This window comes from Neorhizobium huautlense (genome assembly GCF_002968575.1).
GTDB lineage: Bacteria > Pseudomonadota > Alphaproteobacteria > Rhizobiales > Rhizobiaceae > Neorhizobium > Neorhizobium huautlense.
This window is the reverse complement of record NZ_PVBM01000002.1, coordinates 110434-165971: the sequence shown is the minus strand read 5'-3', so window position 1 is coordinate 165971 and position 55538 is coordinate 110434. Positions and strand designations below refer to the sequence as shown.

Annotated in this window: 55 protein-coding genes and 1 tRNA gene (2 of these 56 only partly in view); 24 read left to right on the top strand and 32 right to left on the bottom strand. The window is 60.6% G+C overall.

The genetic code is table 11. The features are described 5' to 3' along the window. Positions 1-786 carry the 5' portion of an NAD(P)/FAD-dependent oxidoreductase gene (locus tag C5L12_RS02925; RefSeq protein ID WP_105370523.1) on the bottom strand. Its footprint begins 330 nt before the window's first position, so 786 of the gene's 1116 nt are visible here — the first part of the coding sequence; it begins with the start codon at positions 784-786; its stop codon lies beyond the left edge, outside the window. Positions 787-899: 113 nt separating this feature from the next. Here C5L12_RS02925 and C5L12_RS02920 point away from each other — a divergent pair, with 113 nt between their 5' ends. Then, the gene (locus tag C5L12_RS02920) at positions 900-1853 is read left to right on the top strand and encodes a D-2-hydroxyacid dehydrogenase (RefSeq protein WP_170109040.1); all 954 of its coding nucleotides are present in this window, start codon (positions 900-902) and stop codon (positions 1851-1853) included. A 17-nt stretch (positions 1854-1870) separates the two neighbouring features. Further along, positions 1871-2716, top strand: a complete 846-nt coding sequence (locus C5L12_RS02915) for a GNAT family N-acetyltransferase (protein ID WP_105370522.1) — start codon at positions 1871-1873, stop codon at positions 2714-2716. On the opposite strand, the gene xth is transcribed toward C5L12_RS02915, so the two are convergent. Both xth and C5L12_RS28340 read right to left on the bottom strand, forming a co-directional pair. After that, a complete protein-coding gene (gene xth, locus C5L12_RS02910; RefSeq protein ID WP_105370521.1) occupies positions 2713-3486 on the bottom strand; it encodes an exodeoxyribonuclease III in 774 nt (257 codons plus the stop codon). The genes C5L12_RS02915 and xth overlap by 4 nt on opposite strands. Before the next feature lie 9 nt (positions 3487-3495). Continuing rightward, positions 3496-3672 (bottom strand): hypothetical protein, encoded by a 177-nt coding sequence (locus C5L12_RS28340; RefSeq protein WP_170109039.1) that lies wholly within the window; start codon positions 3670-3672, stop codon positions 3496-3498. A 199-nt stretch (positions 3673-3871) separates the two neighbouring features. Here C5L12_RS28340 and C5L12_RS02905 point away from each other — a divergent pair, with 199 nt between their 5' ends. From C5L12_RS02905 to nadE, 3 genes are read left to right on the top strand one after another with little or no spacing between them, the layout of a single operon-like run. Then, a complete protein-coding gene (locus tag C5L12_RS02905; RefSeq protein ID WP_105370520.1) occupies positions 3872-4129 on the top strand; it encodes an acyl carrier protein in 258 nt (85 codons plus the stop codon). 22 nt (positions 4130-4151) lie between these two features. Further along, a complete protein-coding gene (locus tag C5L12_RS02900; protein WP_105370519.1) occupies positions 4152-5708 on the top strand; it encodes a class I adenylate-forming enzyme family protein in 1557 nt (518 codons plus the stop codon). Continuing rightward, the gene (nadE, locus tag C5L12_RS02895; protein ID WP_245422732.1) at positions 5705-6703 is read left to right on the top strand and encodes an NAD(+) synthase; all 999 of its coding nucleotides are present in this window, start codon (positions 5705-5707) and stop codon (positions 6701-6703) included. Before C5L12_RS02900 ends, nadE begins: the two co-directional genes overlap by 4 nt. A 64-nt stretch (positions 6704-6767) precedes the next feature. Here nadE and C5L12_RS02890 read toward each other — a convergent pair whose 3' ends face one another. Then, a complete protein-coding gene (locus C5L12_RS02890; RefSeq protein WP_105370518.1) occupies positions 6768-7886 on the bottom strand; it encodes a GNAT family protein in 1119 nt (372 codons plus the stop codon). Between the two features lie 118 nt (positions 7887-8004). Beyond that, entirely contained in the window at positions 8005-8397 is a 393-nt protein-coding gene (locus C5L12_RS02885; RefSeq protein ID WP_105370517.1) for a PRC-barrel domain-containing protein, read from the bottom strand. A 264-nt stretch (positions 8398-8661) separates the two neighbouring features. Between C5L12_RS02885 and C5L12_RS02880 the strand changes: the two genes are divergently transcribed. The 3 genes from C5L12_RS02880 to pgi all read left to right on the top strand — a co-directional run bounded on the left by C5L12_RS02880 (position 8662) and on the right by pgi (position 13459). Continuing rightward, positions 8662-10359: a long-chain fatty acid--CoA ligase gene (locus C5L12_RS02880; RefSeq protein ID WP_105370516.1), complete on the top strand. Its 1698-nt coding sequence runs from the start codon at positions 8662-8664 to the stop codon at positions 10357-10359. Positions 10360-10497: 138 nt separating this feature from the next. Continuing rightward, on the top strand, positions 10498-11742 hold the full coding sequence (locus C5L12_RS02875) for an alpha/beta hydrolase (protein ID WP_105370515.1): 1245 nt from the start codon (positions 10498-10500) through the stop codon (positions 11740-11742). A 91-nt stretch (positions 11743-11833) separates the two neighbouring features. Next, on the top strand, positions 11834-13459 hold the full coding sequence (gene pgi / locus C5L12_RS02870; RefSeq protein WP_105370514.1) for a glucose-6-phosphate isomerase: 1626 nt from the start codon (positions 11834-11836) through the stop codon (positions 13457-13459). Positions 13460-13591: 132 nt separating this feature from the next. Here the strand turns inward: pgi and C5L12_RS02865 are convergent, their stop codons facing one another. The 3 genes from C5L12_RS02865 to pyrC form a co-directional block, all read right to left on the bottom strand. Further along, positions 13592-14518: a carbohydrate kinase family protein gene (locus tag C5L12_RS02865; protein ID WP_105370513.1), complete on the bottom strand. Its 927-nt coding sequence runs from the start codon at positions 14516-14518 to the stop codon at positions 13592-13594. A gap of 75 nt (positions 14519-14593) precedes the next feature. Further along, positions 14594-15289, bottom strand: a complete 696-nt coding sequence (locus C5L12_RS02860) for an orotate phosphoribosyltransferase (RefSeq protein ID WP_105370512.1) — start codon at positions 15287-15289, stop codon at positions 14594-14596. Between the two features lie 162 nt (positions 15290-15451). Next, the gene (gene pyrC, locus C5L12_RS02855) at positions 15452-16489 is read right to left on the bottom strand and encodes a dihydroorotase (RefSeq protein ID WP_105370511.1); all 1038 of its coding nucleotides are present in this window, start codon (positions 16487-16489) and stop codon (positions 15452-15454) included. Positions 16490-16723: 234 nt separating this feature from the next. Between pyrC and C5L12_RS02850 the strand changes: the two genes are divergently transcribed. Further along, positions 16724-17650 (top strand): tetratricopeptide repeat protein, encoded by a 927-nt coding sequence (locus C5L12_RS02850; protein ID WP_105370510.1) that lies wholly within the window; start codon positions 16724-16726, stop codon positions 17648-17650. Here the strand turns inward: C5L12_RS02850 and C5L12_RS02845 are convergent. The 6 genes from C5L12_RS02845 to C5L12_RS02820 all read right to left on the bottom strand — a co-directional run bounded on the left by C5L12_RS02845 (position 17647) and on the right by C5L12_RS02820 (position 25055). Continuing rightward, entirely contained in the window at positions 17647-18684 is a 1038-nt protein-coding gene (locus tag C5L12_RS02845; protein WP_105370509.1) for a 4-hydroxyproline epimerase, read from the bottom strand. The two genes, C5L12_RS02850 and C5L12_RS02845, sit on opposite strands and share 4 nt — an antisense overlap. 14 nt (positions 18685-18698) lie before the next feature. Next, complete coding sequence (locus tag C5L12_RS02840; protein WP_105370508.1) at positions 18699-19406, bottom strand: SDR family oxidoreductase; 708 nt, start codon at positions 19404-19406, stop codon at positions 18699-18701. Positions 19407-19477: 71 nt separating this feature from the next. After that, entirely contained in the window at positions 19478-21013 is a 1536-nt protein-coding gene (locus C5L12_RS02835; protein WP_105370507.1) for a glycosyltransferase family 39 protein, read from the bottom strand. 116 nt (positions 21014-21129) lie between these two features. Then, a tRNA-Arg gene (locus C5L12_RS02830) sits at positions 21130-21206 on the bottom strand. 138 nt (positions 21207-21344) lie between these two features. Then, entirely contained in the window at positions 21345-22841 is a 1497-nt protein-coding gene (locus C5L12_RS02825) for a sensor histidine kinase (protein ID WP_105370714.1), read from the bottom strand. A 174-nt stretch (positions 22842-23015) separates the two neighbouring features. Next, positions 23016-25055: a HAMP domain-containing methyl-accepting chemotaxis protein gene (locus C5L12_RS02820; RefSeq protein ID WP_105370506.1), complete on the bottom strand. Its 2040-nt coding sequence runs from the start codon at positions 25053-25055 to the stop codon at positions 23016-23018. A 492-nt stretch (positions 25056-25547) separates the two neighbouring features. Between C5L12_RS02820 and rpmH the strand changes: the two genes are divergently transcribed. The 4 genes from rpmH (at position 25548) to yihA (ending at position 28686) form a co-directional block, all read left to right on the top strand. Continuing rightward, complete coding sequence (gene rpmH / locus C5L12_RS02815; protein WP_025555461.1) at positions 25548-25682, top strand: 50S ribosomal protein L34; 135 nt, start codon at positions 25548-25550, stop codon at positions 25680-25682. Between the two features lie 27 nt (positions 25683-25709). Next, positions 25710-26102: a ribonuclease P protein component gene (gene rnpA / locus C5L12_RS02810; RefSeq protein ID WP_105370505.1), complete on the top strand. Its 393-nt coding sequence runs from the start codon at positions 25710-25712 to the stop codon at positions 26100-26102. Next, positions 26102-27901: a membrane protein insertase YidC gene (gene yidC, locus C5L12_RS02805; RefSeq protein WP_105370504.1), complete on the top strand. Its 1800-nt coding sequence runs from the start codon at positions 26102-26104 to the stop codon at positions 27899-27901. The genes rnpA and yidC overlap by 1 nt, the downstream gene beginning before the upstream one ends. Positions 27902-28026: 125 nt before the next feature. Continuing rightward, positions 28027-28686, top strand: a complete 660-nt coding sequence (gene yihA, locus C5L12_RS02800; RefSeq protein WP_205839297.1) for a ribosome biogenesis GTP-binding protein YihA/YsxC — start codon at positions 28027-28029, stop codon at positions 28684-28686. A gap of 76 nt (positions 28687-28762) precedes the next feature. Here the strand turns inward: yihA and C5L12_RS02795 are convergent, their stop codons facing one another. The 3 genes from C5L12_RS02795 to C5L12_RS02785 all read right to left on the bottom strand — a co-directional run bounded on the left by C5L12_RS02795 (position 28763) and on the right by C5L12_RS02785 (position 30820). Next, the gene (locus C5L12_RS02795; protein WP_105370503.1) at positions 28763-29320 is read right to left on the bottom strand and encodes a fasciclin domain-containing protein; all 558 of its coding nucleotides are present in this window, start codon (positions 29318-29320) and stop codon (positions 28763-28765) included. A 181-nt stretch (positions 29321-29501) separates the two neighbouring features. Next, complete coding sequence (locus tag C5L12_RS02790) at positions 29502-30230, bottom strand: anti-sigma factor (RefSeq protein ID WP_105370502.1); 729 nt, start codon at positions 30228-30230, stop codon at positions 29502-29504. Beyond that, positions 30227-30820, bottom strand: coding sequence for a sigma-70 family RNA polymerase sigma factor (locus C5L12_RS02785; RefSeq protein WP_105370501.1), 594 nt, complete (start codon positions 30818-30820; stop codon positions 30227-30229). The genes C5L12_RS02790 and C5L12_RS02785 overlap by 4 nt, the downstream gene beginning before the upstream one ends. Before the next feature lie 63 nt (positions 30821-30883). Here C5L12_RS02785 and argB point away from each other — a divergent pair, with 63 nt between their 5' ends. Next, a complete protein-coding gene (gene argB / locus C5L12_RS02780) occupies positions 30884-31771 on the top strand; it encodes an acetylglutamate kinase (RefSeq protein WP_105370500.1) in 888 nt (295 codons plus the stop codon). A 19-nt stretch (positions 31772-31790) separates the two neighbouring features. On the opposite strand, the gene C5L12_RS02775 is transcribed toward argB, so the two are convergent. Together C5L12_RS02775 and C5L12_RS02770 are read right to left on the bottom strand one after the other, a co-directional pair. Beyond that, positions 31791-32564 carry an isocitrate lyase/PEP mutase family protein gene (locus C5L12_RS02775; RefSeq protein ID WP_105370499.1) on the bottom strand — a complete coding sequence of 258 codons (774 nt, stop codon included), beginning with the start codon at positions 32562-32564 and terminating at the stop codon, positions 31791-31793. Positions 32565-32657: 93 nt separating this feature from the next. Beyond that, positions 32658-33560 carry an EamA family transporter gene (locus tag C5L12_RS02770; RefSeq protein ID WP_105370712.1) on the bottom strand — a complete coding sequence of 301 codons (903 nt, stop codon included), beginning with the start codon at positions 33558-33560 and terminating at the stop codon, positions 32658-32660. 105 nt (positions 33561-33665) lie between these two features. On the opposite strand from C5L12_RS02770, the gene C5L12_RS02765 reads away from it, so the two are divergent. Both C5L12_RS02765 and C5L12_RS02760 read left to right on the top strand, forming a co-directional pair. Further along, a complete protein-coding gene (locus tag C5L12_RS02765) occupies positions 33666-34379 on the top strand; it encodes a pyrimidine 5'-nucleotidase (protein WP_105370498.1) in 714 nt (237 codons plus the stop codon). A 111-nt stretch (positions 34380-34490) separates the two neighbouring features. Further along, complete coding sequence (locus C5L12_RS02760; RefSeq protein WP_105370497.1) at positions 34491-35105, top strand: CREC-EF hand family protein; 615 nt, start codon at positions 34491-34493, stop codon at positions 35103-35105. An 81-nt stretch (positions 35106-35186) separates the two neighbouring features. Here C5L12_RS02760 and C5L12_RS02755 read toward each other — a convergent pair whose 3' ends face one another. Further along, entirely contained in the window at positions 35187-36047 is an 861-nt protein-coding gene (locus C5L12_RS02755) for an LOG family protein (RefSeq protein WP_105370496.1), read from the bottom strand. Between the two features lie 135 nt (positions 36048-36182). Between C5L12_RS02755 and dapD the strand changes: the two genes are divergently transcribed. From dapD to C5L12_RS02740, 3 genes are read left to right on the top strand one after another with little or no spacing between them, the layout of a single operon-like run. Continuing rightward, positions 36183-37037 carry a 2,3,4,5-tetrahydropyridine-2,6-dicarboxylate N-succinyltransferase gene (dapD, locus tag C5L12_RS02750; RefSeq protein WP_105370495.1) on the top strand — a complete coding sequence of 285 codons (855 nt, stop codon included), beginning with the start codon at positions 36183-36185 and terminating at the stop codon, positions 37035-37037. 21 nt (positions 37038-37058) lie between these two features. Further along, a complete protein-coding gene (dapE, locus tag C5L12_RS02745) occupies positions 37059-38255 on the top strand; it encodes a succinyl-diaminopimelate desuccinylase (RefSeq protein WP_105370494.1) in 1197 nt (398 codons plus the stop codon). After that, positions 38239-38835 (top strand): hypothetical protein, encoded by a 597-nt coding sequence (locus C5L12_RS02740; protein ID WP_105370493.1) that lies wholly within the window; start codon positions 38239-38241, stop codon positions 38833-38835. Before dapE ends, C5L12_RS02740 begins: the two co-directional genes overlap by 17 nt. 22 nt (positions 38836-38857) lie before the next feature. On the opposite strand, the gene truA is transcribed toward C5L12_RS02740, so the two are convergent. From truA to def, 3 genes are read right to left on the bottom strand one after another with little or no spacing between them, the layout of a single operon-like run. Then, positions 38858-39613 (bottom strand): tRNA pseudouridine(38-40) synthase TruA, encoded by a 756-nt coding sequence (gene truA, locus C5L12_RS02735; RefSeq protein ID WP_105370492.1) that lies wholly within the window; start codon positions 39611-39613, stop codon positions 38858-38860. Then, positions 39613-40548 (bottom strand): methionyl-tRNA formyltransferase, encoded by a 936-nt coding sequence (fmt, locus tag C5L12_RS02730; protein WP_105370491.1) that lies wholly within the window; start codon positions 40546-40548, stop codon positions 39613-39615. The genes truA and fmt overlap by 1 nt, the downstream gene beginning before the upstream one ends. A gap of 56 nt (positions 40549-40604) precedes the next feature. After that, positions 40605-41120: a peptide deformylase gene (def, locus tag C5L12_RS02725; RefSeq protein WP_105370711.1), complete on the bottom strand. Its 516-nt coding sequence runs from the start codon at positions 41118-41120 to the stop codon at positions 40605-40607. A 166-nt stretch (positions 41121-41286) separates the two neighbouring features. Here def and C5L12_RS02720 point away from each other — a divergent pair, with 166 nt between their 5' ends. The 3 genes from C5L12_RS02720 to C5L12_RS02710 all read left to right on the top strand — a co-directional run bounded on the left by C5L12_RS02720 (position 41287) and on the right by C5L12_RS02710 (position 45932). Further along, complete coding sequence (locus C5L12_RS02720) at positions 41287-42435, top strand: DNA recombination protein RmuC (RefSeq protein ID WP_245422744.1); 1149 nt, start codon at positions 41287-41289, stop codon at positions 42433-42435. Between the two features lie 50 nt (positions 42436-42485). Then, complete coding sequence (locus tag C5L12_RS02715; RefSeq protein ID WP_105370489.1) at positions 42486-43385, top strand: ribokinase; 900 nt, start codon at positions 42486-42488, stop codon at positions 43383-43385. 192 nt (positions 43386-43577) lie between these two features. After that, positions 43578-45932, top strand: a complete 2355-nt coding sequence (locus tag C5L12_RS02710) for a methyl-accepting chemotaxis protein (RefSeq protein WP_105370488.1) — start codon at positions 43578-43580, stop codon at positions 45930-45932. Between the two features lie 68 nt (positions 45933-46000). Here the strand turns inward: C5L12_RS02710 and C5L12_RS02705 are convergent, their stop codons facing one another. Further along, positions 46001-46942: a nucleoside hydrolase gene (locus tag C5L12_RS02705; RefSeq protein WP_105370487.1), complete on the bottom strand. Its 942-nt coding sequence runs from the start codon at positions 46940-46942 to the stop codon at positions 46001-46003. A 197-nt stretch (positions 46943-47139) separates the two neighbouring features. Here C5L12_RS02705 and C5L12_RS02700 point away from each other — a divergent pair, with 197 nt between their 5' ends. Both C5L12_RS02700 and C5L12_RS02695 read left to right on the top strand, forming a co-directional pair. Beyond that, a complete protein-coding gene (locus tag C5L12_RS02700) occupies positions 47140-47568 on the top strand; it encodes an Hsp20 family protein (RefSeq protein ID WP_105370486.1) in 429 nt (142 codons plus the stop codon). Positions 47569-47612: 44 nt separating this feature from the next. Continuing rightward, positions 47613-47870, top strand: coding sequence for a BQ00720 family protein (locus tag C5L12_RS02695; protein WP_105370485.1), 258 nt, complete (start codon positions 47613-47615; stop codon positions 47868-47870). A 3-nt stretch (positions 47871-47873) separates the two neighbouring features. Here C5L12_RS02695 and trmB read toward each other — a convergent pair whose 3' ends face one another. The 8 genes from trmB to miaB all read right to left on the bottom strand — a co-directional run. Beyond that, on the bottom strand, positions 47874-48575 hold the full coding sequence (gene trmB / locus C5L12_RS02690; RefSeq protein ID WP_105370484.1) for a tRNA (guanosine(46)-N7)-methyltransferase TrmB: 702 nt from the start codon (positions 48573-48575) through the stop codon (positions 47874-47876). Positions 48576-48658: 83 nt separating this feature from the next. Next, entirely contained in the window at positions 48659-49918 is a 1260-nt protein-coding gene (gene metK, locus C5L12_RS02685) for a methionine adenosyltransferase (protein WP_105370483.1), read from the bottom strand. Between the two features lie 190 nt (positions 49919-50108). Next, positions 50109-50525 (bottom strand): helix-turn-helix domain-containing protein, encoded by a 417-nt coding sequence (locus C5L12_RS02680; protein ID WP_105370482.1) that lies wholly within the window; start codon positions 50523-50525, stop codon positions 50109-50111. A gap of 152 nt (positions 50526-50677) precedes the next feature. Then, positions 50678-52279, bottom strand: a complete 1602-nt coding sequence (lnt, locus tag C5L12_RS02675) for an apolipoprotein N-acyltransferase (protein WP_105370481.1) — start codon at positions 52277-52279, stop codon at positions 50678-50680. Between the two features lie 91 nt (positions 52280-52370). Next, a complete protein-coding gene (locus tag C5L12_RS02670; protein WP_105370480.1) occupies positions 52371-53549 on the bottom strand; it encodes a hemolysin family protein in 1179 nt (392 codons plus the stop codon). Between the two features lie 10 nt (positions 53550-53559). Then, positions 53560-54069, bottom strand: coding sequence for an rRNA maturation RNase YbeY (ybeY, locus tag C5L12_RS02665; RefSeq protein WP_105370479.1), 510 nt, complete (start codon positions 54067-54069; stop codon positions 53560-53562). A 17-nt stretch (positions 54070-54086) separates the two neighbouring features. Then, on the bottom strand, positions 54087-55142 hold the full coding sequence (locus C5L12_RS02660; protein ID WP_105370478.1) for a PhoH family protein: 1056 nt from the start codon (positions 55140-55142) through the stop codon (positions 54087-54089). A gap of 23 nt (positions 55143-55165) precedes the next feature. After that, positions 55166-55538, bottom strand: partial view of a tRNA (N6-isopentenyl adenosine(37)-C2)-methylthiotransferase MiaB gene (miaB, locus tag C5L12_RS02655; protein ID WP_105370477.1) — the final stretch only. The gene runs 1049 nt beyond the window's last position; only the last 373 of its 1422 coding nucleotides appear in the window; its start codon lies beyond the right edge, outside the window; the stop codon is at positions 55166-55168.

The following is a 55538-nucleotide window of genomic DNA, read 5'->3' as shown; positions in this document are numbered from 1 at the left end:
CGTGAGATGCACGCCAAGCCCGCCGGGCTCCGGAACGGGATAGATCAATCGTCCGGCGGGGGCCGTGGCCGCAAGTGAAAAATAGCAGCCTTTCGCGTAATGGCGCTCCGGCACCGTCGTTCGCTCAAGGCCGAGAATGCTTTCCGACACGGCCCAGGCGTTCAAGCCAGCGGCATTCACCACCAGCCTGGCCTCGACCTCGACCGGATCGCGCCCACCCACCCGGAGCCGCACGATACCGGGTAAAAGCTCTCCACCCAGCACGGGGGAATTCAGCACGATCGTGCCGCCGCGAGCCTCGATATCGCCAATATAGGCTTCCATCAGACGATGACTATCGATGATGCCTGTGGAAGGGGAGACGAGAGCTGCGAAGCCCGTGATCTGCGGCTCCAGCCGGGATAAATCCATGCCATCGATCAGGGAACAGTCCTCGACTCCGTTGGCATCTGCCTGCTTCAGAAGCTTTTCGAGATAGGCAACCTCCGGCTCGCTGGAGGCGACGATGAGCTTGCCGCATCGCTTGTGCGGAATATGCCGCTCCCTGCAATACTCGTAGAGCCGGCGTTTTCCGGCAACGCAGAGCTCGGCCTTGAGGCTGCCGGTCGGATAATAGAGACCGGCATGGAGCACTTCGCTGTTGCGGGAAGACGTTACGCTGCCGGTCATCGGCTCGGCTTCGAGAAGCACGACGTCGCGGCCGGCGATCGCCAGTTCACGCGCCACTGCAAGCCCCACCACGCCGCCGCCGATGACGACGCAATCGAGTTCCAGCACCTCCCGCATTCCCCTCTCCGCACTTTTGCCTTCCGGATGGCGGGCAGGATGATATACGAGAAATCGAATGCGGCCAGCGCTTTGGACGACGGGAGGATTTGATCCATGCGGGATTTCAGGCAATGCTGAAGGTGGTTCTTCTCGACCGCGACACGATCGGGCCATCCGTCGAGATTACCCGGCCTGCCTTTGCGCATGAGTGGGTGGAATACGGCAAAACGGCACCGGAGGACGTGCCCGCACGTATTGCCGATGCCGACATCGTCATCACCAACAAGGCGCCGGTCCGCGAGGGGGCTATCGACGGTGCGTCGAAGCTGAAGATGATTGCGGTGGCCGCCACCGGCTATGACGTGATCGATCTCGCCTTTGCCAAGGAACGCGGCATAATCGTTTCCAATGTGCGCGGCTACGCCGTCAATACCGTGCCCGAGCACACATTCGCGCTGATTTTTGCGCTGCGCCGCTCGATTGTCGGCTTCCGTCAGGACGTAATCGGCGGCGAATGGCAGCGCGCCAACCAGTTCTGCTTCTTCACGCATCCGATCCGCGACCTCGCGGGCTCGACGCTCGGCATTTTCGGGCGCGGCACGCTCGGCAAGTCCGTGGCGAAAATCGCTGACGCCTTCGGCATGAAGGCGGTTTTCGCAGCCCGCAAGGACGCAGAGACTGTCGAGCCCGGCTACACCGGCTTTGACGAGGTATTGGAGACCGCCGATATCATCAGCTTCCATATGCCGCTCACGCCGACGACCCGCAACCTGATCGGGATAGAGGAATTCCGCCGGATGAAACGGAAGCCGCTGATCATCAATACGGCGCGCGGCGGGCTGGTGAATGAAGCCGATCTGGTAACGGCACTCGACGAGGGGCTGATTGCCGGTGCCGGTTTCGACGTGCTGACAAAGGAGCCTCCCTTGCCGAACAATCCGCTGCTGACGATCCTCGACCGACCAAACGTCATCGTTACGCCGCATGTCGCTTGGGCGAGCGACGAGGCAATGCAGACGCTTTGGGCGCAAGTCGTCAGCCATCTAGAAAACTTCGAAAAGGGCAGTCCTACCAACGCGCTGTAACGCCGGAGGCACAATCGATGGATCAGAATGCGGCCGTCACTCGTCGCCCGCTTTCAGCCTGTTCGCTGGATGAAGCGGCCAAGGCCTTTACGGAAGGCTTCGTCGGCTATGTCGTGCCGGTCAGCGTCAGGCCGGAGGCCTTGGCACTTCGTATCGCCCGGGAGGATGTCGACGCTGACATCAGCGAAGTATTCTTCGACGGCGGCAGGCCCGCCGGCATTCTGCTCATTTCGAGGCGAGGCGACCGCTCGCGCATCAGTGCGCTCGGTGTTGGCCCGACCATCCGTTCCAGGGGATTCGGCCGGCGCGTCATGCAGGAGGCCATGAACGCCGCTCGAAGCCGCGGCGAAAGGCAGCTGATCCTCGAAGTCATCAATTCCAATACCAAGGCGTGCGATCTCTATCTGTCGCTCGGTTTTCAAATCACGCGGACGCTGATTGGCTTCAGCCGGGCTGCATCCCTTGCCGTACCGGATGTCGCTCCGGCCGAGGAATGCGATCTCGGGACAGCTGTCGACATGCTGTCGCGATTTTCGGATACCGATCCCACTTGGCAGACGGACCCCGCATCCTTTCGACAGGCAGGCCCGCCTCTCAGAGGAATGGCACTGGAAAGCCGGGCGGCTGCACTGATCGACGACAGCGGCGAGGACATACGCTTCTATGGCTTTGCAGTCGACCCGGCCCATCGCCGCCAGGGTGCCGGTCGCGCGCTGGCCGATGCACTCGCTGCCCGTTATCCCGGTCGCAAGCTCTACATCATCGAGAACGTGCCGGAAGGCCAACTCGACCTCTTCATGCGGCGCATCGGCTGGCACAAAAGCAGGCTGACACAATCCGAAATGTCGCTCGCTCTCTCCTAGTCGGAGATTTCTATCCAGGCCGGCGCGTGATCGCTGGCATGATCCCTGCCGCGGACATGGCGGTCGACGCCGGCATGTTCCAGCCGGCCGGCGATCGAAGGGCTGAGCAGCAGGTGATCAAGCCGGAGACCGGCATCGCGACCCCAGGCATTCCGGAAATAGTCCCAGAAGGTATAGATGCGCTCATCCGGATGGAGACTGCGAAGCCCGTCCGTCCAACCCTGATCTAGAAGCTCGATAAAAACATCCCGCACCTCCTGACGAAACAACGCGTCGTCGCGCCATCGTTCTGGCGCATAGACGTCAAGGTCGGTCGGAATGATGTTGTAGTCACCCGCGAGAACAACGGGAGCGCCTGTATCCAGCAGAGCTCGGGCATGGATCAGGAAGCGCTGATACCAGGCGAGCTTGTAGTCGAATTTAAGTCCGGGCGCCGGATTGCCGTTGGGCGCATAGAGGCATGCGATCAACACGCCCCCGACAGCCGCTTCGATATAGCGGCTGTGCTCATCGCCCATATTCTCGGGAAGGCCACGCCGCGTCTCTATCGGATCGGTGTCGTGAGCGAGAATGGCGACGCCGTTCCAGCTCTTCTGACCATGCCAGATGGCGCCGTATCCGGCCTTCTCGATGGCGGAAAGTGGAAACTTCTGCTGCGGCGCCTTCAATTCCTGCAGGCATACGACATCCGGCCGCGCCTCCTCAAGCCAATCGAGAAGGATATCCAGGCGCCCGTTGACGCCGTTCACATTGAAGGTCGCGATCTTCACCGGACACAGTCAGCGCGGACGGTCGCCCCTATCGCCCTCGCCCACCTTTGTCTTCGTCTTGGCGCTTTCGCGGACATCCTGAGCCAGCGAGCGCCCGACGTCGTCGGATTCCTTGAAGCGGCCGTTGTCATCACGTCGGACATAGCGCTTGTCCGTGCCCATATCGATCAGTTCCCGTTTTGCCATTACCAGTCTCCCTATTTGAAGTCTGACACAACGCAGAACCTCGCTTTTGGATGCAAAATCGGGAACAATTCAAAACAACACGGATGCTTTAGCGAAAGATTCAGGACTATCGGCAAAGGATAGCCGCAGTAAAAACCAATGTGTCTTCGGTCCCGGCGGCTCGAAGGGACATGGTGTGGCTTTTTGAAGGGGCTGTTCGATGACTGAACGTTTCACAGGTACCGTGCGCGAGTTTATTGCCGAGAACTTCCTCTTTCGCGCGGACGCCGATATTTCCAACAGCCAGTCTTTGCTCGATACCGGCGTGATCGACTCCACAGGCGTGCTGGAGCTGATCGCCTTCCTCGAAAGCACCTATGGCATTACGGTGGCTGATGAGGAAATCATTCCGGAAAATCTCGACAGCGTCGACAACATGACGAAGTACCTCGCAAGCAAGCTTCCTGTCGCTGCCTGACACACCGAAAAGGCGACCCGAGATGCGGCTTGAGGCAAGGCTTCGCGACAGCGCCCGGCGCTTTGCCGGCAAGACGGCGCTCGTGGCAGGCGAGATTCGCCTCACCTATGGCGAGCTCGATGCCCGCTCGGATCGCCTGGCAGAAAGCTTCGCCCGCAATGGAGTGAAGCCCGGGGATCGCATCCTGATGATCCTCGACAATGGGCCGGAGGCTGTTTTGGGATTCTTTGGCGCCTGGAAGATAGGCGCCGTCCCGTGCCCACTCTATCCTTCCATCAAAGCGGACAAGCTGGCTGCCATCCTCGACAGTACCGAAGCTGCTGCGATCATCACCCAGGCCCGGCTGCAGCCGACGGTCGAAACGGCGGTTGCCGCGACAAAAATTCGTCCGGTCGTCTTCGTGGCTCAGGGCGAGGTGCGTGAAGAGAGCGGCCCGACCCTGCGTTTCGAAGACGCCGTCGATGGTGTCCCAAGCGCGCCAATCGAGATACTCGAAGACAGCGACAGCCTCGCGCTGCTGATCCATACGTCCGGCTCGACGGGAAAGCCGAAGGGCGTGATGCTCTCGCATGCCAATGTGGATGCGGCCTGCCAATCGATCGTCAGCTATCTCGGCAATACCGCCGAGGATATCGTCCTGAACGTTCTGCCGCTTTCCTTTGGTTACGGCATCACGCAGGTCGTCACCATGATCATGGTCGGCGGCACGCTGATCCTGGAAAAGAGCTTCGCCTTCCCTCGCAAGATCCTGGAGCGGCTGGTGCAGGAGAAGGTGACCGGATTTCCGCTCGTGCCACCCATGGCCGCGCTCGTCGTCGGCATGAAGGATCTCGAGCCGGGTTTCCTGCCGCACCTGCGCTATATCACCAGTGCGGCAGCGGCCATGCCACCTGCGTTCACCGAACGGCTGGAGCAGTTGCTCCCCCGGACCCAACTCTTCCTGATGTATGGGCAGACGGAATGCATGCGCGCCACCTATCTCCCGCCGGCAGAAGCCACTCACCGCCCCCTGTCCGCGGGGAAAGCCATCCCCGGTACCCGGGCCTATGTGGTCGATGAAGACGGAAACCCGGCATCACCGGGCACGATCGGCGAATTGGTCGTCGAGGGGCCTCATGTCATGCTTGGCTATTGGCGCGACGCCCCGACGACACTGGAAAAACTCGTGCCGCTCCCGACCGGCCGGCGTCTTTATACTGGCGATCTGTTCCGCGCCGATGAGGACGGATTTCTCTACTTCGTCAGCCGGCGCGACGACATCATCAAGACCCGCGGCGAAAAGGTCAGCCCACAGGAAGTCGAGCGGGCGCTCTACGAGATCGCCGAGATCGCCGAGGCCGCAGTCGGCGGAGTGCCGGACCCGCTCTTCGGCGAGGTCATCCGCGCCTATGTCGTGCTCCGCCAAGGCGCGATCCTTACCGAGCGCGACATCATACGGCACTGTGCAGGCCGGCTCGAAGACTACATGGTGCCCAAAAGCGTCGAGTTCCGCGATGCCTTACCGAGAACGACCACCGGAAAAATCAGACTGAATGCCAACAACAGCAACAACGAACCGACGCAGGGGAATGTCGCATGATGCGAGCCATGAAAATTGCCGACAAGACGGGAAAGTTCTCTCCAGACACGCTGAAGCTCGATGCGGAGGCGGAGATCGAGCGCATCTCAAATTGGATACGCGAGACGGTGACGAAGGACCTCCGGAAACGCGGCGCCGTGCTCGGACTTTCCGGCGGTATTGATTCCAGCGTCACGGCGGCACTTTGCGCCCGCGCGCTCGGACCGGCAAAGGTGACGGGCATCTTCATGCCCGAGCACGACAGCGACCCGGAGAGCCTGCGCCTCGGCAAGGCGCTCGCCGAGGCGGTGGGCGTCGAGACGGTCCTCGAGGACATCGGACCCGCACTTGCCGCAGCAGGCTGTTATACCCGCCGTGATGGCTTCATCCGCCAGGTCGTGCCGGAATTCGGCGAGGGCTGGGGCTGCAAGGTGGTCCTGGAAGATGCGTTGACCGGTCGCGGATACAATATTTCCTGGCTGGTGGTCGCCAATCCTGCCGGCGAGCAGAGCCGCCATCGCATGCCGCTGGACGTCTATCTCGGCATGATCGCCGCCGCCAATATGAAGCAACGCACCCGCAAGCAGATCGAATATTACCATGCCGACCGCCTGAACTCCGCGGTGGCGGGTACGCCGAACCGGTTGGAATACGACCAGGGATTTTTCGTGAAGAACGGCGATGGCGCGGCTGACTTCAAGCCAATCGCGCATCTCTACAAGAGCCAGGTCTATCAGCTTGCCGAAGCGCTTGGCGTACCCGCCGAGATCCGCCGGCGGCCGCCGACCACCGACACGTGGTCGCTGCCCCAGGGCCAGGATGAATATTACTTCTCGCTGCCCTATGACCGGATGGACCTTTGCCTCTATGGTCTCGACAACGGCATTGCCCGCGAGGACGTCGGCGAGGCTGCCGAACTGACGCCTGAGCAGGTGGACGCCGTCTGGCGCAATATCGCCTCGAAGCGCAAGGTCGCGGAGTACCTGCACGCCCAGCCCTTGACCATGCTCGGGTAAACCGGCGGACTTATTTGCTTGGGCAAGTGCGAGCGCTGAAAACGCTCGCATTTTTTCTCTCGCCTTAGTCGAAGTCGTCGCCGATCAGGCGCGTCCAGTTTTCGCCGGCAAGACCGCTGATCAGGCCTTGCCCTGTCTTGACCGGCTCCAGCAGCGACTTGTCCTTGGCGTGGGCGACAAAGAAGGCGCGGCCATAGAACATCGTCTTGCGGCTGATGAGTTCCGGCGTCAGCCAGGGGTGACCGGCACCACGGATCGCGGCGCAACCGCTGGCATCGGCGTGGGCGAAAAGATCCTCCACAAGGTCGCCCGCGACGGCCGGCGAGCAGAGCGCCTGCAGAAGCCAGGCGATCCCGCCCGGGCGGCCATAATAGACATAACAGCCAACGAGTTGGCCGCTGCGGGATTCCGCGATACGCCAGACGGGCTTTCCGTATTGGCGTTTCTGTTCCGCCTGGTCCATGAACCATTCGAGCGTCGGCCGGTCCCACTGAGGCTTCAGCGGGAAAGTATCAGCAAGTTTCAGAACCGCCTCGATGAACTCCTCGCGCGGCGCATCCCAGAAGTTTGCCCGACCTACGCCATGGACCTTGGGTGCACGAAACGGCGATACGCCCATCTTCTCGACCAATCCGTCGGCCAATGCACCGACTGGTCGCAGGAAGCGCGCAGCTTTAACGGCACGTTCGGCAACCTGAACCGCCGCCGAGGCGGGGCGCAAGACGCGCAGCCAGTTGAGGCTGTAGGCGATATCGAGCGGCAGAGCGAGCTTCTGCCACATGCCAAGGGCAAGCGCATTGGCGGTTTCGGTAAGCGATATGTCCTGCGGACCCGCCAGGAACGAACGCAGAAGGCGCGCCCCGGCCAGCGGGTTCTGTTCCGGCCGGTCGACCATCATCGAGCCAGCGAACGCGGCCCGCAGCGATCTGCCGTTCAATTCCAGTCGCGATGGAAAAACGCCGATGAAACCCTCGATCTCGCCCGCGGCGCTGACGAACACCTTTGAGCGGATTTCGTCATCATACCAGGGGTGGTCGAAATAGATCTCGCGGAAATACTGGATCATCGACGGCCGCAAGGGCTCAGAGTCGCGGAAGGTCTTCTGAAACAGTTGAGCAACCGACGGCAGGTCCTCCCGTTCCAGATCCCGGACGCCGCCCGCCTTGTCCGCCATCATGCCCATTTGCCGTCCTCTCGCCTCGTTTTCCATCGGGGCGGACGGCAGCGTGCCAGAATAGTTTTAAACAAATGAAAAGAGGCCCCGCGAATGGCGGAGCCTCCTGAAGCTTCTCACGACCGACTTACATCCAATAGGGCGGCACGCCGTAATAGTCGTAGATCGTCCGGCCCTTGTCATTGTACCAGGTATCATCGTCCAGATCGCGATAGCGCGGCGCGCCCGTAATCTGGTCCTTGGTCAGATCGATGCGGTAGCCGTCGAGTTCTTCGTCGTAACGCAGCTTTTCCCAGGGCAGCGGGTAATAATCGTCACCGATCCCCAGGAAGCCGCCGAAGCTCAGGACTGCGTAGGCTACCCGGCCGCCGCGTTTTTCGAGCAGTACGCGCTCGATCGAGCCGATGTGCTTGCCGTCTGCGCCATAGACGCGGGTCCCTTCCACCTTGTCGCTGGCAATCAGCGACGGCGTATCCTTGACGTAGGGATCCTGGCCGGCCCGGGGTTCATGATGCAGCATAACGCACCTCCTTGGTTTCCTCGTATCACTTGAGTGGAAACGCTCCGCCATCCCGTATGTTCCTGTCTGGCCCGCAAAGGTGCGCGGCCAGGTTGGCAGATGCATTGACGTTTACGTTAAGGTTAGATAGCTGTTAAAAATGACCACTATGGCTTTACGTTGTAGGACCATGGCATAATCTGTTTCTCGCGGCAGGGTGGAGGACTTTGCCGTACGCGTAGGGAAAGCGCGGAACAACAAGAAGAATGATGGAGGAGGTTTCACATGAGCGAAGTCACTGCACGCACCGACGCCAATCCCGACAAGATCTGGCTGGCCTCCTATCCCCCGACGGTACCGGAGGAGATTCCGCCTCTGACCCATCGCTCGCTAGGTGAGCTTTTCGAAGACAGCTGCTCGCGCTTTGCGGACCGGCCAGCATTTTCGAGCATGGGAAAGACCCTCACCTTCCGGCAGCTTGAAGCGGAAAGCCGCAAGATCGCGGCTTGGCTGCAGGCGCAGGGGCTGGTTAAGGGCGACCGCGTCGCGGTGATGTTGCCGAACATCCTCCAGAACCCGGTGATCGTTTACGGTATCCTCCGCATTGGCCTAGTCGTCGTCAACGTCAACCCGCTCTATACGCCGCGGGAGCTGGAGCATCAGTTGAAGGATGCCGGCGCCAAGGCAATCTTCGTCCTGGAGAATTTCGCCCATACCGTGCAGCAGGCCTTGCCGAACACCGAAGTGAAGCATGTGGTTGTTGCAACCATGGGCGACATGCTGGGCCTCAAGGGACATATCGTCAATGTGGTCGTGCGCAAGATAAAGAAGCTTGTGCCGGAATGGTTGCTTGCCTCGTCCAAGAGCTTCAAGCAGGTGCGTGCCGAGGGCGCGCGGCTGACCGTGAACCCGGTCGAGGTGCATGGCCGCGACATCGCTTTCCTGCAATATACCGGCGGCACGACAGGTATCTCCAAGGGAGCAATCCTCACCCATTCCAACCTGCTCGCCAACAAGGAGCAGATGGCGACCTGGCTCGAGACGGCGTTCCTGACGAAGCCGCGGCCGGATCAGCTCCAGTTCCTCTGCGCCCTGCCTCTCTACCATATCTTCGCATTGACCGTGAATTCGCTGATGGGCGTCGCAACCGGCAGCCACAACATCCTGATTGCCAATCCGCGCGATATCCCGGCCTTCGTCAAGGAACTTCAGAAGTACAAGATCCACATCTTTCCCGGACTTAACACGCTGTTCAATGCGCTGATGAACAACCCGGATTTCCAGAAACTCGACTTCTCGTCGCTGCTGCTCGTCTTTGGCGGCGGCATGTCGGTGCAGCGCCCGGTCGCCGAGCGCTGGCTGAAGATGACCGGCTGCCAGATCACCGAAGGTTATGGCCTGTCGGAGACCTCTCCGGTCGCCACCGCAAACCGGCTCGACGCAACCGAATTCAGCGGCATGATCGGGCTGCCGATATCGTCGACGGAAATCTCGATCCGCGATGACGACGGTGCGGAAGTCGAACTTGGCGGCGTCGGTGAAATCTGCATCCGGGGGCCTCAGGTCATGGCCGGATACTGGAACCGTCCGGATGAAACCGCCAAAGTCATGACTGCGGACGGCTTCTTCCGGACCGGCGACATGGGCTACATGGACCGCCAGGGTTATACGAAGATCGTTGACCGCAAGAAGGACATGATCCTGGTGTCGGGCTTCAATGTCTATCCGAACGAGGTCGAAGAGGTCGTTGCCAAGCATCCTGGCGTACTCGAATGCGCAGCAATCGGGATACCGGACGAACATTCCGGCGAGGCGGTCAAACTCTTCGTGGTCAAAAAGGACCCGAACCTGACGGAAGCGCAGATCAAGGCCCATTGCATCGAAAACCTGACGAATTACAAGCGGCCGCGCTTTATCGAATTCCGCAACGAACTGCCCAAATCGAATGTTGGGAAGATCCTGCGGCGCGAGCTGCGCGGCTGACCGCCGTTGCATTGCGGCGACAGATCGACACCAAGGTACGCCCCGACGGCCTGAATCGAAGCCCTGGCTATGGACGCCGGCGTGGCCCTTGGCTAGCGCTTGTCCGTGGGGGTGGACAAAGAATAAGTTGGAGTTCACTTGGGTAGCCGCGCCGTTTATCCGCTTCGTCTGATTGCCGTCGTCGCGACACTGGCTGTCTTGTCGAGCTGTGCTGGACGACCTGAGGGCGTGTTGATCCCGACCGTGGCTCGGGCCGACGGCGCCACCAAGGTCGATGTCCTCGTGGCCACGACACGGCGACCAACCGATACACCGGGAGTGCTGTTTTCCGGGGAACGCGGCAAGGAGCCTCAGGTCACGGAAATCTCTGTCTCCATTCCTTCCGACAGCGCCCGCAAGGTCGGCCAGGTTCAATGGCCTGCCAAACTGCCCGCCAATCCCGCCAAGGAATTTGCGACAGTATCGGTAACGCCGCTCGACCGGACCGGTGCTCAGGGCTGGCTGAGGCAACACCTGCCGAAAAGCCGCCGGGTGATGGTCTTCGTGCACGGGTTCAACAACCGCTACGAGGACGCGGTCTACCGGTTCGCTCAGATCGTCCACGATTCCAAGGCGGATGTGGCGCCGGTGCTGTTCACCTGGCCCTCACGCGGCAGCATCTTTGCCTATAACTACGACAAGGAAAGCACGAACTATTCGCGCGATGCGCTCGAAGAGATGCTGCATCGCCTGGCCAAGGAGCCGAGCGTCGGTGAGGTCACCATCATGGCGCATTCGATGGGCTCCTGGCTGACGGTCGAGGCGCTACGACAGATGGCGATCCGCGACGGACACGTCGCCCCGAAGATCCAGAACGTCATTCTCGCTTCTCCCGATCTCGACGTCGACGTCTTCGGCCAGCAGCTTGACGAACTCGGTCAAAAGCGCCCGCATTTCACGCTTTTCGTTTCCCGCGACGACCGGGCGCTCAGTCTGTCCCGGCGGATCTCCGGCAATATCGACCGTCTGGGACAGGTCGATCCGACCGTCGAGCCTTACCGCACGGAATTCGAGAAAGCCGGCATCGTCGTCCTCGACCTCACGGCGCTGAAGGGTGGCGATCGCCTCAATCACGGGAAATTCGCCGAAAGCCCGGAAGTGGTGCAGCTGATCGGCAACCGGCTGATCGCCGGCCAGGCGGTTACGGACTCGGATGTCGGGCTCGGTGACCGCCTTGGCGCTGTGGCGCTCGGTGCTGCGCAAACGGTCGGAGGCGCGGCGAGCGTCGCGGTCAGCACCCCGATCGCGGTCTTCGATCCCGCGACGCGCCGGTCCTACGACGAACAGATCCTTCGCCTTGGAACGGCAGCCGGCAACACAGTGACGACGGCCGTCGGCCAGTAGAAGCTGCCGGGCAACGGCTCCAAATGGGTTGATTTGACCGGGAAAGCGAATAGGTTCCCGTTCATCATTTCCCCGACCGCGAGGAACTTCCATGCAGGCCATCATCCAAGACCTGAAATCCGCTGTGGCGAAAACCAATGCCACCAATATTCGCGCTGCGTTCGCGGCCGATTCCAGTCGCTTTGAGAGGTTCAGCGCGACCTTCGATGACCTGCTGATGGACTATTCCAAAACGGCGGTGAACAGCGAGATCCTGTTGCTCCTCGAAAGGCTTGCCGAAGTCGGAGGCGTCGCCAAAAAACGCGAAGAAATGTTTTCGGGCGTTCCGATCAACTTTACCGAAGGGCGTGCCGTATTGCATACCGCACTCCGCAACCGGTCAAACAGACCGGTTCTGGTTGACGGCAAGGATGTCATGCCGGACGTCAACGCCGTCCTCGCCGCGATGGGCGCGTTTGCCGACGGCGTCCGCGCGGGCGCGCTGAAAGGCGCTACGGGCAAAAAGATCACCGACGTCGTCAATATCGGCATTGGCGGCTCCGATCTCGGCCCTGTCATGGCAACGCTTGCGCTTGCTCCTTTTCATGATGGCCCCCGCGCGCATTTCGTCTCGAATGTCGACGGCGCGCATATCGCCGACACGCTGAAGCTGCTCGATGCCGAAACGACCCTCTTCATCATTGCGTCGAAAACCTTCACCACCATCGAGACCATGACCAATGCGGCTTCCGCCCGCGCCTTCATCGCCGAAAAACTCGGAGAGGTTGCGGTGAAGCATCATTTCGCCGCCGTCTCTACCGCGCTCGACAAGGTTGCGGCCTTCGGCATCGAAAGCGACCGCGTGTTCGGCTTCTGGGATTGGGTCGGCGGCCGCTACTCGATCTGGTCGGCGATCGGCCTGCCGCTGATGATCGCGATCGGGCCGGAAAACTTCGGCAAATTCCTCGATGGCGCCCATGCCATGGATACCCATTTCCGCACCGCGCCGACCCGCCAGAACCTTCCGATGCTCCTCGGCCTGCTTGGCTTCTACCACCGAAACGTCCTAGGCTACCCTACCCGCGCCATCCTGCCCTACGACCAGCGGCTCCTCCGTTTCCCCGCCTATCTGCAGCAGCTCGACATGGAATCGAACGGCAAGGGCGTGACCATCGACGGCAAACCGGTCGAAGGCAATTCCGGCCCGGTTGTCTGGGGCGAGCCCGGCACCAACGGCCAGCACGCCTTCTATCAATTGATCCATCAGGGCACGAGCATCATCCCTGCCGAATTCATGATCGCCGCCAACGGATTCGAACCGCATCTTCGCCATCAGCACGAACTGCTGATCGCCAACTGCCTAGCGCAATCCGAAGCGCTGATGAAGGGCCGTACATTCGACGAAGCCAAGGAACAGCTTACCTCCAAGGGCATGGACGAGAAGAAGGCCGATTTTATCGCCCCACACCGCGTCTTTAATGGTAACCGGCCCTCGATCACCTTCGTCTATGACAAGCTGACGCCGTTCGCGCTCGGCCGGCTGATCGCACTTTATGAACACCGCGTCTTCGTGGAAGGCGTGTTGTTCCGCATCAACTCTTTCGACCAATGGGGCGTGGAACTCGGCAAGGAGCTTGCAACGGGCCTGCTGCCGGTCATCGAAGGCAAGGAAAGCGCCGCAAGGCATGACAGCTCAACGCAGGGGCTGGTGCAGGCATTGGCGGAATTGAAGAAATAACCAACCGCAGGGCGGCTTGTCCGCCTTCCGCCGGAATGGTCAGATACGAGCTGTGCCACTTAAGTCCCTCTGCACTGCCGGCAGAGGGATGGGTTCACACCCCCTATTCTATCCCAACGGCATATGGTTGTCTTACAGACCCATCTCGTGGGCGAAAGGCGGGTTGGCGCCGGCACGCGAAACAGTAATCGCCGCGGCCTTTGCCCCGAGTGCCAGAGCCTTGGCAATCTGGTCTTGCGAGAGATTGGCGACCTGTTCCTTGGTCAGGAGGTTCTGCATTTTGAGTGATGCCAGGATACCGGCATCGAACGTGTCTCCCGCGCCGACAGTATCCACGACCGTTACCTTCTCGCTGGGCACCGTCACCTTATGATTGGCCGTGTAGCCGGCAGCACCTTGTGCGCCCCGCGTGACGACCACCAGCTTCGCGCCGTGATGCAGCCAGTGACGGGCGAGCGTCTCCTCGTCGCCCTCAAGGCCGAACCAGACCAGGTCTTCGTCCGAAAACTTGACGATATCGGACATCGCCGCCATACGGCGGATACGCGCCATGTGGGACGCCTTGTCTTTGATGAAGCCGGGACGGATGTTCGGATCCAGCGATATGACCCGCTTTGCATGCTCCCGCACCATCAGGGCTTCATAGGTCGAGCCGCAGGGTTCGGGAATGAGGCTGATTGCACCGAAATGCAACGCTTCACAGTCCTCGCCGAGAGCGGGCAGGTCCGCCTCGGTGATCATCCGACCAGCGGTGTTCTCATCATAGAAGGCATAGGAGGCATGGCCGTCGACCAGCTTCACGAAGGCGATGGTGGTCGGTCTGGAAAGCGTCGCGCAGTAGCTAAAATCCACTTGGCTCTTGCGCAAGGTATCGCGCAAAATATCGCCCATCATGTCGTTCGACAGACCGGTGAAGAAGGCGGCGGGCTGTCCCAACCGGCCAAGCCCAATGGCGGTGTTGAAGACCGCTCCGCCCGCGTAAGGCGCAAAGCCGTTTTCCCCGCGCGTGGTCTCACGCGGGAGCATGTCGATCAGGGCTTCGCCGCAGCACAAAATCATGGGGTCCTCCCGCGCCAGTCCAAGCTGTATTTCAATCGATTAAGCGAGCTTTTGTAAAATTGCCAGAGCAAAAATTCAGAGAGCAAGTTCGCTGACGCCACCGTTGCGCCCGGACCAGGCGAGCGGCGCATCGAGAAACGCTTCGACTTCGGAGAGCGTTTTGTGATCGAACAGCTTGGCTTCCCGGGCGACAGCCAGCACGTTGCGCCATGTCGCGATATGGTGAAGCTGGACCTTGCCGTTCGAGAACCGCTGTTCGGCTTCCGGGAAGATGCTGTAAAAAAAGAGCGCGATACCATGATCGACCACACCGCCGGCAGCGCGGATCGCGTCGATGAACTTGAACATGCTGCCGCCGGCGGTCGTCAGATCTTCGATGACCAGAACGCGGGCTCCATCCGGCATATGACCTTCGATCTGGGCATTGCGGCCATGACCTTTTGGCGCCTTGCGGACGTAGATCATCGGCAAACCGAGCCGTTCAGCGAGAAAGGCTGCGAAGGGAATGCCGGCAGTCTCGCCACCTGCCACGCAATCGAACTTCTCGAAGCCGGCATCGCGCATCACCGTCGCGGCGGCAAAATCCATGATCGCCGAACGGATGCGCGGATAAGAGATCAGCTTGCGGCAGTCGATATAGACCGGGCTCATCATGCCGGAGGAAAGCTTGTAGGGCTTGTCGGCGCTGAAATGCACCGCTCCGATTTCCCAGAGCATCTTCGCCATCAGTTCGGCCATTACGCCGCGTTCCGGAAATGTGGTCTGAATCATGCGCCCGCTCCTGTTTGACAACCACGGGCCGGAATAGCAGCAAGCGAGCCGGCGCGCCAGACGATGCAGTAAATAACCGGCGGGGACGAATGCCGCACAGGACGTGCAGAAACCACCCGTCAGGAATGCGGTCACGCCACCGAGCAGACTGGAAGCGTCTTTCTAAAGAACTTCCCAGTGCAAGGGAAACATCGGATCGAAGACTGTAATCGGGCCAGCCTCTGTGTCACGTTTGCCTGGAAAGTTCACCGGCTGATCCCGCTTCTCAAGCGTGATCATTTCTTCATTCGGCTTCAGCCCGTACCATGCCGGACCGTTGAGCGAGGTAAATGCCTCAAGCTTGTCCAGGGCATTTTCCTGCTCGAAGACGTGGGCCAGGCAGCTCATGGTATTCACGGAGGTGTAGATGCCGGCGCAACCGCAGGCGCACTCCTTCAGCGGGTCGACATGCGGAGCGGAATCGGTACCGAGGAAAAAGCGGGGGTCGCCAGATGTCGCGGCGGCGCGGAGCGCCAAACGATGGTTCTCGCGCTTGGCGACCGGCAGGCAATAATAATGGGGGCGAATGCCGCCGACCAGGATGGCATTGCGATTGATGATCAAATGATGGGTCGTGATCGATCCGGCAAGATTGCTTCCGGACGACTTGATGTAATCGATCCCGTCTGCGGTCGTCACGTGTTCCATGGTGATCTTGAGTTCGGGCAGGCGCCGGCGCAGCGGATCGAGAACTGTTTCGATGAACACCGCTTCACGGTCGAAGATATCCACCTCCGGCGTCGTCACCTCCCCATGGACGCAGAGCGGCAGTCCGATCTTCGCCATGCGCTCCAGCACCGGCATGGCTTTGTCGATGTCCCGGACACCGCCATGGGAATTCGTCGTGGCACCAGCGGGATAAAGTTTTACGGCGGTGATGAGGCCGCTTTTCCGGCCCTCTTCGACATCGTTCGGATCCGTGTGTTCCGTGAGATAGAGGGTCATCAGCGGCTCGAACCGGTCGCCCTCGGGAAGGGCTTGGAGGATGCGACCCCGATAGGCCCGCGCATCGGCCGTCGTCACCACCGGCGGCACGAGGTTCGGCATGATGATGGCGCGAGCGAAATGGCGGCTCGTATCGCCGATCACTCCTTGCAGGACTGCGCCATCGCGCAGATGCAGGTGCCAATCATCGGGGCGGCGGAGAGTGAGTGTCTTCATGGTGAATTTCCGAATGTGTTCGATCCCACCCGCATACCACCAACGACTCATCCAAAACAATCACATGTGATGATTGACACCGCTCCAGGCATCTCATCTGCCAAATATCGAGTTTCACGCAAATGTGCAGAATAGGAGGCAGAGAACAGCAATCGAAAGCCAGGACATAAGGAACCCACGTCCGCTTTCGGCGTTCGTTAATCAATCTGAAGGATCTGTGAAGCGGAGCACACAATGAAATCCCGCGCCTTTAAAGTCAATAAGGGATTGGCAATTGCCGCAGGCACTGCCGTTGCGCTTTGCGCACTGACGGTTTCACCAGGCGCCGAAGAGCAGGCGAATCTGAAGCTTGTCTCCATGATGCAAGGCGAATGCGACCGGCTGGCTGGAAGCCCCTATGATCAGCAGCGCAACAATGAATTCGCACCGGTTGATATCGGCGAGATCGATGGAACTGCGGTCGATGCCTGTCGTGTGGCTTTCGAAAGCACGGGCAATCCCCGTTTCGCCTATCAGCTCGGCCGAGCTCTCAACAAGGCTCAACAGGCAGACCAGGCGATGAGCGCCTACAATGTAGCCGTTCAGGCCGGATACCCGGCGGCCAAGGTGAATTTCGGAATGTTGATGGGCCGATTGGGTGATGAACAGGCTGAATTTCAGTTCTATAAAGAAGCCGCGCACAGCGGTAACGTGCTTGCCGCCTATAACCTCGGCGTCGCCTACCGCGACGGACTCGGCACGAAGCCGGACATTCACAGTGCCCTGCAGTGGTTCGACAAGGCCGCGGCCGAGGGCGACGACACCGCTGCCTTCAATATCGGCACCATTTATGACGAAGGCCATCTCGTTCCGGAGGACGATCAGACGGCTATAGCCTGGTATGATCTGGCTGCGCAACGCGGCAATACGGACGCCATGATCAATCTGGGCCTGATGTACGAAGCCGGCGAAGGCATCGAAGCCAACGCCCTCAAGGCTGCAGAAATGTACCGCGAGGCCGGCGAAAACGGCGACGTTTTCGGTGCCTATAAATTTCTGCAGATGCAGGAGCTCGGCGTCGTTCCGGCACCAGGCGACCCATCTGAATCGGAAAGCGTCAACTCGCTCGTGCTGAAACCGGGCGACATGGAGACGCCTGCCACAATCGGTAAGGAAATCTAGATCTCTCCTGCGGAAGGGCCCCAGACATCGGTCATGGCGAAACCTTCTGCCAGTGGGTCAAAGGGATCGAGCGCAATCTGGTGCAGCCCGAACGTAAAGCCGCGGCCGGCGATCGTGGGAATGATCGCCGGCTTTCCCGCGACTCTCGCCTCTGCTGCAAGCCCCACTTCGAACTCGGAACCGATGATGGAGCGCGACTTGAATAGGTCGCCCACTTTCGCGCAGCCACGTGCGTGAAGTGCTGCCAGATTGGCCGAGTTTCCTGTTCCGCAAGGGGAGCGGTCCGCGCGGCCCGGCCACATGGTCGTGCAGGTACGAACCGTGCCGTCCGATTCCGTATCCCGGAACATGACATAAGCAACGCCCGAGATCGCGGGGATTTCCGGATGCACCACCGGTATCTCCCGGTTGATCAAGTCCTTCAGCACCATTCCTGCCTGAACCAGCGCCGCGGCATTGCCCTTGTCGATCGTCAAGCCGATCTGGCTGACGTCCACAAGCGCGTAGAAGATGCCTCCATAACAAAGATCGAGTGTGATCCGGCCCCAGTGCGGCGTCTCCAGCGCGACATCGAGGTCATGCACGAAGGACGGCACCATGGTTAGCTTCACCTTTTCGCAGCGCCCATCGCGGCAAGTGGCCGTCGCCTTCACCAGGCCGGCCGCTGTTTCCAGGGTCACGACCGTTTCCGGCTCTCTCATCTCGACGATACCGGATTCCAGCAGTGCTGTCGTGACGCAGATCGAATTGGAGCCGGAACTTGCATGCGCCTGGTCCGGCTGCAGGATGATGAAGGCCGCATCCGCATCCGGATGTTTCGCCGGCAAAAGCAGATTGACGGAACCGATCGGCGCACCGCGCGGCTCGAGGCAGAGAAAGCGGCGAAGCTCGCTGCCCTTCGGATCGGTGTTCAGCCAGTGAAGCTGTGCGGCGAGCGTTTCGCCCGGGATTTTCGGAACTCCCCCGATCGCGACCTTGCCGATCTCGCCTTCGCAATGGACGTCCAGCAGCTGAATGGTGCGCTTCCACCTCATCTCATTACCTCTGATCAAACGTGACGAGTGACGCCGCCATCGACGCGGATATTTTGACCGGTGATGTAGCCAGCACCATCGGACAGCAGGAAAGTTGCGGTCTTGGCGATCTCTTCCACATGACCGATTCTCTTCATCGGCACCTTGTCGGCCGTTTCCGGCTTGTGGTCGAGGCTGTCGATATATCCGGGCAGAATGCAGTTCATGCGGATATTGTCGGCCGCATAACGATCGGAATAAAGCTTTGTGAAAGCGCCTGCCGCCGCACGATACGTGCAGGAAACGGGAAAGACGAGCGATGGCTCGTAGGCCGCAAACGTGGTGATGTTGACGAAGGCACCCTTGCCCTGTCTCTGCATGACCGGCGTGACGAGGCGGGCCATGCGTACCAGCGAAAGGATCATCATGTCGGATCCCAGCGTCCAGGCCTCGTCGGCAATATCCAGCAAGTCTCCCTTTGGAGGGTGGCCGGTAAGATTTACGACCGCGTCGATGCGGCCGTAGGTTTTCATGGTCAAATCGAAAATCGCCTGGATGTCTTCGGCCTTCTCGGCAACGCCTCGGGAGGCTACGCCGCCCAATTCGCCCGCCAGCTTTTCACAGCTTTCGGACGGCGACATCAGCGCCAGCTTGTATCCCTCGGCATGAAGCTCGCGCGCGATCGCCTCGCCCATGCCGCGTCCGCCGCCGGTGATCAGCGCCACTTTTTCCGTTTCAGCCATCCGGGATCTCCTTGAGATTTTTTCGTCGCACCGCGACTTCGGCGAGAGATATATCAGGTTACCTACGGTCTTCAACGAAGCCAGAGATAGCCGAGCTTCAATCCGGTTCTGCCGTCGCCATATTCATGCGGAAACGACAGGGACTGCACGGGAGAGGCCGTAAGGCCGAGCGCCGATACCTCCGGCGGCAGGGCAAAGGGGGGCTGCTGCACGGTGTCCGCATTGATCGGCCAGATGACCAGGATTGGTGATTTTAGAGAGTCCAGAGGCGGAAAACCTGCAATCGGCCGGCCCGGGTCGACCACGGGAGTACCGGGGAACCGCAGCCGCATATTCCCGCCAAGGTGAGTGCCGCCGGCGATGATCAATGATGGCTGCCCCTCCGCTTTCAGCGTCTCGGCAACGAGCGTGAACGGATAATTGATCCTCGTGTAACTGCCGGTCATTCCCGCCGTCACCGTCTTTGCCGCCAATGGGATCAGCGTAATCGCCATGATGGTCAGAAAAACCGGGAGGAATCGCTTCAGACTGGCGACGACATCCGCTCCAGCTCCTCCGAACTTCAGAAGCAGGTATAGCGGCAGCGCCAGAAGATAGGGATCGAGCCAACGCTCGGTGATTTTGGTCGTGCCTGCAAGAAGGATCACCAGAACCACGCCAAGCAGCGAAACCAGCATCATGATCCCCAGGAGACGAGTCCAGCGGGTGGTCTTTCTTATCGCTTGCCTGAACTTGCTTTTGAAGGCCACCGCGAAAACAACCAGGGTCAGGGCGCCGAAAGCGATGCAGGCGAGGACCAGCGAGCCGAGAGCGCGAGCAATGCGGGCCATCCCGTGCGGTGCGTTCGCTTCGACCATCTTGCTGATCGTGCCCTTCGTCGCCAGATCGATATTGCCGAGCAGCCAGAGCGCATGCGGCATGATGATCGCCAGGCTGACCGCCGCCGTGAGCAGGATCTGGATGTCTAAGAGGCGGGCGCGCCATTCCCTGTCGGCGAAGACGGCAGCGACCGTCGCTGCAGGAAGCAGCACAAAATTGTATTTCGATATGGTGCCGATGCCGATCGCCAGTCCAAGCAGGGCATAACCCATCCAATCCGGACGGGCGAGCGTTCGGAACAAGCCGTAGAGAAACAGCGAGGTCGCCATCAGCACCGCGACCGTGTGGGTGAGGTCCTGCTGCGGCATGTAGGAAACCTGCGGCAGCGTCAGCAGGCTCAGCATCGCCATCGCCACGAAGCCCGCCCGGCCGTCGATCTCCCGCGCCGCCAAACCAAAGAAGAAATAGCAAAGAAGCAGCATCACGAACTTCGGCAGCGTCAACGCGAGCAGCGAGATTCCCATGATGCTTACAAAAGCGTTCTGTACCCAGTTGTAGAAGGGTGGCTGCGGGCCGTAACCGGCGAGCCAATATTGCGAGAACAGAGACTGTTCGGCCTCGTCGAGTGTCAGCGAATGCGGCAAAGCCAGCCGCGTGGCGATACTAGCGACAAAATAAACACCGAGAAAAAGCGTCGCCGGCCACAATCCGCCCGAGAGAAAATTGGCGAGCCTGCTGCCCTGCCCGGGCCGCTCCCGCAGATCCACAAAGCCGCCATCTCGATCCATTGCCGCCCTCACGGAAGAACATTCAACCTTGCACGTGGCACGGTCTGCGGCGAGGATCAACAAACAAATGGCAGTTTGCCACCGCTTCGGGAGAGTATTGCCGATGGAGGAGAAAATGGCGCACCCGAAGAGATTCGAACTCCTGACCCCCAGATTCGTAGTCTGGTGCTCTATCCAGCTGAGCTACGGGTGCGTAGGCAAGCAGTGCGTCACCGCTTGCGTGGCGATCCTCTAATCGGTGCCGCGAGAGATTGCAAGCGATTTTACCGAGGGCAACGTCATTTTGCTGTCACTTCTCGCCCAAGCCATTGAGAAGCAACATCTATTAGCGTCAAGCTCGAGCCCGGTAGTCTTCCAGCGAAACAGGACGGTCAGGAATCTCAATACGGAACTGCGTTCCGGGGCCGGGTTTTTCGACCAGCGCGATCGTGCCGCCATGCGCCAGAACCAGTTCGCGGGCAATCACCAAACCAAGGCCCGTGCCGCCCGAACGAGCCGAGCCACGGAAGGCCGAAAACAGGTTTTCCCGCGCCTTGCGCGGCATGCCCGGGCCGGTATCGTCGACCGTGATGCTGACGACGCTGCCGATCCGATGGGCCGAGACGGTAATGCGCCGGACCATGGAGGTGTCCTCGGGATCGAAGTTTGTCAGCGCCTGCAAGGCATTGCGGCAGATATTGTGGATGACCCGGAAAAGCTGCTCGCTGTCGCAATCCACCTCGACATCGGCCGGGATCTGATCGATGAATTCGATGCTGGCGTCGGGATCGATGGCAAGAATGTCGCGCACGTCCTGGCAGAGTTCGGCCAGACGGATACGGCGGCGGCGCGGGGCAGCTTCGGATGCCTGTCCATAAGCCAATACTTCGCTGGTATAACCCACGGCCCGGTCGATCGTGCGTAAGAGCTTCGGCGCAAAGCTGCGCACCATCGGGTCGTCGACATCGGTCAACCGATCGGACATCAATTGGGCCGACGCCAGGATGTTACGCATGTCGTGATTGATCTTGGAAACGGCCAGACCGAGATCGGCGAGGTTTTTCTGCTGCTTCAGGGTGCGCTGCAATTCCACCTGCATGGCGGCGAGATGCCGGCCGGCCACGGCAAGCTCTCCGCGCGACCGGTCACCGGCAAAGACACGGCTCGGATCCTCCGGCTGTTCCGAGAAAAACTGCATGCTGTGGGTCAGCCGGCGGATCGGCATGATCATCATCCGGTTGATGGCCAGGAAGATGAGCACCGCTGTAATGAGCGAAATCAGCAAAGACAGCAGAAACATCATCTTCGAATATTTCAGCATGTCCTTGCGTAGCGCGTCGTCGGTCATCACCAGTTCGATGATCATGTCGGTGTCGCCGATCGCCCCGAAAACACGCATGACTCGGCCACCGCCCAGGAACAGGGTATCCAGAGCGTCGCGCATCGAGATCCACATCGGCACATCGGTGAGATCGAAGACCTGGTCAACCTGCGGCGGCAGGTCGGTAGCCGCCAGCAGGCGGGAAGTGCCGTCCTTTTTAAGCGCGATGACCTTGGTGCCCGTCGCCAGAAGCGTATCGTCCTGCACCGCGCGGGGAAGCTCCGACGGTTGCAGACCGTCGATGACAATGCCCGCGGCGGCGGCCGTATCCAGACGGTCGCGCAGCCAGTTCATGCGCATGCCTGCGACAGATGGAACGAAAATCAAGATTTCCGCCAGCATGACAAAAATGACGGTAAGCCAGAGAAGCCTGCCGGAAAGGCCGCTGAAGAGACGCGGCATGGGTTCCGGTCCTGCGCCATCCGGCGAGGATTCCGAGCGCCCCGAGGTATGAACCTCGCCGTCCATGCGGATCTCCATTCCCGAATTCCGTTTCCGCCCAACATCTGGCGGAGCCAACGGATGATCGACTATTTTAGAGATTCAACGCTTTTTTACCAGCCCCTCTTTCGGCAGTGCAAAAAGAGAAGCGGAGACGGCATCCGTCTCCGCTTTCCTATTCGTTTGAAAGGGCCGGTCGGATCAGAATTCTTCCCAATCCGCAGCCGCTGCTGCCGGAGCCCGAGCCGCTGCCCCTCCTCCGAAAGCCCGCGTCAGAGCACCCGTCATCGCCTTGACGGGCGAGACGCGCGGGCGCTGAACTTGAGCCGAGGCAGCCGCCGCGGGGCGCGAAGACCTTGCAGGCTCGGCGGCGCGATGCTCCTGATGCCCGATGTTGAATTTGGAGACGATGGCGAACAGGCTGTCGGCTTCGGAAGAAAGCTTCTGGGTCGCAGCCGAAGTCTCTTCCACCATGGCGGCATTCTGCTGGGTCACCTGGTCCATCTGGTTGACGGCGGTGTTGACCTCCGCCAGTCCCGTCGCCTGCTCCCGGGAGGCAACCGCGATCGAGTGGATATGGTCGTTGATGCGCAACACGCGGGTTTCGATCTCCGACAGCGCCTCGCCAGTCTTCTGCACCAGCATCACGCCGCCGGCGACCTCGTCGCCCGACTTGCTGATCAACGCCTTGATGTCCTTTGCCGCGTTTGCAGAACGCTGGGCGAGCTCGCGAACTTCCTGTGCCACGACAGCAAAGCCCTTGCCGGCTTCGCCCGCGCGGGCGGCTTCGACACCGGCGTTGAGCGCCAGAAGATTGGTCTGGAAGGCGATCTCGTCGATGACGTTGGTAATCTGAGCAATCTCACGGGAGGCCTGCTCGATGCGACCCATGGCGTCGACGGCATTGCGCACGACTTCGCCCGACTGCACGGCACTCTGCTTGGCTTCGCCCACCATCACCGTTGCCTCTTGAGCCCTTTCGGTGGAGGTCCGCACGACAGCCGTGATCTGATCCAGTGCCGCGGAGGTTTCCTCCAGCGCGGCAGCCTGCTGCTCCGTGCGCCGCGACAGGTCGTTGGTAGCCTTGCTGAGTTCGGCAGCGCTGCCGTTCATGGAGCCGCTGGCGCTGCGGACGTTGATCATCGTTCCGCGCAACGTCTCCATGGTGGCGTTGACGTTGTGCTGCAGCTCGGCAAAAGCTCCCTTGAAATTGCCGTTCATGCTATCGGTAAGGTCGCCTTCGGCAAGGCTCCTGACGACCCGCCGTGTTTCGGAAATGCCGGCGTCAACACTTGCGACCAGTTGGTCGACATTGCTGGCGAAGCGGTCGAGGCTCTCTTCGCCCCACTGCTTGTCGATGCGGCGGGTGAAGTCGCCCTCGGCGGCGGCGGCGACCACCGCCGACATCAGCGCCTGCAATTCGTTGTTCTTCCCGCGCATGGTGGATTCGGAGGCGTTCATGCGAGCGACCTCGATGCCATTCCTTTTGAAAACCTCGACAGCAGCCGCCATGTCGCCGACTTCATCCTTGCGGCCGACGAGCGGAACGGCCACGGAGTAGTCTCCATCCGCCAGCGTCTTCATTGACGAGGTGAGGTCGAGAATAGGCTGGCTCAGCTCTTTGCGGCCAAGATACAGACCGAAGGACATTCCGCCGGCAACGCCGATCACGGTGACGATGAGCACGCTGTAGAAAACCATGTTGCCAAAGGCATCCATGCCGGCGCTGAGTTCATCGAGCTGCGCCTGGTCCATCTTCACCACCGCATCGATCTCCGCCTGGTAGGCTTTGCGGTTGGCGCGGTTTCCTTCATTGTTGCCCTGGACGTTGGCAGCCGCTGGGCCTTCGGTCTGGCCGAGGCGGACCGTTTCGCTGCGGAACTGCTTGAATTCCGCCGAACGGGCCATCAGTTTTTCGAAAATCGCCTTCTGCTCTGCCGGCACTTTCGGCTGCCATTCGGCAAGTAGTTTCTCCATTTCAGCCAGCGATTTCACAATCCCTTCGCCGAACTGCTTGGTCGCCGCAATATCCTTCGCGGCATAGATACCGCGGGCATCCATGACGACTGCCGTGACCAACCGGTTGAGGTGCTCTCCGTTGTGGGCGCGATCGGCCACATCGGCGTATTGCTGGCTCTGGGCCCGGTACTTCTCGACCGCAAAAAGCGAAAGCCCGCCGATCAGACAGGCAAACAGGCTCATCAGCCCGACGAGAAGGTTGATCTTGGCTCTAATTCTCACTGCAGTTTTCCCCCTGCAAGACACCATGGGATGCTGGCGACACGGCACACTGATGCGGAAGATCCGCGACATCACTGCTAGAATTAGCACCTAGTCATTAATAATCCTTGAGCAGGCGGGCTTTGGGCGCAGCGAAGCGAGGAGGAAAATTTGTCAGCGAATGCCTATTCCCCCGAATAATTTGTCGAAAAAGATGACAGCGTGACAGAAATCGGGATGGTTTTGCCACATTTTCGGCCATTCTCAGTTGCGCAGGCAACTCCCACAACCTTTAATGGATTTCATCAAATTGAATGTTCTGGAGGTCGGGCCGAGCCGCAAAAGCTCGCCGGCGATTGACTTTTCAGACAGAGTCCTCTTATAAGCCGCGCACGTTCAGCTCCGGCGGGCTTGCACGCGTGCAGCCGCTTGCGCAGATCGTTTCTCTAAACGCTCTTGCTTCCTTTGCGGAAGCAAACTCCAAGAAGGGCCGCACACCGCGGTATTAAATAAATGAAGCGTACGTACCAACCGTCCAAGCTTGTTCGCAAGCGCCGCCACGGATTTCGCGCCCGCATGGCCACCAAGGGTGGTCAGAAGGTTCTTTCCGCACGCCGCGCCCGTGGCCGCAAGCGTCTCTCGGCCTAAGGCTGGGATGCCCGAGATCACCGGGCGATGACAGACGAGAAAAAGAACAAGAAAACTGTCGGGCGGCTGAAAAGCCGGCCGCAGTTTCTTGCTGTTCGGCAAGGCGAAAGCCGTCGGGGGCGCACCTTTCTTCTGGAAGTGCTCGACCGCAATGCGCCGGACGAAGCGCCGCGCGTCGGCTTCACCGTCACCAAGAAACATGGCAATGCAGTCGAGCGCAACCGCATGCGTCGGCGCCTCAAGGAGGCCGTGAGGCACTCTGCCGGATTTGCAATGAAGAGCGGACACGACTATGTGATTGTCGCGCGTCGGGAGGTGCTGTCGGCTCCCTTCGCTGATATGACGGCTCAGCTCATCGCGCGCATTGAAAACAGGCCGAAGCCGAAGCGGTCCGAGGAGACCCGTTCCAGGAAAGCATGATGGAAAAAAATCGTAACTACTTCATCGCGATCGCGCTCTCGGTGCTGATCGTCATTGCCTGGCAGTTCCTCTACATGAATCCCAGGATGGAGGCGCAGCAGCGTGCCGAAGAGGCCCGCCGCGCACTCCAGGGAGAAACGGCCCAGCCGGTATCGCCGGAAAGCCCCGGCGCCTCGAGCGCGCCGACTGGCAATCTACCTGGTGCCGCTTCCGGCCAGACGACCATCACCCGCGATCAGGCGCTTGCACGGTCGCAGCGTGTTCAGATCGAAACCCCTGCCCTGATCGGTTCCATCAATCTCACCGGCGCGCGTTTCGACGATCTGAAGCTTCGCGAATATCACGAAACCGTTGACGACCAGAGCCCGATCATCACGCTCTTTTCGCCCTCCGACACCAAGGACGGGCATTTCACCGAACTCGGCTATATTCCGAACGAATCCATCGGCACCGTTCCTGGCGCGGGAACCCAGTGGACGGTAGCAAGCGGCGAGAAACTCACTCAGCAGACGCCGGTGACGCTGTCCTTCACAAACGAGAAGGGCATCACCTTCACGCGCACCATCTCCGTCGACGATCATTACATGTTGACCGTCAACGACAAGATCGACAACACCAGCGGCGCACCCGTCACATTGACGCCTTATGGGCGGATTCTGCGTCACAACAAGCCTGCGACTCCTTCGGTTTGGGTCATCCACGAAGGCTTCATCGGGGTGATGGGTGAAGACGGCGCGCTTAGCGAACACACCTATGCCAATATCGAGGAAGAACAATATACCCACGACAAGGCAACCACCGGGTGGTTCGGCATCACGGACAAATACTGGGCTGCGACGATCGCTCCGCCCCAGTCCATGCCTTACGTCACCCGTTTCTCGCATTTCACCGGCGGACAGGCGAGCTACCAGGCAGACTACAAGGGCGACGATCTGACGGTCCAGCCGGGTCAGTCTACCGAGCTCAAGAACCTCGTCTTCGCCGGCGCCAAGGAAGTGCCTCTGATCTCGCGCTATGAGACGGAACTCAAAATCCCGCAGTTCAACCGACTGATCGATTGGGGCTGGTTCTACTTCATCACCAAGCCGATGTTCCAGCTGATGGACTTCTTCTTCCGTCACGTGGGCAATTTCGGCGTCGCGATCCTGCTGACGACCGTCGTCGTCAAGGCGCTCTTCTTCCCGCTGGCCAGCAAGCAATACGCCTCCATGGCCAATATGAAGCGCGTCCAGCCCAAGATGGAGGAGCTGAAAGCCAAGTTCGGCGATGACCGCATGGGCATGCAGCAGGCGATGATGCAGCTCTACAAGGAGGAAAAGATCAATCCGATCGCCGGTTGCTGGCCGGTCGTGCTGCAGATCCCGGTCTTCTTCGCTCTCTACAAGGTCATCTACGTTACGATCGAGATGCGGCACGCGCCCTTCTTCGGCTGGATTCAGGATCTGTCGGCTCCCGATCCGACGTCGCTGTTCAACCTGTTCGGCCTGCTTCCCTACGACGTGCCGCACTTCCTGCTGATTGGCGTCTGGCCGCTCGTCATGGGCGTCACGATGTTCCTGCAGATGCGTATGAACCCGACGCCGCCGGACCCGACCCAGGCAATGATCTTTACCTGGATGCCGCTGGTCTTCACCTTCATGCTGGCATCCTTCCCGGCTGGCCTCGTCATCTACTGGGCTTGGAACAACACGCTTTCGATCACCCAGCAGGCAATGATCATGAAGCGCCACGGCGCCAAGATCGAGCTCTTCGACAATCTGAAGGGGCTCTTCCGGCGAAAACCGGCAGCCTCGAAATAGCTTCCGAAACCCCGGTCCGCCGGGGTTTTCTTTTATGACGACAGGCAAATATCTTCCATAGCTTGACATTCTGCGGCAAAACCCGGAAGCCGTGTCGCTTCGATTGAGACAGGACCGATAACCCAATGCCCGCTGACAAGAACATGGACGACAAGCCGCTTTTCGGCCGCCCCTGGATCTTCATCCGTGGCGTACCTTCGATGAAATTCCTGCCGCCCGAAGGCCCGCTCGAAGTGGCCTTCGCAGGACGTTCGAATGTAGGCAAGTCCTCGCTGATCAATGCCCTTGTCGGCCAGAAGGGTCTGGCACGCACCTCCAATACGCCCGGCCGCACCCAGGAACTTAACTATTTCGTGCCGGAGGGTTATTCCGGTGAAGGGCTGGATCTGCCCCCCATGGCCTTGGTCGACATGCCGGGCTACGGCTATGCGCAGGCGCCGAAGGAGCACGTCGACGCATGGACGAAGCTCGTCTTCGACTACCTGCGCGGTCGTGCCACGCTGAAGCGTGTCTATGTCCTGATCGACAGCCGCCACGGCCTCAAGAAGAATGACGACGAGGTTTTGGACCTGCTCGACAAGGCGGCGGTTTCCTATCAGATCGTGCTAACCAAGACGGACAAGATAAAGGAGCCGGCGGTCGACAAGCTGATCGCCGAGACGACGGAAAAGATCCGCAAACGGCCCGCTGCCTATCCCTTCGTGCTTTCGACATCTTCTGAGAAAGGCAAAGGCATCGACGAACTCCGTCTGGCGATCGGGGAGACCGTCGGCCAGCCATTGTAACTTCTCGTACAAAGCCGGCCGCTTCAGAGGAAGCGACCGGCTCCGGGTGTAACGGCAAAACGCCTGCGACCGGCCCTTACATCTTGGGCAGCACGACCTTGTCGACTACGTGAATGACACCGTTCGACTGCTTTACGTCGGCGATCGTAACCTGGGCGACATTGCCGTTCTCATCGGTCAAGGTGATCTTGCCCATGTCCTGCTTGGCTTTCAGGACGCAGCCGCCGACGGTCTTGACGTCATGGGTGCCCTTGTCGTCCTTGATCATCTTTTCGATAGCGCTCGACATGGCGTTCGCAGCGACAACGTGGCAGGTCAGAACCTTGGTCAGCTGCGCCTTGTTTTCCGGCTTCAAAAGCGTATCGACCGTGCCTTTAGGGAGTTCCGCGAACGCGTCGTTGGTCGGCGCGAACACGGTGAAAGGACCCTTGCCCTGCAGTGTTTCGACCAGGCCGGCCGCTTTGACGGCTGCCACCAGGGTCGTATGATCCTTGGAATTCACCGCGTTCTCGACGATGTTCTTGTCTTCGAACATGGCCGCGCCGCCGACCTTCGGATTGGCGGCATGGGCTGCGACCACGGCTGCGGAGAGAGCTGTTGCGACGGCAAATGTGCGGAGTGCGAATTTGGACATTCTGTTTTCCTCTTCCTTTTAAAGGATCTGATCGCCCCGGCACGGATGCGCCTCCCAGGGCGGTTCACGTCCCGCGGTCTGCGGGACGCAGCAAGGGACGGAAGGGAGAGGGAAAGAGTTTCAGCCACAGTGGAAAAAAGCGGCAGAAAAAATTCAACTCCTTGGTTTTTAAGCGCTAATTTTAATTGGACCGACGCGTCTGGCCAACCGCGATCACGGGACCGGTGGCTTTACCGGTCGGAGAGCCGCCGAACGGCTCGAGGCTGACGGCGAGGGTCACGCCTTCGCCAAGTCTCGGACGGAGGTGAGCCGGAATTTCGACCGAACCTTCGCCCGTCTGAGGCAGTACACCGAGGGAGATTGCCGGATCGTCACCGCCAGGTACCAGCCAGAGTTCAAGCGAATGCTGATCGGCCGCACCGGCCGCCACCGGTGTCACCCGCAAGCGGCCGTCGACGACGTTGTAGGCGGCGACCAGGCTGATTGAATTGCCTTCTCCGGCAAGCTCGGCGACCAGCGGACGAGACGTCGGTGTACCTATCCAACCGGTGTCAAGAGAAACGTAAGCGATCAGTACAGCCACGGACCCAAGCGCAATGCCACGCCACAACAGCAGCGAGTTCCACCATTTGCCGGTCGCGACGAGCTCCTGCGCGAAAGTCTTGTGCGGGAAAAGCCGGGTCTCTATCTTAGAATAGACGCCCGCGGGCGGGAGAACCTCATCGTAGTCGCCGTTGAAGCTCGCCAGATTTTCCTGCCATCGAGCGACGATCGCCGCAAAGGCCCGGTCTCTTGCGATGCGCGCGGCCACACGCTCGCGATCGGCAAGCGAGAGTACGCCCAGGACGTATTCGCCTGCGAGCAATTCATCGCGGGAGCGGTCTCCTTCGCTCTGTTCGGGCGTCGTCATCGGTCGAGGCACTCTCTCAATTTCAAAAGGCTGCGCCGAAGCCAGGTGCGCACCGTATTCAACGGTACGCCGTGGCGGTCTGCCAGCTCCTGGTAGCTCAGACCTTCCACATATGCGCTTCGCACGGCGCTGGCTCGTTCAGATTCCAACTCTTCCATGCACCTGTCAATGCGTTTGCCCTCGCCCTTGAGGACGGTAGTCGTTTCGGGATCGAGCGCCGCATCCGCGATGTCCCAAGTTTCGTCGATACTGTCGGCAACGGGCTTGCGGGCACGCATAAGATCAATGGCCTGGTTGCGTGCCACCGCCACAAGCCAGCCCAACGGGCTCGCACCGGAGGCAGCGAACCGGTCGGCTCGTTGCCATATCTTGACGAAAATTTCCTGCAGCGCATCTTCCGCATCGGCCCTGTCCTTGAGGATACGAAGACAGACGGAAAAAAGTTTCGGAGATACAGCGGCGTAAAGCGCCGCCAGACCGGCTCGGTCGCGCAATGCGACGCGGCCGATCAAGGCGGCTATTTCAGTGTCTGTCGCCAAGCACGTGTCTCCCGGGCGCGTCGTTGCCGGTATACGGGCAAATCTTGCCATCGGATTATTTCCCCCGTCAAAAACATGCGCTACAAGGCGCCCACTCACATCACGGGGAAATCGATGACGACTTCCGATAGCGAACTTCAGGCCAAACTTCTGGCGCAGGCGCTGCCCTACATGCAGCGGTATGAAAACAAGACCATCGTCGTCAAGTACGGCGGTCACGCCATGGGTGATTCCGAGCTCGGCAAGGCGTTTGCGGCGGATATCGCGCTGCTCAAGCAGTCCGGCGTCAATCCGATCGTCGTTCACGGCGGTGGTCCGCAGATCGGTGCCATGCTGACCAAGATGGGCATCGAGTCGAAGTTCGAAGGCGGCCTGCGCGTCACCGACCAGAAAACCGTCGAGATCGTCGAGATGGTACTGGCAGGCTCGATCAACAAGGAAATCGTCGCGCTGATCAACCAGACCGGCGAATGGGCGATCGGCCTTTGCGGCAAGGACGGCAATATGGTGTTCGCCGAAAAGGCCAGGAAGACCGTCGTCGACCCGGACAGCAATATCGAGCGCGTGCTCGATCTCGGCTTTGTCGGTGAAGTGGTGGAAGTCGACCGCACGCTGATCGACCTGCTCGCCAAGTCGGAGATGATTCCCGTTATCGCCCCGGTAGCCCCCGGCCGCGACGGCGCCACCTATAACATCAACGCCGATACGTTCGCGGGGGCCATCGCCGGCGCCCTCAATGCCACCCGCCTGCTCTTCCTTACCGACGTTCCGGGTGTTCTGGACAAGGACAAGCAGCTCATCAAGGAGCTGACGGTGGCGCAGGCCCAGGCGCTCATCAAGGACGGCACGATCTCCGGCGGCATGATCCCGAAGGTCGAGACCTGCATCGACGCAATCAAGGCCGGCGTCCAGGGCGTCGTCATCCTGAACGGCAAGACCGCCCATTCGGTGCTTCTCGAAATCTTCACCGAGCATGGGGCCGGCACGCTGATCGTGCCGTGACCCCTTCCTCGATCGAGGCCTAAGCGGCGGCGGTGAAGACCGCCGCTGCATCTTCCTTGAGCTTCGCCATCATCGCCCGATAGGGACCGGGGCCATAGCTCACCCTTGCGACGCCGAGTTCTCCGAGCCGCTTCGGCGCCGAGACGCCCGGCATCATCATGATATTGACCGGCACCGGCGAAGCTTCGCAAAGCTTGCGGATAAGCTCCTCATCTGCCAGGCCCGGCGCAAAGAAGCCATTGCCGCCAGCTTCCGCATAGGCCCTCGCCCGCGCGACCGCTTCATCCAGAAGCGCCGCATGCTTTGTCCGGTCGCCCTCCTGAAGGAAGAGATCGGTCCTGGCATTGATGAAGAGTGGGATCCCGCGCGAATCTGCCAGAGATCGGATGGCACGAATGCGCTCCGCCTGTCGACTGATCGGGTAAACGCCACTGCCGCCGACCACCTGATCCTCAAAATTGACGCCGATCGCGCCCGCGTCGATGACCTTCGCGACATTTTTGGCAAGCTCTGCCGGATCTTCCGCATACCCACCTTCAAAATCCACCGACAGCGGCAGTTCGACAGCGGAGGCGATCGATTTTGCGGTCGAAAGCAGCGCCTCCATCGGCAGGTTCTCGCCATCGGTATAACCTTGCGCCGCAGCCACGGACCAGCTTCCGGTGCCGAGAGCCTTCGCGCCGGCGTCCGCAACCGCCTTTGCCGTGCCGGCGTCCCAGATATTGTAGATGATGACCGGATTACCCTTCTGATGAAGTGCAGCGAATGCGGTAGCCTTTTCTTTCTGGTCCATGTCGTCTCCCTTTCTGATCCCGCGGTTATAGCCGCGCTTGCGCCTCTCGCCGCCGTAAATCGGGCGCCGATTTACGATCCTAGAAAACGCGGCTCAGAAGAACAACAACCCGAGAATGCCGGAGACAATGAGCATACAGCCGATCGCTTCCATACGGTTCACCCGCTCGTGGAAGAGGAAATAGGACGCCATGAAGGTGAAGACCAGTTCGATCTGACCGAGCGCACGCACATATGCCACCTGCTGCAGTGTCATCGCCGTGAACCAGCAGGCAGAACCGAGGACACCGGCCAGCCCTACCAGCGAGGACGAGCGCCAGCTGCGGACCACCTGCGCGATCTCGCGCCTGTCTTTCCAGAACATCCAGACCAGCATGAAAATTGTCTGGAAGGTCGTTACACAGGCAAGCGTAACCGCCGCGTCCATAACCGGCCCCGGCCCTTGAAGCGAAAGCGCGGCACTGCGATAGGCCACCGCCGAAATGCCGAAGACCGCACCGGAGGCTATACCGATCAACGCAGTCCGCCCCGTCAGCGCGACGGCGAGATTGCGCCAGGACAGCGGCATCCGCGCCGTGGAGATCATCATCACGCCGAGTACGCCGACGATGATCGCCGCAATGGCGCCTAAGGTGAGTTTCTCTCCAAGCAGGACAAAACCGAAGATCGCCGCCTGCACCGGTTCTGTCTTGGAATAGGCCGTGCCCACGGCAAAGTTGCGGAGCGAAAAGAGATGCACCAGCATGATGGTCGCAAAGATCTGCGCCAGCCCCCCGATCCCGGCCCATATGGCGAAGGTCGGGTTGATCTCGGGATAAGGGTAGCCGGCAATGTGATGCAAAGCCAGCACATAGAGGATTGCGATCGGAAACCCGTAGCCGAAGCGCACGAAGCTCGCGCCGCGGGTGCCGAGCGAACCCTGCAGACGCTTTTGCAAGGCGGAGCGCAGGTTCTGCAGGAAGGCCGCAGCGATTGTAATGGGGATCCAAAGTTCCATGCTGGTGGCGGTATCATGCCGGCTATTTGGCCGCCAAGGCTGATTTAGCCTGAACAGGTCGCCTTTTCGATTTTCTTCGACGCTCAAGCCGTGCATAAGACGGGCATGGACAAGACGCCGAAAACATCCCCCGATCCTGCTGATTTCGCCCATATCCGTGAATGGGTATTCGATCTCGACAACACGCTCTACCCGCACCACATCAATCTGTTTGCGCAGATCGACAAGAACATGACGGCCTATGTGCAGGAGCTGCTGCAGCTCGAGCCGGAGGACGCAAGGGCGCTGCAAAAGCGCTATTACCACGAGCATGGGACGACCCTGCAGGGCCTGATGCTGAATCACGGGATCGAGCCGGACAGTTTTCTCGAGCGCGCCCATGCGATCGATTATTCGGCGCTGCTGCCGCATCCGGAACTCGGAGAGGCGATCAAGGCGCTGCCGGGCCGCAAGTTCATCTTTACCAACGGAAGCGTACCGCATGCCGAAGCCGCCGCCCGGGCGCTCGGCATCCTCGACAATTTCGACGATATCTTCGACATCGTGGCGGCGGGTTATGTTCCGAAGCCTGCGGGCGCCACCTACGACAAGTTCGCGAGCCTGCACCGCGTCGATACCAGGCACGCCGCCATGTTCGAAGACCTCCCTCGCAATCTGCAGGTCCCGAAGACGCTCGGTATGCGCACCGTTCTTCTGGTTCCCCGCAACCTCGATACGGTGCTGATGGAGCGTTGGGAAAAGCTGACCGACGAGGACGATCATATCGACTACGTGACCGACGATCTGGCAGGTTTCCTGTCCGGCATTCGGCCCGATTGAGTTCCCGCCGTCTTACCAAATGTTCATCCACATTACGGATGTTTAAGTGGTTCCCACCGGTTGCCGGGCCTATCTTCAGGTCATCGGATTTAACCGGAAAGGACCCATTCGATGACCGCGAAGAAGATCGTTTTAGCGACACTCAGTGCCGTACTGGTCGCAGGAGCCGCTCTGCCGGCATTCGCGGCACCGGGACGTGACGGACCCGGCCGCCATGAGGGCGCCGGCGGCCGCATGATGCAGGACGTGATGTTCGTTCGTCTCTTGAAGAATGCCGACGGCAACAAGGACGGCAAGATCTCCAAGGAAGAGCTGACCGCCCGCCAGGATGCGCTGTTTGCCGAAATCGACGCAAACAAGGACGGCACCGTCACCCGAGGCGAACTCGTGGATTTCCGCCAGGCTAAAATGGATGAGTTCCGCAAGGATAACCCGCCACCGGAACAGGCTGAAAACCGCGGCCACGGCCGCCACGATGGGGATCGCGATGGCTGGCACCGCGGCGGGCGGGATCACGATGGCCAGGATCGCCACAATGCGCGCTGGGATGGCCCGCGACATGGCGGCATGATGGGCCGCGGTATCTTCCGCATGGTCGATGAAGACCGGGATGGCAAGATTACCAAGACCGAAGCAACCACCGCAGGCGACCAGCTGTTCACCCGCATGGACGTCAACAAGGACGGCACCATTTCCATCGACGACCTGCCGGACCGCCCCCTCTAGTTCCCCGCCCCCTTTTGGAACTAGTACCGGCCGTCGTCTTGAAGGACCCGCCCCTCCCCCGAGAGGCGGGTTCTTTCAGTTCTAATGCTCATAGAAGTCGGCGATGATCTTCCAGGCCTGATCAGCCGTCTCGACGAAGTTGATGAGATTGAGGTCTTCCGGCGCGATCGTGCCGAATTCCGCCAGTGCTCCAAAATTGATGATGCCGCGCCAGAAGGCCTCGCTGAAGAGGATGAGCGGGATTCGCTCCATGCGTTTTGTCTGGATGAGCGTCAGCGCCTCGAACATCTCGTCGAGTGTCCCGAAGCCGCCCGGAAATACCGCAACCGCCTTGGCGCGCATCATGAAATGCATTTTGCGGATCGCGAAATAGTGGAAGTTGAAGCTGAGTTCGGGCGTTACGAAACGGTTCGGCGCCTGCTCGTGCGGCAGCATAATGTTGAGCCCAACGCTCGGGGCACCGGCGTCCGAGGCTCCGCGATTGCCCGCTTCCATCACGCCTGGTCCGCCGCCCGTCACCACCACATATTCCTGATGATTGTGGCTGGCCGAGTGTTTTCCGCAGAGTTCAGCAAACTTCCGCGCCTCGTCATAAAATACCGATGCCGCTTCGAGATTCTTCCGCTGAACCTCGTTGCGCGCAGCCCAGGCGCTTTGCCCGGGCGCCGGGATGCGCGCGCCGCCAAACAGCACCACCGTCGACTTGATGCCGCGTTCGGCAAGCATCATCTCGGCTTTGGTAAGTTCCAGCTGAAGACGGACCGGCCGCAGCTCTTCGCGGCTCAGAAAGTCGTCGTCCGCATAGGCGAGGCGATAGGACGGAGATTCCGTTTGCGGCGTCCTCGGCTGACCGGCGGCCGCATATTTGTCGGCCTTGTTGTCCTTCAGAGGATCCCAGACGCCATCCTTGCGCCGCGGTCCGTCCTTCTTCGCCTTTGCCATTGCATGACCCTTCCAGCGCCAACATGCGTTGACGCCAATTCACATTGACGCCTGAGTGGCGGTCGCTTAGAGCAAATAGAACTAAATGGCCACCTCTCCACCATCACGATACCGAGTGACGTTTAAGGATTTCCCATGAGCAGCGCTGACTTTTCCTCCCTCGAAAAGACTATCGAGACCGCCTTCGAGAACCGGGACGACGTGACGGTATCGACCAAGGGGGAGATCCGCGATGCGGTCGAGGAAGCATTGAACCTGCTCGACAGCGGCAAGGCGCGCGTTGCCAGCCGCGGCGCCGACGGAAACTGGACGGTGCACCAGTGGCTGAAGAAGGCGGTGCTGCTTTCCTTCCGTCTGAACGACATGGAGGTGGTGAAGCACGGCCCCGGCAACTCCACCTGGTGGGACAAGGTGCCGTCGAAATTTGAAGGCTGGGGCGAGAACGAATTCCGTGCGGCCGGCTTCCGGGCCGTACCGAGTGCGGTCGCTCGCCGCTCGGCCTACATTGGCAAGAACGTCGTGCTGATGCCCTCTTTCGTCAACCTCGGCGCCTATGTGGATGAAGGAACGATGGTCGACACCTGGGCCACCGTCGGCTCCTGTGCGCAGATCGGCAAGCATGTCCACCTGTCGGGCGGCGTCGGCATCGGCGGCGTGCTGGAGCCCATGCAGGCCGGCCCCACCATCATCGAGGACAATTGCTTCATCGGGGCGCGCTCCGAAGTCGTCGAAGGCTGCATCGTGCGCGAGGGTTCCGTGCTCGGTATGGGCGTCTTCATCGGCAAGTCGACGAAGATCGTCGATCGCGCGACGGGCGAGATCACCTATGGCGAAGTGCCCCCCTATTCCGTGGTCGTCGCGGGCTCGATGCCGGGCAAGCCGTTCCCGAACGGGGAACCGGGCCCGAGCCTCTACTGCGCCGTCATCGTCAAGCGCGTCGACGAAAAGACCCGTTCCAAGACCGGCATCAACGAACTTCTGCGCGACTGACCTCAAGGCTACTCATCCGAAATGTCCGCATCCGATCCCGTCGCCAATCTTCAGGACCTCATCCGCTGCCCTTCGGTGACCCCGGCCGAAGGTGGCGCGCTCACCGCCCTGGAATCCATGCTCATTCCGCTCGGGTTCAAGGTCGAGCGCATGGTGGCGACGGAGCCGGGAATGCCGGATATCGAGAACCTTTATGCACGGCTCGGTACGGACGGTCCGCATCTGATGTTCGCCGGCCACACCGACGTCGTTCCTCCGGGGGACGAGGCATCGTGGAGCCATCCGCCTTTTGCGGCCGAAATCGCGGGCGACGAGCTTTTTGGCCGCGGCGCCGTCGACATGAAGGGCGGGATCGCCTGTTTCGTTGCGGCTGTTGCCCGCCATATCGAAAAGCATGGCTCGCCGAAGGGTTCTATCTCCTTCCTGATCACCGGCGACGAGGAAGGGCCTGCGGTCAACGGTACCGAGAAGCTGTTGAAATGGGCTGCCGAAAAGGGCGAGCGCTGGGACGCCTGCCTCGTCGGGGAGCCGACCAATCCGGATCAACTCGGCGACATGATCAAGATCGGCCGGCGGGGATCCGTATCCGGCAAAGTGACCGTATTCGGCGTGCAGGGTCATGCGGCTTATCCCCATCTCGCTGACAATCCGGTCCGCGGCCTCCTGCCGCTCGCCTCCGCGCTGATGGACCCGCCTTTCGACACCGGTACGTCTGAATTCCCGGCTTCCAATCTCGAAGTCACTTCCGTCGATGTCGCCAATCCCGCCACCAATGTCATACCGGCAAAGGCCGCCTTTGCCTTCAACATCCGGTTCAACGACAGTTGGACAGCCGATACGGTGAAGGCGGAGATCGTTCGGCGGCTCGATCTTGCTGCCGTCGAGAGCCCGCTGCGTCCGGGCCGCGACCCCGCACGGTACGAAATTACCTGGGCCGAACGCCCGAGCCACGTCTTCCTGACCCGCAACAATGCGCTGATCGCCTCGCTCTCGGCTGCGGTAGAAAAGGTCACCGGCCGCACGCCGCAGCTTTCCACCACCGGCGGCACATCGGATGCACGCTTCATCAAGGACTATTGCCCGGTCGTGGAATTCGGCCCGGTCGGCCAGACCATGCATATGGTCGATGAACGGGTGGCCCTTGCCGATCTGGAGATGCTCACCCAAATCTATGGGACCTTCATCTCCCGCTGGTTCGATAATGCCCTCCTACAGTGAAGTCAGGTTATATCTGAGCGGCCTCTGGCTGTTGATCAGAGGCGATGCGCAGGGATTCCGCCTGCTCGATGTTTCCGACCGCGGCATGATGCGTTCCTTCTGGGCTTTCGTCTGGTGCCTGCCGGCCGTCTTCGTGTCCTGGATCTGGCTGCGGTCCCTGCTGGTTCAAAGCATGCCGCCGGGCACGCGGCTCGGAGGTATGTTCTTTGTCCGCGTGGCGATGCTCGAAGTTCTCAATTGGCTGCTGCCGATTGTCTTTTCGGCTCTGATCTGCCTGTTCATGGGCATCCACCGGAAATTCCCAGCCATCGTGGTGACGATCAACTGGCTGGCGGTTCCATTTGCATGGATCTACGGTTTGTTGTGCCTGGCAATGCTTCTGTTGCCCGTCCTGACGCCGATCATCGGGCTGATGCAGCTCATGCTGCTGATGATCCTGGTCTTTGCGGTGTCGCGGATCATGCGGATGATCTGCGGGCCGCAGTTGCTGATGACCACGGCGCTGGTCCTTGTCCTGCTGGTGCCGAACATGATCTTGACCGGCGCCATGCAGCGCTTCCTCGGAATCTACCCTTTCTGACGGTCGCAGGCCCTTCTGACTGTCAGGGGTCGCCGGGATAATCCACCTTCAGGAAGTAGAGCCCTTCCGGCGGAGCGACCGGTCCGCAGGCGGCGCGGTCCCGGGCGTCGAGCGCCGCGCGAACGTCATCCGGCGTCATCTTGCCCTCCCCCGCCAATTTCAGGGTGCCGGCGAAGGAGCGGATCTGGTTGTGCAGAAAGCTCTGGGCGCTCGCCCGGATCTCGATTAGGTCTCCGCTGCGGGTCACGTCCAGCCGGTCGAGCGTCCGCATCGGGCTCGCCGCCTGGCAGTGGGCAGACCGAAAGGTCGTGAAGTCGTGATGCCCGATCAAGGTCTGCGCGGCCGCATGCATGACCTCGTGGTCAAGCTCGCGCGTCACCCACCAGGCACGCTTGGCTTCAAGGGCGAGCGGCGAGGGCCGATTGAGAATGCGGTAGAGATAATGCCGGCGCTGCGCCGAGAACCGCGCGTCGAAACTGTCGTCGACCGCCCGGACGTCCAGGATGGAGACCTTTTCGCCAGCCATCATCAGGTGGGCGTTCAACGCATTGCGCAGCTTGTAGGGCTTCCAGTCCCGGGAAAGGTCAACGTGGACCACCTGCCCCACCGCATGTACACCTGAATCCGTCCGGCCCGCGCCACGGATCGAGACTGTCTCTCCCGTGAGCGACAGGATGCCAGCCTGTAGGGCGGCCTGGACGGAATGGCCGTTCTCCTGCATCTGCCAGCCCACATAGGGCGTGCCGTCATATTCAACGGTCATGCGGTAGCGCGGCATCAGCAAAACCTCGTGCCGGCGGGAACGGATGTTCCACGCAGGAATTCAGCCGCCGCCAGCGGCTTGCCACCCGCCTTCTGAAGCTTCAGGAGCCGCACGGCGCCTTCGCCACAGGCCACAGTCAATGTATCGTCAAGAACGGTGCCTGCCCCGCCCTGGCCTTTAGCCACTTCCGAGGCGAGTACCTTCACGCGTTCCGGTCTGCCGTTGATCTCGGCCTCGAACCACGCGCCGGGGAAAGGCGACAACCCGCGGATATGATTGTGCACGTCACGGGCGGACCTCGAAAAATCGATGCGGGTCTCGCCCTTGTCGATCTTGGCGGCGTAAAGCACGCCCTCGTCCGATTGCGGCGTCAGCGGCAGGTCGTTGCCTTCAAGCTTTTCCATCGCCTCAACCATGGCGCGCGCGCCGACGAGCATGAGCTTGTCGTGCAATTCTCCCGCCGTCATGTTTTCACCGATCTCGACCTCCTTGGTAAGGGCGACCGGGCCGGTATCGAGACCCTTCTCCATCTGCATGACCATCATGCCGGTCTTTTTATCGCCGGCCATAATGGCGCGCTGGATCGGCGCCGCCCCCCGCCAGCGCGGCAGAAGCGAGGCATGGCCGTTGTAGCAGCCAAGCCGCGTGCCGGTGAGGATCGCTTCGGGCAGCAGCAAGCCGTAGGCGACGACGACCGCCACGTCCGCATTCAGCGCGCGGAATTTCTCGCGCTCTTCCGGATCCTTGAAATTGATGGGGGTGAAAACGGGAATGCCGAGCAGTTCGGCAGCCTGATGGACCGGCGACTTCACCAGATCCAGCCCTCGGCGGCCACCTGGCCGAGGCGGCTGGGTGTAGACCGCGGCGATCTCATGTCCCGCCTGCTTCAGCGCCTGCAGCGTCGGCACGGAAAATTCCGGCGTGCCCATGAAGGTGATGCGGAGAGACATGGCGTTTCGCGCTTTAAGAACGCGCCTTCGAGCTGAAGACCGTGCAGGCGTCAGCCTTAGACGGCTTTCGTCTTGGCGGCCTTGGTGAATTTCTTGATGACCATTTCGCGCTTGAGGCGGGAGATGTAGTCGATGAACAGCACGCCGTTCAGATGGTCGATCTCGTGCTGCAGGCAGGTCGCAAGCAGGCCATCGGCCTCGACAAGATGTTCCTTCCCATCGCGGCCGATATGCTTGACGGTGACGACGGCGGGGCGCTCCACTTCCGCATAATATTCGGGAATGGACAGGCAGCCTTCCTCGTAGACGGAACGTTCGTCCGAAGACTTGACGATCTCCGGGTTGATGAAGACCTGCGGGGCCTTTTCTTCACCCTCGCGCGCGATATCCACCACCAGAAGCCGGCGCGGAATACCGATCTGGATCGCCGCCAGGCCTATGCCAGGCGCGTCATACATCGTCTCCAGCATGTCGTCTGCAAGCTTCAGGATATCGGAATCCACCTGCTCGACGGGCTTGGACACCTGGCGCAGGATGGGGTCGGGCAAAATAATCAGGGGCTTGATCGTCATGATCTCCCCATAACGCAACTCTTTTTCCGATGGAACAGGAATCGCGCTGTATTGGCGACCGATGTTCATGCTTTGATCTTCCTCCTTTGCAAAAATCTGTTAGGTTGAAAGCATGAACGATCTCTTCAGCCGCCTTTCTCCTCTTTTTTCTCAGCAGCTAACCGTGATGTTTTCAGCCGCCGCGGCGGCTGTTATCCTGCTCTTCCTGGTACTCGTTCTGCGCAGCAACAGCCGCCGACGGCAGGATGCTGCACGACAGGCTGCGGAAGCGGAAGCGCGGCTTTCCGAACTCATCCGGGCGCAAAGCGAGATGCAGGGACGCCTGTCGGCGATGGCCGAGACCCTGTCGACCCGCCAGTCGGAGCTCAATCAGGCGGTCAGCCAAAGGCTCGACGGCATGACGCATCGGATCGGCACGACGATCACCGAGCAGACCAGATCGACGCATGAGAACCTGCGAAAGCTGCAGGAAAGGCTTGCCGTGATCGACGCGGCGCAGAACAACATTCAGACGCTCGCCAAGGACGTGGTCGGGTTGCAGGCCATTCTGTCCAACAAGCAAACCCGCGGCGCGTTCGGCCAGGGGCGCATGGAAACCATCATTGCCGACGGCTTGCCGCTCGGCGCCTATTCCTTTCAGTCGTCGCTTTCCAACGGCACCCGCCCGGACTGCACGATCCGAATGCCGAACAACGCGCCGCCGCTGGTGGTGGATGCCAAGTTTCCCCTGGAGGCCTGGAACGCATTCCGTGAGGCGGCCGCGCCGGAAGCACGCAGGTCCGCCGCCCAGCAATTCCGGCGCGACCTGGAAGTGCACATCAAGGATATTTCCGAGAAGTACCTCCTTCCGGGCGAGACGCAGGACATGGCCTTCCTCTTCGTCCCTTCCGAATCGATCTTTGCGGAAATCCACGAGCATTTCGAAGCGGTCGTGCAAAAGGCGCAGCGCTCGCGCGTCGTCTTCGTATCGCCCTCCCTCCTGATGCTGTCGATCCAGGTCATCCAGGCGGTCCTGAAGGACCAGCGGATGCGCGAGCAGGCACATCTGATCCAAGGGGAAGTGGCACTGCTCATGGAAGATTTGACGCGCCTTGACGATCGAACACGCAAGCTCCAGGGGCATTTCCTGGCAGCCCAGAGAGATGTCGAGCAAATCGTCACATCGAGCGAAAAGCTCACGAGGCGCGGCGCCAAAATCGGAGCGTTGGAGCTCGAAGCACCGGGACAGTCCGAGACAGACGCCGAGACGCCGCAAACCAAGGTCGTCGAAAGCAGGACTGGGCTTCTGAAGCTGAGGGTAGTTGACGAGGAGTGATCCTGTCGGGCAGTGTCCGGCGCATTCAACAAGCAGCAGCAGGCCGCCCCATGATCACCGTTCTCGGCTCCATCAACATGGATCTTATCGCAACCACCGAACGGCTGCCGGAGCCGGGCGAGACGGTGGCCGGATCAAGCTTCTCGACTGCAGCCGGCGGCAAGGGAGCCAATCAGGCGCTTGCGGCGCAACGCGCAGGTAGCGCGGTGCACATGGTCGGCGCGGTGGGGGAAGACGCCTTCGCGGCGCAGGCGCTGGCGCTCCTCAAGGACGCCGGCGCAGATCTTTCGGGGGTCGCACGCGTCGGCGAACCGACAGGTACAGCTCTGATCCTGGTCGGCGGTACCGGCGAGAACATGATCGCAGTCGTCCCGGGCGCCAATGGCACTGTGCGCGAGGCCCAAGCGCTTGCGGCGATCGATCCGATGCAGCCGGGCGACATCCTGATGCTGCAGCTCGAAATTCCGGGATCGACGGTGGAGGTAGCCTTGAAAGCCGCTCGCGCCAAGGGAATCACCACGATGATCAATACCGCCCCCCTGACGCCGGACGCGGCACGGCTTGCACGCCTTGCCGATATCGTCGTTGCCAACGAGACCGAATTCGAACTGCTGGCGGGCGAACGGCTAGCCGATCGGGACGCGCGGAAAGCCGCGCTCCAAAAACTGCATGCCGAAACCGGCCAGACATTCGTGGTCACGCTCGGCGGCGAAGGCGTCATTGCGATCCGCGAAGGGACCTTCTTTGCAGCTGACGGTTTGAAGATCGAGCCCGTCGATACCGTCGGTGCCGGAGATACGTTCTGCGGCTATCTGGCCGCAAGCCTCGAACAGGGCCTCGGTTTTTCCGATGCGCTCCGCCGCGCCGCCGTTGCAGGCTCGCTCGCCTGTCTCACGCCAGGTGCCCAGCCGTCCATACCTGTCGCCGAGCAGGTCGACAGCCGGATCTAAAGTCACTCAGGTTTTGCTTTTGCAGTGCGAAAGCCAACCAGGTTAACTTTAATCAAATTTAAGACATCATCCCTAGGGTGGCACCATCACCTCCGCGGAACGCCTTGCCTTCCGCGAGCGGCCTCATGACGGGGCAAATCGGATAAAGGTGAATTTTCCCCTCCGTAATGCTCATTGCGAGGCGCGCGCCCCATGTTCCCGTTGAAGATCCGATCCCTTTCCACGAAACTCATCCTGGTCACGAGCCTGGCGATAGCTCTCGTCCTTGTGCTCTCCAATCTTTTCCTGATCTCGCAGACCCGGAGCCGCGTTTCAACGCTGACCATGGCGCAGGCCGAGGCGGAAGCGCGCTCGATCGCCAATGAGGTCGCCGTCGAAATCGGCCAGCTCGCCGGTGCCGCCCGTTCGATTGCCGGCGTAATCGGTCGCGGCCATGCCGGCGGCTACCTCGACCGCAAGGGTGTCGTCGACGCCCTCAAGGCCAATCTGGAGCAGAATGTCTTCGCCTACGGAAGCTGGTTCGCCGAGGCGCCGGGAACCTTCGACGGCAAAAATGCGGATCTCGTGAACAACAAGGAGATGGGCGGCAACAAGAAGGGCGAGCTTGCGCCCTACTGGACGAAGAGCCGCTCCGGGGAGATCGCCTACAGCGTCTTCGACATCGATACGCAAGCGGAATGGTATTCGCTGGCGGCCAATTCGAAGAAGGGTTCACTGACCCAGCCATACGTGGAAAGCACGACGGGCGACGCTACCGCCATGAGTTCGGTTGCCTATCCGGTTATGTCCGGCTCCAAATTTCTCGGCGTCGCAGGCCTCGATGTCTCGCTTTCGACCCTGTCGAAGAAGCTGCAGGCCATGCGGCCTTTCGGTTCCGGCCGCGTTCTCCTCGTGTCCCAGGGCGGCAAGTGGATCGTTCCGGTCAATGCCGACAAGCTGATGAAGCCGGTGGAAGGGGAGAAGGCCAGCGAGCTTCTCGCCGCCTTGAAGGCGAACACGCCTCTGCAGCTCACCAATCTCACTGCTGACGCTCCGGAGGCCTACGAGCGCGTCGTTTATCCCTTCACCGTGCCGGATCTCAACGCCACATGGGCCATCGTTCTTGACGTGCCGCATAGCGTCATCGCGGCGCCTGTCCAGGATCAGACGTGGATGATGGTTCTCGGCGGCCTGATCATTATGGGCGCCTGCATCGCGACCCTCTATTTCGGCAGCACCGTGTTCGTGCGCCGTCCTCTGGGCGCTATCCTCGGCAGCGTCGATCTGCTCAGCAAGGGCCGTTACGAGAAGCCGGTCGAAGGCCAGGACCGCTCCGATGAGATCGGCTCCCTCTCCTCGTCGCTCGAAGGCTTCCGCCACACGCTTGCCGATAGCCGCCGGCTGGAAACCGAAGCCGAGGCACAGCGCAAAGCCGCCGAAAGCGAGCGGACACGGTCGGAAAGCGAGCGTGAGGCGAATGCCAACGAGCAGCAGCGCATTGTTGCATCGCTTGCCAGGGGCTTGTCCGAACTGTCCAACGGCAACCTCGGCTACCGGGTCGAGGAAGAGTTTCCGGGCGAATATGCAAAGCTGAAGACCGACTTCAACAGGGCTCTGGAGAGCCTCGAAGATACGATCGCCACCGTCAATTCGACCGTGCACAATATCGGCAACGGCACCCGCGAAATTGCTTCCAGCGCGCAGGATCTGTCGCGCCGGACGGAACAGCAGGCGGCGAGCCTCGAAGAGACCGCCGCCGCACTGAACGAGCTCACCGCGCAGGTGAATTCGAGCGCCGAGAATGCCGGCTCCGCCGCCTCGACCGTCAATCTGGCCTGCGACGACGCGGAAAAGTCGGGCGAAGTGGTGCAAAAGGCCGTCGCCTCGATGCAGGGCATTGCGCAGTCGTCACAGGAGATCTCCCGCATTATCAGCGTGATCGATGAAATCGCCTTCCAGACCAACCTGCTTGCGCTCAATGCAGGGGTCGAAGCGGCCCGCGCCGGTGAAGCGGGCAAGGGTTTCGCCGTCGTTGCCCAGGAGGTGCGGGAACTGGCGCAGCGTTCCGCCAATGCCGCCAAGGAGATCAAGGCGCTTATCAACGCCTCGACAACGCAGGTCGGCGAGGGTGTCGAACTGGTCGGCAGGGCCGGTGACGCACTGCAGAAGATTGCGGTACAGGTCATGCAGATCAACGGCCTGATCCGCCAGATCTCCGCATCCGCCAGCGAACAGGCGACCGGTCTCAAGGAGATCAACTCCGCCGTCAACCAGATGGACCAGGTCACCCAGCAGAATGCCGCGATGGTGGAAGAAACCACGGCGGCGAGCTCCGTGCTCAGCAACGAAGCGGAAACCCTCCGCTCCCTCGTCGCGCGCTTCCGGGTCTCTGCCGGAGTGGGCGGAGTTGCTCATGCCGCGCCTCAGGCTCTGCGCCAGGTTGCCCGCTCGCTGCGGGAGCCCCCAGCCAGTCCGGCGGCTCCGGTGCCTGCACGCGCAAAACCTGTCGCCAAGGCTGCGGCTTCGCACGGATCGGCCGCTGTCGCCGACGAGTGGGAAGAGTTCTGATCGCGCACGCGGCGTCTTTGAGCCAGGCCGCCGGGTGGTTATCCGGCGGCCTTTTCGTTACCGGCCGGTCAAAGCCGGGCCACACGTTTCGTCAGAAGATCGAAAAAGCCGTCGGCATCCACATTCCGCATGACTTTCGCGTTCGGCTTGCGGTCGGAAACCCGCCACCAGTCCACCACGGTCATTCCGACCGTCAGTTTTGATTGGGTCTCGATCTCGACATTGCAGTCGCGGCCCGAAAAAAGGTCCGGCTTCAGCAGATAGGCAATCACCGTCGGGTCATGCAGCGGCCCGCCATCGGACCCGTATTTCTCCACGTCGAACCGCTCGAAAAAGGCCAGCCAATCGACCAGAACCTGTGCCGGCCGCGTGCCCAAAGCGGCGATTTTCGCCACGCGGGCCTTGGTGGTCAGAAGCTGGTGCGTTACGTCGAGCGGCATCATCACGATCGGCATGCCCGAAGAGAAGACCGTCTTTGCCGCTTCCGGATCGACGAAGATGTTGAACTCGGCTGCGGGGGTGATGTTGCCTCCTTCGAAGAAGCCGCCGCCCATCATCACCAGTTCCTTGACACGCGAGGCTATGTCGGGGGCTTTCTGCAGCGCCAGAGCCACGTTGGTGAGCGGGCCAAGCGTGCAGAGCGTTACCGTTCCTGCAGGTTCGGAACGGAGCGTCTCGATGATGAAATCGACAGCGTGCTGATCGCGGACCGGCATGGTCGGTTCCGGCAGTTCCGCACCGTCCAGGCCGGTCCGGCCATGGACATGCTCGGCCGTCACCGGCGGGCGGACCGTCGGCTTCTTCGCTCCCTCATAAACCGGGGCATCCGGCTTTCCGCACAATTCGCAGACAATCCTCAGATTGCGGCTCGTATAGGAAAGCGGCACATTTCCGGCGACGGCGCAAAGCCCCAGGACCTCGATCTCCTCAGGGCTTGCAAAGGCCAGCATGATGGCTGCCGCATCGTCCTGGCCTGGGTCGGTATCGATAATGATCTTTCTACTCTGCATGTTTAGCCCCTTAATTTGCCGGGGTTTGTTGGCCTCGGGGTAATGCCTTGTCAAGTGCGCCCGGACAGTGGCAGATCAGTGTTTCCGGACCGGCCTCACGATCCTTGCGGTCTCCGCGGCCGCTCCCCATATAGATTTTCGAGCTGATGCGCCGACTTCCGGGCATCGGCATGGTCGCTTGTTGCAAGGACTGGATAATGAGCCGAATAACGCCGTTTGCGAGCCCGCTGCTTCTGGGCTTCGACGCCATGGAAAAGACCCTCGAACGCCTTGCAAAGGCCAACGACGGATATCCTCCTTACAATATCGAGCGCATTCTCCCAGATGCCGCCGGCAATCCGGAGCGCCTGCGCATCACGCTGGCGGTTGCGGGGTTTTCGGAAGCCGAACTTGAGGTGATGACGGAGGAGAACCAGCTCGTCATCCGGGGCCGGCAAGTGGAGCAGGCCGAGCGCGATTATCTCTATCGGGGCATCGCGGCCCGCCAGTTCCAGCGCGTATTCGTGCTGGCCGACGGAATGCAGGTCTCAGGTGCCGGACTCAAGAACGGACTTCTCTCGATCGACCTCATCCGTCCGGAGCCGGCGCGTATGGTGCGAAAAATTAACATTTCCGTCTCAGAGTAGGTCAACGGCGGTAATGCCGTTGCATCCTCACCATGGAGGCTGGAATGCTCCTGAAAGAAGCGAATACGCGTTTGACGCAGTCCGAACTTGCTCACCTGGGCGCTGGAGAGGTCGGATACATTCGCAAGATGCGGTCGGACGAAGTGTCCCGCTGTTTCCCCGAAGCCCCCGAAATCGACCCCAGTCTTGATCTTTGGGCTCTGTTCGGTGCCGATGGCACACCGATCCTCCTGACGGACAACCGTTCCAGCACCTTTTTCAAGGCTGCTGAAGACGATCTGAAGACCGTCAGCCTGCACTGACCTTCAGATTTTGCGAAACGTCAGGTAGGCCGAGGAACGGCCTTCGCGGCGGGCCTTGTTTTCGTATCGTGTACCCGGCCAGCCGGCGAAGGGCGTCAGCCAGTCGGACGATTGTTCGGCTAGCCACTTGAAGCCGCCGTGGTTGCGGCAGTGGATCAGCGTCCAATTGACGTATGTGTCGATATCGGACGCAAAGCAGAAGAGGCCGTCCGGCTTCAATACGCGGTGGAAGCGGTCGAGGTTGACTTGCGAGACGAACCGCCTCTTCCAATGTTTCCGCTTCGGCCAAGGGTCCGGATAGAGCAGATCGATGCGATCGAGCGATGCGTCCGGCAACCAGTCCAGCGCTTGCGTAGCGTCATCGTCGTAAACGCGGATATTCTTCAGCTCCAGCTCATCGACCCGCGACAGAAGCTTGGCCATCGAATTGACGAAGGGCTCGATGCCGATGAAGCCTGTCTTCGGATTTTCCTGGGCGCGATGGATGAGGTGTTCGCCGCCCCCGAAACCGATCTCCAGCCGTAGATCCTCCACCGGCACGGGGAAAAGCTCCGACAACCGCGCGGGTGCTTCGTTCTGAAGATCAAGCTTCAAGGCCGGCAGCAGCGTCGCCATGCCTTCCGCCTGCCGCTCGCGTAGCGGCTTTCCCTTGCGACGGCCGAAGAAGGCTTCGGTGGCGCGACTGGGGTGCTGCTGTCCGGTCATGGGCTATCTCTCATGATAAAAGCGGGCGTCTCGCTCGCGAGACACCCGCTTTACAGTCTTCTTGAACGATCCGTAAAGGCCGATCAGGCGGCTTCCAGCGTCTCTTCCTTCAGCGCTTCCTTCAGGGGCTTCACGAGATCCGTCTTCTCCCAGGAGAAGGAACCATCGCGGCCGGCCTTGCGGCCGAAGTGGCCATAGGCGGATGTTTTCGCGTAGATCGGCTTGTTGAGATCGAGATGCCGGCGAATGCCCGACGGCGAGAGATCCATGACCTTGCGGATCCCGGCTTCGACCTGGTCTTCCGTGACGCCCTTGCCGGTCCCGTGCAGATCGACATAGACCGAAAGCGGCTGCGCGATGCCGATCGCGTAAGAGAGCTGGATGGTGCAACGATCTGCAAGGCCGGCGGCAACCACATTCTTGGCGAGATAACGGGCTGCGTAGGCAGCCGAGCGGTCAACCTTGGTCGTGTCCTTGCCGGAGAATGCGCCACCGCCGTGGGGCGCGGCACCGCCATAGGTGTCGACGATGATCTTGCGGCCGGTCAGGCCGGCATCGCCGTCCGGGCCGCCGATGACGAATTTGCCGGTGGGGTTGATGTACCACTTGCAGTCCGGGGCGATCTTCAGATCACCCAGCGCTTCGCGGATATAGGGCTCCACCACCTGGCGGACCTTCTTGGAATCCCAGCTCTCGTCGAGATGCTGCGTCGACAGAACGATGGAATCGACGCAGGACGGCTTGCCGCTTTCATAACGCACGGTCACCTGGCTCTTGGCGTCCGGGCCGAGCTTGGCGGCATCGCCTTCGCCCTTCTTGCGGGCAGCAGCGAGAAGCTGAAGGATCTTGTGGGAATAATAGATCGGCGCCGGCATGAGATCCGGGGTTTCCTTGCAGGCGTAACCGAACATGATGCCCTGGTCGCCGGCACCTTCGTCGCCCTGCTTGTCGGCGGCGCTGTCCACACCCTGTGCGATGTCGGCCGACTGCGAATGCAGCAGCACGTCGATCTTCGCCGTCTTCCAGTGGAAGCCATCCTGCTCGTAGCCGATATCGCGGATCGCCTTGCGTGCAGCGGACTTGAACTTGGAAGGATTGATGACGTCGTTGCCGTCCTTGTCCTTCTTCATTAGGCTCAGCGGCAGGCGGACTTCACCGGCAATCACAACGCGGTTGGTGGTCGCGAGCGTTTCGCAGGCGATGCGGACTGTCCACGGGTCGACGCCAGTCTTGGCGGCCTCGCGGTACACAAGATCCACGATTTCATCGGAAATACGATCACAGACCTTGTCCGGATGGCCTTCGGCAACGGACTCGCTGGTGAACAGGTAACTTGCGCGCATTATGGGAATTCCCCTCAAAGAAAGATACGGCCACGTGTTTAGTGATTTTTGCGCCCAAAAACAAGCGTACAACCACATAAATATATCTTTATGTGTGCATCCTAAAAAATCTTGCAACGGGCAGATCCAGCAAATAACCAACAAAAAAGCGGCCTTGAAGGCCGCTTTTCAGAGGTCGTGGCGATTCGCCTCACTCGGTTTCGGCTTCCGCCGCAAGCGCCTTGACCAAATCCACCAGACGACGCCGCACCTTCGGGTCTGCGATCTTTACGAAAGCCCGGTTGAGCTGCAGGCCTTCAGCGGAGGACAGGAAGTCCACGACATAGTTCGAGCTCGACGCTTCAGCCATGCCCCCCTGGCCGGAATGTTCGCCCGGAGCATCTTCGAAAAAGAAGGAAACCGGAACGTTCAGGATGCTCGATATGTTCTGCAGCCGGCTCGCACCGACCCGGTTGGTACCTTTTTCGTATTTCTGGATCTGCTGAAAGGTGATCCCGAGGCTTTCGCCCAGCTTTTCCTGGCTCATTCCGAGCATGGTTCGGCGAAGGCGAATCCGGCTCCCGACATGAATGTCTATCGGGTTCGGCTTCTTCTTATTCTCAATCATAACGACGTCCTGTCGAGTTTGCTGTTCAATCCCCATAACCCGGTCTGCGTGTATGCTACGCTTCGTAAGGTTGGTCACAACAAGCTCAACCTGAAAAGCATAACGGGCGCGACGAGAGGCTAAAGCCACTATGCATTTTTAGGGGTTTTTGGTCAATTCTTTCGAAAATTAAAACCAGTGCGCGAGACGACTGCAATCAGCAACATAAATGCCGTAAGCAACCAGAAGTAATTTCTGCGTGTTTCGCTGTCCCAATGCGATACCGGATCACCTCCGACGGTTGCATCCATAACGCCTTTCTGATTGTAACCTAAACCGGCTACGACTCTTCCGTATGGATCGACAACCGCTGAAATGCCGGTATTTGCCGCACGAATCAGAGGCCGACCGCTCTCGACGGCGCGTATCCGGGCCTGTTGAAAATGCTGATATGGACCGGGCGTAGCGCCGAACCAGCCGTCATTGGTGACATTCAACAACGCGCTCGTGCCCTCGACGTCGGAGCCGATCTCGTCGGCGAAGATGGCCTCGTAACAGACGAGCGGGTAAAAGGTCCTGCCATCGGGGAGCGTCAGGAGCGCCCGCGCCGGCGCCGCCGTGAAGCCGCCCGGCATGGCGATTGCGTCCGGAATGCCGATATTGCGCAACAGATCCTCGTAGGGCACATATTCGCCGAACGGCACGAGATGCACCTTGTCCGACGCGGATATGATCTGGCCGTCGCTGTCGATCGCATAGATGGAATTGTAGAAGCGAGGCGCCAAGCCGGCGCCCGCGTCTTCCGAACGCACGGCCCCCGTTATCAGGACCTGCCCGTCTTCAAGAACTTCCGCAATCCGGCTCAGCGCGTCGGGATTCTGGGTGAGGATGAACGGCACGGAGGTCTCCGGCCAGACAATCAGATCCGGCCGCTTGCCGTTATTTTCGGGCGGCAGGGCCGAAAGCGAAAGATGCTCCTCGAAGATCGCCGCCCGCTCCCTATCGTCGAGCTTACGGGCCTGATCGATCACCGGCTGGACGATGCGAACCGTCATCTGGCTCGCGACGGCTGGCGCCGGGATACGGTCGGCAATGTACAGCCGGTAACCGCCGAAGCCGAGGTGAGCGCAAAACAGCACCGCAGCCGCGGCCAGGCCGGTGCGCATGCCTTTTCGCGTGCCGACGAGGGCCGGCGCCGAAAAAACAAAGACGGCAAGCACGGTGACGCCGCCGATGCCCAACACCGCAGAGGATTGCATCATCAAAGGCATGGGCATCGCCCCGTAACCGACGGCATTCCAGGGAAAGCCGGTCGCGACGAAGCCACGCAGCCATTCCGCCAGACCGAAGCTGAAGGCGAGCGCCGCGATCCGACCGATGCCATCGGACCAGAGAAGGCGGGCGAGCGATGTGGCAAGGCCATAAAACAAAGCGAGATAGGCAGGCAGACCAAGCACCGCCAGCGGCAGCGCCCAGGCAAAATCGTCCGCCTCGACAAGGAGGGCGTTGCCAAGCCACCAGAGACCGGCGACGAAATAACCGAACCCGAAAACCCAGCCGAGCAGGAAGTCGGCACGCAAGCGCGGCCAAACTCCGCCCGCCGGATTACCAGTCGAACCGTCCATCAGCCAGACGAGCAGCGTGAAGGAGATGAAAAGCGTCGCGAAGAATCCCACCGGCGGCAGGGCCAGGGCACCGATCGCCCCGGCAAGAAAAGCGACGACGACGCGCGGAAAGCCCCACAGAAGCATGATCCTGCCCGCCAGCCGCTCCATGTCGTCCCCTTCTTCCCCGAATCAGCCGCCGCAGTCTTCCAAAAAACGGCCGACTTGTCGTGAGCCAAAGAGACCGAGCGGCTGGGGCAGTCTATTGATGAGGCCGATCCGTCTCGCGGGTTGGTGGCGGTGGCAATACGGCCGGCGCCGTCTGGTCGGCAAGAAGCAGGTCTCCGTCGCCCTTCGGGCGGCGGCGGGCGAGCGCGCGTTTGCGCATGATGCGCACGCGCTTGATACGGCGGGGATCCGCGTCAAGGATCTGGAATTCGAAGCCGGGAACCGCCTGCACCACTTCTCCACGGACCGGAATGCGGCCGAGAGCCGAGAAGATCAGTCCGCCCAGCGTATCGACGTCGTCCAGGCGATCCCGGATATCGAAATCCGAGCCGATAGCCTTGGCTATTTCTTCAAGCTCGATGCGGGCATCGGCGACGAAAACATCCTCGCCCGCACGGGAGAACATGACCTCCTCGTTGTCATGTTCGTCTTCGACGTCGCCGATCACCATCTCGACGATATCCTCATGCGAAACAAGGCCGTCGGTGCCGCCGTATTCGTCGATGACGAGCGCAAGCTGTGTACGCGCCGCCTGCATGCTCTGCAGCAGATCGGAGGCCAGCATGGATGGCGGCACGAACAGGATCTTCCGGATGAGCCCGGCCTCGGCGACCGTTTGCTCGAGATCGACGCGGCCGAGATCGAAGGCCGGCCTTGGCGTGCGAACCTGCTTTTCCACCTTTTCGGGCTTGTCTGTCGCAAGCGGCATCGGTTGAGCCGGCGCAGCCCGCGCGCTGACGCGCCGCTTGTTGCGCGCCTGCTTTGCGAGATAGGAGAGGAGATCCCGGATATGCACAAAACCACGGGCGTCGTCGAGATTGTCGCCGTAGACCGGCATGCGCGAACGCCCGGTCTCCTCGAAATGGATCATCAGCTCGCCGATCGTCATGTTCATGTCGACCGCTTCGATATCGGCGCGCGGCACCATGAGATCCTCGACGCGAACTTCGCGGAAGCGGAGGATATTGTGCAGCATCGCCCTTTCCTCGGGCGAAAAAGCGTTGCTGACATTGGTATCGGTCAGCAGCGCGTCGGCGAGATCTTCCCGGAGCTTCTCGCCTTGCGACGGGCGCAGCAGCCTGAGGACGCGCGACCAGAATGAATTATGCGATCTGGGCTGGTGTTCGGATCGTGACGGACTACTGCCCTCTTCCGAGGAACTGGTGTCGGCGTCCTTGCCCTCGCGGGCAACATTGCTCGAAAAATCGTTCATAGGTCCAATACTATACTATCGGGTCCTGCCCCGCATAGGGGTCAGATAGGCCGAGCTTCGCCAAAATGCGAGTCTCCAGCGCTTCCATTTTCTCCGCTTCGTCCGCCTGCATATGGTCGTAACCGAACAGATGCAGGAAACCGTGGACCAGCAGATGGGTCAGATGATCCTCGAAAGTCTTGTCAAGATCAACCGCTTCGCGTTCGACAGTCTCGCGTGCGATGACGATGTCGCCAAGCATCGGCCCCGGCATTTTGCCCGGCGCCAGCGGAAACGCCGGGAAAGACAAGACATTGGTCGGCTTGTCCTTCCCGCGCCATTCGGCGTTGATTTCCCGGATGGAGGCGTCGTTCGTAAAGACCAGCGAAAGTTCCGGTGCGGTTTTCGGGAACGGCTGCACTTCCTCCTTCGAGAGGAGATCGGCGGCGGCGCCGAGGGTTTTTTCGCTCAGAGCTAGGAGAGCCGGCTCATCAGGCCAACCCTCTTCTTCGACGCTGATCTGGATATCCAAACTCGGCATGAACTGCGGCTTCGATCTTAACGATCGAAGTCCTCGCTTTCCTCGTGAACGGCATATTGCGCGTCATAGGCCTTGACGATGCGGCCGACCAGCGGGTGGCGGACGACATCGGTGTCCTTGAAGCGGATGACGGAAATGCCTTCCACGCCCTTCAGCACCTGCAGGGCCTCGACCAGTCCGGACTTGACCCCACGCGGCAGGTCGATCTGGCTCGGATCGCCCGTGACGATCATCCGGGAATTTTCGCCCAGACGCGTCAGAAACATCTTCATCTGCATCGATGTGGTGTTCTGAGCCTCATCGAGAATAACCGCGGCATTGGCAAGCGTCCGGCCGCGCATGAAGGCGAGCGGCGCAATCTCGATGACGCCGGCGGTGATCGCCCGCTCCACCTTGTCGCCCGGCATCATGTCGTAGAGCGCGTCGTACAGAGGCCTGAGATAGGGATCGACTTTTTCCTTCATGTCTCCGGGCAGGAAGCCCAGGCGCTCGCCGGCTTCGACGGCCGGGCGGGACAGGATGATCTTGTCGACGGCGCCGCGCTCCAGAAGCTGGGCGGCATGGGCGACAGCGAGATAGGTCTTGCCCGTGCCGGCAGGTCCGACCCCCAGAACAAGCTCCGACCGTTCCAGCGCCCGCATATAGGCGTCCTGGGTGGGAGTGCGCGCCGCAATCGTCTTCTTGCGGGTGGAAATTTGAGCCATCGACAACTTGGCTTTACGCTCCAACGTCGGAAGAGTGAGTTGATCGTCGGCCGCCTGCGCCATGCGGATAGCACCCTCAACATCGGATACTTCCACAGAGCCGCCTTTCTGAAGCCGGTCGTAAAGAAAATCCAGGGCCCGGCGGGCCTGGTTGGTAGCGGTCAGGTCCCCGGAAATGGCGACCGAGTTGCCGCGTGGACGGGCATCGATATGCAGCCGCTCCTCGAGAAGCTTCAAATTCTGGTCGAACTGTCCGAAAAGCTCGCTTGCGAACCTGTTGTTCTCGAACGTCAGGACGAAGTGATTGGCGTCGGTCACGGCGGATCGGGGTTGGCGCGCGGGTGAAGAAACCAATTCATGTCCGTTCAAGCAGGCAAGCTCCTATTCTTGGTTCAGGGCCCGATTAAACTCTCTGCCGGTTCGGCAAACAAGCTGTTTGGGCCGGTTCCGATGATTCGCACCTTAACAATGTCACCGATTTGCGAAGTTTTTGCATCAACATTCACAGACTGGAGCCATGGAGAACGTCCAATAACTTGTCCGGGCATGCGGCCGGGCTTTTCCAGCAACAGGTCGATGACCTTTCCAACGCAGGATTTGGCGAAGTCGGCCTGCTGTTTCAAGAGCAAGGCCTGCAATCTTTCGAGCCTTTCGGCCTTCACGTCCTCCGGAACCTGATCGGACAGATCCGCGCCGGGAGTGCCGGGACGGGTCGAATACTTGAATGAATAGGCCTGCGCATAGTTCACCTCTTCGACCATGCGA

What these genes read in the sequence shown, in the direction of transcription:
- C5L12_RS02795 (WP_105370503.1), bottom strand. Translation starts at nt 29,320, where the DNA reads ATGTCCAAATTCGCACTCCGCACATTTGCCGTCGCAACAGCTCTCTCC.
- C5L12_RS02840 (WP_105370508.1), bottom strand. Translation starts at nt 19,406, where the DNA reads ATGGCTGAAACGGAAAAAGTGGCGCTGATCACCGGCGGCGGACGCGGC.
- C5L12_RS28340 (WP_170109039.1), bottom strand. Translation starts at nt 3,672, where the DNA reads ATGGCAAAACGGGAACTGATCGATATGGGCACGGACAAGCGCTATGTC.
- C5L12_RS02715 (WP_105370489.1), top strand. Translation starts at nt 42,486, where the DNA reads ATGATCACCGTTCTCGGCTCCATCAACATGGATCTTATCGCAACCACC.
- ybeY (WP_105370479.1), bottom strand. Translation starts at nt 54,069, where the DNA reads ATGCCGAGTTTGGATATCCAGATCAGCGTCGAAGAAGAGGGTTGGCCT.
- lnt (WP_105370481.1), bottom strand. Translation starts at nt 52,279, where the DNA reads ATGGAGCGGCTGGCGGGCAGGATCATGCTTCTGTGGGGCTTTCCGCGC.
- C5L12_RS02885 (WP_105370517.1), bottom strand. Translation starts at nt 8,397, where the DNA reads ATGCTGCATCATGAACCCCGGGCCGGCCAGGATCCCTACGTCAAGGAT.
- pyrC (WP_105370511.1), bottom strand. Translation starts at nt 16,489, where the DNA reads ATGAAGACACTCACTCTCCGCCGCCCCGATGATTGGCACCTGCATCTG.
- def (WP_105370711.1), bottom strand. Translation starts at nt 41,120, where the DNA reads ATGACGATCAAGCCCCTGATTATTTTGCCCGACCCCATCCTGCGCCAG.
- C5L12_RS02700 (WP_105370486.1), top strand. Translation starts at nt 47,140, where the DNA reads ATGAGCCGAATAACGCCGTTTGCGAGCCCGCTGCTTCTGGGCTTCGAC.
- C5L12_RS02890 (WP_105370518.1), bottom strand. Translation starts at nt 7,886, where the DNA reads ATGGGCATGATGGCGGACAAGGCGGGCGGCGTCCGGGATCTGGAACGG.
- C5L12_RS02785 (WP_105370501.1), bottom strand. Translation starts at nt 30,820, where the DNA reads ATGGCAAGATTTGCCCGTATACCGGCAACGACGCGCCCGGGAGACACG.
- dapE (WP_105370494.1), top strand. Translation starts at nt 37,059, where the DNA reads ATGTCCGCATCCGATCCCGTCGCCAATCTTCAGGACCTCATCCGCTGC.
- C5L12_RS02710 (WP_105370488.1), top strand. Translation starts at nt 43,578, where the DNA reads ATGTTCCCGTTGAAGATCCGATCCCTTTCCACGAAACTCATCCTGGTC.
- C5L12_RS02905 (WP_105370520.1), top strand. Translation starts at nt 3,872, where the DNA reads ATGACTGAACGTTTCACAGGTACCGTGCGCGAGTTTATTGCCGAGAAC.
- fmt (WP_105370491.1), bottom strand. Translation starts at nt 40,548, where the DNA reads ATGTCTCTCCGCATCACCTTCATGGGCACGCCGGAATTTTCCGTGCCG.
- C5L12_RS02775 (WP_105370499.1), bottom strand. Translation starts at nt 32,564, where the DNA reads ATGGACCAGAAAGAAAAGGCTACCGCATTCGCTGCACTTCATCAGAAG.
- C5L12_RS02825 (WP_105370714.1), bottom strand. Translation starts at nt 22,841, where the DNA reads ATGGACGGCGAGGTTCATACCTCGGGGCGCTCGGAATCCTCGCCGGAT.
- truA (WP_105370492.1), bottom strand. Translation starts at nt 39,613, where the DNA reads ATGCCGCGCTACCGCATGACCGTTGAATATGACGGCACGCCCTATGTG.
- C5L12_RS02790 (WP_105370502.1), bottom strand. Translation starts at nt 30,230, where the DNA reads ATGACGACGCCCGAACAGAGCGAAGGAGACCGCTCCCGCGATGAATTG.
- C5L12_RS02755 (WP_105370496.1), bottom strand. Translation starts at nt 36,047, where the DNA reads ATGGCAAAGGCGAAGAAGGACGGACCGCGGCGCAAGGATGGCGTCTGG.
- C5L12_RS02770 (WP_105370712.1), bottom strand. Translation starts at nt 33,560, where the DNA reads ATGGAACTTTGGATCCCCATTACAATCGCTGCGGCCTTCCTGCAGAAC.
- C5L12_RS02865 (WP_105370513.1), bottom strand. Translation starts at nt 14,518, where the DNA reads ATGATTTTGTGCTGCGGCGAAGCCCTGATCGACATGCTCCCGCGTGAG.
- argB (WP_105370500.1), top strand. Translation starts at nt 30,884, where the DNA reads ATGACGACTTCCGATAGCGAACTTCAGGCCAAACTTCTGGCGCAGGCG.
- C5L12_RS02670 (WP_105370480.1), bottom strand. Translation starts at nt 53,549, where the DNA reads ATGAACGATTTTTCGAGCAATGTTGCCCGCGAGGGCAAGGACGCCGAC.
- C5L12_RS02740 (WP_105370493.1), top strand. Translation starts at nt 38,239, where the DNA reads ATGCCCTCCTACAGTGAAGTCAGGTTATATCTGAGCGGCCTCTGGCTG.
- rpmH (WP_025555461.1), top strand. Translation starts at nt 25,548, where the DNA reads ATGAAGCGTACGTACCAACCGTCCAAGCTTGTTCGCAAGCGCCGCCAC.
- metK (WP_105370483.1), bottom strand. Translation starts at nt 49,918, where the DNA reads ATGCGCGCAAGTTACCTGTTCACCAGCGAGTCCGTTGCCGAAGGCCAT.
- C5L12_RS02880 (WP_105370516.1), top strand. Translation starts at nt 8,662, where the DNA reads ATGAGCGAAGTCACTGCACGCACCGACGCCAATCCCGACAAGATCTGG.
- nadE (WP_245422732.1), top strand. Translation starts at nt 5,705, where the DNA reads ATGATGCGAGCCATGAAAATTGCCGACAAGACGGGAAAGTTCTCTCCA.
- yidC (WP_105370504.1), top strand. Translation starts at nt 26,102, where the DNA reads ATGGAAAAAAATCGTAACTACTTCATCGCGATCGCGCTCTCGGTGCTG.
- trmB (WP_105370484.1), bottom strand. Translation starts at nt 48,575, where the DNA reads ATGACCGGACAGCAGCACCCCAGTCGCGCCACCGAAGCCTTCTTCGGC.
- C5L12_RS02915 (WP_105370522.1), top strand. Translation starts at nt 1,871, where the DNA reads ATGGATCAGAATGCGGCCGTCACTCGTCGCCCGCTTTCAGCCTGTTCG.
- C5L12_RS02850 (WP_105370510.1), top strand. Translation starts at nt 16,724, where the DNA reads ATGAAATCCCGCGCCTTTAAAGTCAATAAGGGATTGGCAATTGCCGCA.
- C5L12_RS02920 (WP_170109040.1), top strand. Translation starts at nt 900, where the DNA reads ATGCTGAAGGTGGTTCTTCTCGACCGCGACACGATCGGGCCATCCGTC.
- C5L12_RS02845 (WP_105370509.1), bottom strand. Translation starts at nt 18,684, where the DNA reads ATGAGGTGGAAGCGCACCATTCAGCTGCTGGACGTCCATTGCGAAGGC.
- C5L12_RS02860 (WP_105370512.1), bottom strand. Translation starts at nt 15,289, where the DNA reads ATGATTCAGACCACATTTCCGGAACGCGGCGTAATGGCCGAACTGATG.
- C5L12_RS02680 (WP_105370482.1), bottom strand. Translation starts at nt 50,525, where the DNA reads ATGATTGAGAATAAGAAGAAGCCGAACCCGATAGACATTCATGTCGGG.
- C5L12_RS02705 (WP_105370487.1), bottom strand. Translation starts at nt 46,942, where the DNA reads ATGCAGAGTAGAAAGATCATTATCGATACCGACCCAGGCCAGGACGAT.
- C5L12_RS02835 (WP_105370507.1), bottom strand. Translation starts at nt 21,013, where the DNA reads ATGGATCGAGATGGCGGCTTTGTGGATCTGCGGGAGCGGCCCGGGCAG.
- rnpA (WP_105370505.1), top strand. Translation starts at nt 25,710, where the DNA reads ATGACAGACGAGAAAAAGAACAAGAAAACTGTCGGGCGGCTGAAAAGC.
- pgi (WP_105370514.1), top strand. Translation starts at nt 11,834, where the DNA reads ATGCAGGCCATCATCCAAGACCTGAAATCCGCTGTGGCGAAAACCAAT.
- C5L12_RS02760 (WP_105370497.1), top strand. Translation starts at nt 34,491, where the DNA reads ATGACCGCGAAGAAGATCGTTTTAGCGACACTCAGTGCCGTACTGGTC.
- dapD (WP_105370495.1), top strand. Translation starts at nt 36,183, where the DNA reads ATGAGCAGCGCTGACTTTTCCTCCCTCGAAAAGACTATCGAGACCGCC.
- C5L12_RS02695 (WP_105370485.1), top strand. Translation starts at nt 47,613, where the DNA reads ATGCTCCTGAAAGAAGCGAATACGCGTTTGACGCAGTCCGAACTTGCT.
- C5L12_RS02765 (WP_105370498.1), top strand. Translation starts at nt 33,666, where the DNA reads ATGGACAAGACGCCGAAAACATCCCCCGATCCTGCTGATTTCGCCCAT.
- yihA (WP_205839297.1), top strand. Translation starts at nt 28,027, where the DNA reads ATGCCCGCTGACAAGAACATGGACGACAAGCCGCTTTTCGGCCGCCCC.
- C5L12_RS02720 (WP_245422744.1), top strand. Translation starts at nt 41,287, where the DNA reads ATGTTTTCAGCCGCCGCGGCGGCTGTTATCCTGCTCTTCCTGGTACTC.
- C5L12_RS02900 (WP_105370519.1), top strand. Translation starts at nt 4,152, where the DNA reads ATGCGGCTTGAGGCAAGGCTTCGCGACAGCGCCCGGCGCTTTGCCGGC.